Raw genomic sequence first — 57,671 nt, forward strand, 5'->3', positions numbered from 1 at the left:
TGCAGCGCCCCGACCGCCCGGTCAGCAACGCTCGGCCCGCCCAAGCCCAAGGGTTCGAAATCCCAGAACTCATCCTCCCCAGCACCGGCCACCTCACCCACCGGCGCACTCCCCACCGCGCCACGCGCCGGCAACTCGCCCGCCGCGCCCCTCGTCCGCAACGCACCCGCCGCCTCAGAAGTCAACGGCGCACCCACCGCCTCGGAAGTCGATGACACACCCGCCGCGCCCCTCGGCAGCAGCCCACCCGCCGCCTCAGAAGTCAGCGGCCCACCCGCGGCCAAGTGGCGGAAGAGCGGTGTGAACGGGCGGGCAGCCTCGCCGAGGTGGGTCAGCGCGACCAGCGCCGCCTCCCGCACGCCGGGGTCGGGGTCGGCGAGCGCGTCGCCGATCAGCGGAGCCAGCCAGGCCGGGGCCGTCCGGTCGGTGTCGCAGCGGTCGCATGCCGCGCGGATCGCCGTCATCCGGGTTGCCGGTTTCGGCGACTCCAGCCGCTTCAGCAGCCGATTCCACGAAGGCACGGCCGGGATCCTACCGTCCCGTCGATGCCGGAAAGCGCTCTCCCACGATCGCGATCCGAGGTCCGGAACCAGCGCGAAGTATTGACACGCGTGAAAGCTCGGGGCAACACTTCGGGCACCGTTGGAGAGCGCTTTCCCATCCCCAGGAGTCCCCTTGCGCACTCACAAAGCCATTCCCCTCGTCCTCCTATCCCTGGTCGCGGCGTTTCTGACCGTGACTCAAGGGCCGGCCCACGCGGCCGACCCCCTGATCTCCCAAGGCCGCCCCACCACCGCCTCCACCCAGGAGACCGGTGACACCGCGGCCGCCAACGCCACCGACGGCAACGCCGGCACGCGCTGGTCGAGCCAGTTCGCCGATCCGCAGTGGCTGCGTGTCGATCTCGGAGCCACCGCCACCATCACCTCGGTGACCCTTCAGTGGGAGGCCGCCTATGGCCGGGCGTACGAAATCCAGACCTCGGCCGACGGCACCACCTGGACCAAGATCTACGGCACGACGCAGGGCGCCGGCGGCACCGAGAACCTCACCGTCAGTGGCACCGGTCGCTACGTCCGCCTTTACGGCACCGCCCGTAACGGCGGCTACGGCTACTCCCTGTGGGAGTTCAAGGTGTACGGCACCACCGGCACCACGCCGCCGCCCACCGACGCCTTCACCACGGTCTGGTCGGACTCGTTCGACGGCACGGCCCTGAACGCCGGCAACTGGCTCGTCCGCACCGGCACCTCCTATCCCGGTGGCGCCGCGAACTGGGGCACCGGATCGGTCGAGACGGCCGCCACCTCGAACGTCACGCTCGACGGCGCCGGCAAGCTCAACATCCGGGCGGTCCGCGACGGCGCCGGCAACTGGACGTCGGGGCGCATCGAGACGCAGCGCACCGACTTCGAACCCCTCGCCGGGCAGCTGACCCGCTTCTCCGCGGTGATCAAGCAGCCGGATGTCGCCAACGCTCTCGGTTACTGGCCGGGCTTCCGGGCCACCGGCGCCGCCTACCGCGGCAACTACACCAACTGGCCGCAGGTCGGCGAGACCGACATCATGACCGACGTCAACGGCCGTAGTCAGCTGGCGCAGACGCTGCACTGCGGGACGGCGCCGGACGGGCCTTGCGGCGAATACAACGGCCGGTCCTCCGGCCTCGCCTCCTGCACCGGCTGCCAGACCGGCTACCACGAGTACTCGCAGGTCATCGACCGCACGAAGACCGACGAGGAGATCCGGTTCTACCTGGACGGCCGCCAGACCTGGGTCGTCCGCGAATCGCAGGTGGGCGTCGCGGCGTGGCAGGCCGCCGTACACCATGGCTTCTTCCTGCGTCTCGACCTGGCCATCGGCGGCTCGCTGCCGAACGCGATCGCCGGCCGCACCACCCCCACCGCCGACACGACCTCCGGCGGCGTCCTCAGCGTCGACTCGGTCAGCGTCGCCCGCGCGACCGGCGCCACGCCCACGCCGATGACCGACCCCGCACTGCCCGCCGGCCCGTCCGTCGTCAAGGTCACCGGCACCCAGGGCAACTGGCGCCTCCAGGTCAACGGGGCCAACTTCCAGGTCAAGGGTCTGACGTACGGGCCACCGCAGGCGGCCGCCGACGGCTACATGCGTGACCTGCGGAACATGGGGGTCAACACCATCCGTACGTGGGGAATCGACGACGCCAACACACCCACGCTGCTCGACCGGGCCGCCCGTCAGGGCATCAAGGTGATCGTCGGGCACTGGCTGAACCAGGGCGCCGACTACGTCAACGACACCGCGTACATGAACTCGGTCAAGGCGGAGATCGTCAACCGCGTCAACACCCTGAAGAACCACCCGGGCGTCCTGATGTGGGACGTCGGCAACGAGGTCATCCTCACCATGCAGGACCACGGCCTCTCGGCGGCCGAGGTCGAGGCCCGCCGCGTCGGCTACGCCAAGTTCGTCAACCAGGTCGCGCAGGCCATCCACGCCGCCGACCCGAACCACCCGGTCACCTCGACCGACGCGTACACCGGGGCCTGGCCCTACTACAAGCAGTACGCCCCCGACCTCGACCTGCTCGCCGTCAACTCGTACGGCGCGATCGGCAACGTCTACAACGACTGGGTCGCCGGGGGCTACACCAAGCCGTACATCGTCACCGAGGCCGGACCGGCCGGCGAGTGGGAAGTGCCGAACGACGTCAACGGCGTCCCGACCGAGCCCACCGACCTGCAGAAACGTGACGGCTACACGAACAGCTGGAACGCGATCAACGCCCATCCGACGGTCGCGCTCGGCGCCACCGAGTTCCACTACGGCCTCGAGAACGACTTCGGCGGCGTCTGGCTCAACACGTTCACCGGCGGCTGGCGCCGGCACGGTTACTACTCGTTGCAGCGCGCCTACACCGGCCAGGCACCGGCCAACACCCCACCCGAGATCACCGCGATGACGGTCCCGACCTCGGTACCGGCGGGCGGCAACCTCTCGGTCGCCGTCAACACCACCGACCCGCAGGGCGACCTGATCCGCTACAACCTGATGTACTCGGAGAAGCACATCACCGGCGCCACCGGCCTGGCCAACGTCACCTTCACCGAGACCGCGCCCGGCACGTTCACCGCCAAGGCCCCCGACAAGCTGGGCGTCTGGAAGATTTATGTGTACGCCTTCGACGGCCACGGCAACGTCGGCATCGAACAGAAGTCGGTCCGCGTGGTCCCCCCGGTCATCCCGGGAACCAACCTGGCCCGCGGCAAGCCCACCACCGCCTCCAGTTATCAGCCCACCGGCACGAACGGACCGCAGCTGCCGTCGTACGCCGTCGACGGTGATTACGGAACGCGATGGGCAAGCGAGTGGGTCGGCTCGGCCTGGTTGCAGGTCGATCTGGGTTCGGTTCAGCCCGTACGCCGCCTCCAGCTGGCCTGGGAGGCCGCCTACGCCACCGGCTATCGCGTGGAGACCTCGACCGACGGCGCCGCCTGGACCCAGATCTACGCCACCAGCAGCGGCGACGGCGGTTTCGACGACCTGACGGTCAACGGCTCGGGCCGCTACGTCCGGGTGACCGGAACCGCCCGGGCCACCGCCTACGGCTATTCGCTGTGGGAGCTCGGCGTCTACTGACGCGTAAGCGATAGACCCCGCCCTCCGCCGATTATCACGGTTAGGGCGGGGTCTCGATCGTTGGATATCGACTCATTGACATACCACCTGGGAAAACGACAGACTCGCCAATGTGAAAGCGATTCCCCGTCTCCTTCTGGCCACCGCCCTCGCCCTGGCCGGCTGTTCCGCGACGGGAGACGCCGCTGAGACCCCCGCTCCCAGCGCCCCGCCCCAGGCCTCGTTCGGCGGAACCGACCTGGCCTGGATCGAGATCAACATCGCGATGGACGAGCAGCTGCTCCCCCTGCTCGAGCTGCCGCCGCGACGTACCGCCGACCCTGACACCCTGGCCCTGACCACACAGGTCAAGGCGTTCACGCAGGCCGAGCTGGGCACGCTGCGCCAGCTGCACACCCGGGCCGGGCTGCCCACCGAGAACCCCCACGAGGGCATGCCGATGCCGGGCATGGTCACGCCGGAGCAGGTCACCGAGGCGTCGAAGCTGGCGGGGCCGGCCTTCGACGAGACCGTCACCAAGCGCATCAAGGAACATCTGGTGCAAAGCCAGAACCTGGCCCGCAGCGAGAGCAAATCCGGGATCGAAGGTCAGACCCGGCAATTGGCCCTGCAAATTCTGCGCACCAGGGAAGTGGCGTTGTCCACAATCAACACCACAGAATGAGAAGGGCACCGAATTTCTGTTATCGGCGCCCTTCTCAGACGTACGTCATCCAAGCTCGTAGTTCTCGTTGAGAGCCGCGCCGCGGTTGGGCTTGTAGAGGTCGAAGCCACGCGGGTCGCATTGCAGGCCGCCGTTGATGCAGTGGGTGGTGAGGGCGGCGAGGGTCGGTGCGTCCCAGGCGTTGAAGACGTCGTAATGGAACGAGTAGCCGCGGCCGCTGGAGAAGCGGACGTTGCGCATGTCGCCGCTGACCGGCCAGGCCATCTTGAACTCGATCATCGGGACGGCGACCGGGTGGTCGGCCGGGCAGACCCCGAGGACCGGGTACGCCATGTGGCTCTTGTGGTCGGGGGTGTCCAGGTGCAGGCCGTCCCAGCAGCTCGGGGCCTGCATGCGGGCGTTGAGCTGGGTGCCGGCCGCGCAGTTGGCGGGAATGTCCCAGTTGAAGGAGCTGTCGCCGCATTCGAAGCCCTCGACGGCGCCGGGGCTGTTCCGGAAGTCGTCGAGGGTGGCCTGCGGGCTGCCGACGACGTAGCGCAGGCCGGCCGGGAACGGCCGCACGCTGCGGTAGTCGATCACGCCGGACTTGTAGTAGATGACCTGCCGGCCGATCGGCTGCACGGCGGTGTCGCCGTTGAGCAGGGTCGGCATCCAGTAGCCGGTCTTGTCACCGGGCGTGATGCACGAGGTGCCACCCGCCTTGAGCGTGGCCAGCGTGGTTCCGGCGTACGTGGTCGTGTTGCCCATGAAGGTGTGTGAGTGCGAGGCGCCCGGCAGGTTGGGGAAGACGATCGGGTCGTCGTTGAGGTTGGAGCGGCTGACCGAGCAGTTGGCCTGGAACTCGTGGTGCGTGGTGGGCGGGTTGGTGTCCGGCGGGACGGCCGTCGACGGGATCACGCCGGTGACCGGCGGATCGGCCATGACGTATCCGGGGCCTCCGGTCGGCGGCGGGCTCGTGTACTGGCCGTACACCTGGAACTCGTACAGCGAGTAGCCGTAGCCGGTGCCGCGTTGCGTTCCGTAGACGCGGACGTAGCGGCCCTGGCCGGTCACCGACAGGGTCTGGGTGCCGCCGGTGGCGTTCGTGGTGCTGTAGATCGTGGTCCAGGCGGCGCCGTCGGCCGAGGTCTGCAGCTGGAAGGCCTTGGCGTACGCCGCCTCCCAGGTGAGCTTGACCGTCGTGACGGTGGCCGTGGAGCCGAGGTCGACGCGCAGCCACTGCGGGTCGGACCAGGCACTTCCCCAGCGGGTGGCCGGGTTGCCGTCGACCGCGGCGGCGGCCGGGGCGCCGCCGTTCTCGGTGGACGAGGCCAGGGTGGGGCGGTTCTGGGAGAGCAGGGTGTCGGCGGCTTCGGCTCGGGGGACGCCGATGAACATGAGGGCCGCGGCCAATAGGGCGGTGGGGATCGCTCTGTGCGGGGTCACAGACTTTCTCCTCTCTTGGAGAGCGCTTTCCGAGTCTGCGCTCCACAGGCATGACCGTCAATGTCCCGCCGGTTCCGGAACCGGGCGGTCATCGCTCGGTTCCGGCGAGAGGGAGAGCGCTCTCCGTGTGCTATAAAGACGGTCATGCGAAGTGGACGGGCCCCGACCCTGGAGGACGTGGCCCGGGTCGCGGGGGTCTCGCGGGCCACGGTCTCCCGCGTGATCAACGGGATTCGCAACGTCGATCCCCAGCTGCACGAGGTGGTGTGGGACGCGGTCGGCCAGACCGGCTACGTGCCGAACAGGCTGGCCCGGTCGCTGGTCACTCGGCGCACGGGCACGGTGGCGCTGGTCGTCTCCGATTCCGAGACCCACGACGACGACCCGTTCATGGGCCGTTTCTTCGCCGATCCGTATTTCGGGCGGGTGGTCGGCGGGCTGATGAGTGTGTTGCGCCGTGAGGGCGTACAGCTGGCTCTGCAGATCGTGGGAACCGACGAGGGAAAGAAGAGGCTGGTCGGCGACCTGCGCAGCGGCCAGGCGGACGGCGCGATCGTGTTGTCGCTGCCGGCGGTCGACCCGCTGCCCGACATGCTGGCGCAGGCCGGCGTGCCCGCCGTCATGATCGGCCGCCCGGCCGAGCCGGTACCGATCGACTACGTCGACCTGGCCAACGACACGGGCGCCGCGATGGCCGCCGAACACCTGCTGTCCCGGGGCTGCCGCCTGGTCGGCATGATCTCCGGCCCGGCCGACGTCCCCGCGAGCAGCGACCGGGTCTCCGGTTTCCGGCGTGCCATGGCCCGTCACGGCCACGGCTGGGTGCCGATGGCCTCGGGCAACTTCACACAGAAGAGCGGAGAGACAGCCATGCGTACGCTGTTGGCCGAGACCCCGGCCCTCGACGGCGTGTTCGTGGCCAACGACTTGATGGCGCTGGGCGCGTTGCTGGCCCTGCGAGAGGCGTCCCGGACGGTACCGGCCGACGTGGCGGTGATCGGCTTCGACGACAGCAGCGCCGCCACGGCCGCGGCCCCACCGTTGACGACGATCCGCCACCCGCTGGAGGACATGGCAGCCGAGGCGGCCCGCATGCTGCTGGCCCGCGTCGAGGAGCCGGCCTTGCGCGTGGCCTCAGTGATCTACGAGCCGTCCCTGGTCCAGCGCGCCTCCGCCTGACCATCCCGTCACCATGGATCGCTACGTCATGCCGGCCGAGGACGCCGTCCGCCTGCTCGACAGCCTGAAGGCAGCCGAGGTGGAGTTCTGCCTTTCCGGCGGTTGGGCGGTGGACGCCTTGCTGCACGAGCAGACCCGCGACCACACCGACCTGGACCTGTTCCTGCCCGCAGCCGACCTGGCCAAGCTGGTCGCAGCGCTGGGCCACCACGGGATCGACAGGATGGCGCCGCGCCCGGACACGAGACCGTGGAACTTCGTCCTGAACGACGGCGCCCACTTACATGTGGACCTGCACATTTACGAGCCGCGACCGGACGGCGCACTCCACTACGGCTCCGCCACAGAGAACTTCTCGTTCCCCGCCGAGGCGTTGACCGGCGAGGGCGAGATCGCGGGCCGGCGGTTCCGCTGCGAGACCCCCGAGTGGTCCGTCCGCTGGCACACGGGCTATCCCCCACGCCCGGCCGACCACCACGACGTGCCCTTGCTGTGCAAACGCTTCAGCTTGGCTCTGCCGGACGGCTTCCACTGACCAGCACCACCGCGAAGAGGCAGCCGCGCGCCATCGCATCACGGGCCGCCGCATCGCAGCCCTCGCATCACGGCCCTCACACCGCGGCCGTCGCGGCGCGTCGCCCTAGGGACTGGCGGCGAGGAACAGGAACGCGGCCAGCAGGGCCAGGTGGACGCCGCCCTGGAGGACGTTGGCCCGGCCGGGGACGATCGTCAGGGTGCCGACGACCACGGTGAGGGCGAGCAGGACCATCTGCGTGCCGCCGAGGCCGAGCAGCAGCGGGCCGGGCAGCCAGATCATCGCGAGGGCGATGGCCGGGATGGTCAGTCCGATGCTCGCCATGGCCGAGCCGATCGCCAGGTTGAGGCTGGTCTGTATGCGGTCGCGGGCAGCGGCCCGGACCGCCGCGATCGTCTCGGGCAGCAGGACCAGCAGGGCGATCACGACGCCGACGACGCCGTTGGGCAGGCCGACGTTCTGCACCGCCGCCTCGATCGACGGCGACACGCCCTTGGCCAGCCCGACGACCGCGACCAGGGCCACCAGCAGCAGGCCGACGCTGATGAGCGCGTCCTGCTTGGTCGGCGGCTCGAGGTGTTCCTCGGCGTCGATCACCTTGCCCGACGTGGTGATCGGGACGAAGTAGTCACGGTGACGCCGTGTCTGCACGGTGACGAACAGCCCCCACAGGGCGATCGAGGCGACCGCCGCGAACGTGAGCTGCGCGGGCGAGAACTGGGGGCCGGGCCGGCTGGTCGTGAAGCTCGGCAGGACGAGACTGAGGGTGGCGATGGTGGCCACGGTGGCGAAGGCGCCGCCGGTGCCCTCGGCGTTGAACACCGCGACGTGCCGGCGGAGCGCGCCGACGAGCAGTGAGAGGCCGAGCAGACCATTACAGGTGATCATCACCGCCGCGAAGACGGTGTCCCGGGCGAGCGACTGTGTCTTCTCCCCGCCACTGATCATCAGCGTGACGATGAGGGCGACCTCGATGATGGTGACCGCGACCGCGAGGACGAGCGACCCGAAGGGTTCACCAACCTTGTGCGCGACCACTTCGGCGTGGTGCACGGCCGCGAGAACAGCGCCGCCGAGGAGCAGCGCGACCACGACGACCACGGGCGGCGGCAGGTCCCGCCCCCACGTGAGCACGAGGGCGGCGATCGCCACGACCGGGACGACGACGGTCCAGTGAGCTAGATAGCTACGAATCTTGGCCTCCATCCGGCAACTTTGCCAGAACGCGTGCTCCCCCGCCGCCCGCGCCGAGATTTCGCCGCCGTGACCGGATTTCGGCGGCTCGCCCTGCGCACCGGCCACCGTCGTCGCAGGATGAGGACATGGCTTACGTGAACCCGTCCGGCGAGTTCAACCGGGACCAGCGGTACATACCGACCCGGATCACCGAGGACGGCCGCGACGGATATCCGGTGGAGCCCGGCCGCTATCGCCTGATCGTCAGCCGCGCCTGCCCGTGGGCGAACCGGGCGATCATCGTGCGGCGCCTGCTCGGCCTCGAGGACGCGCTCTCCATGGGCATCGCCGGCCCGACCCACGACGAGCGCAGCTGGACGTTCGACCTGGACCCGGGCGGGCGCGACCCCGTGCTCGGCATCGAACGCCTCCAGGAGGCCTACTTCGCCCGCTACCCGGATTACGACAAGGGCATCACCGTGCCGGCGATCGTCGACGTGCCGACCGGGCAGGTCGTCACGAACGACTTCGCGCAGATCACCATCGACCTGTCGCTGGAGTGGGCGCGTCACCACCGCACCGGCGCGCCCCAGCTCTACCCGCCGGACCTGCGGGACCAGATCGACAAGATCAACCGGTACGTCTTCGCGGACGTGAACAACGGCGTCTACCGCGCTGGTTTCGCCGGCACGCAGGAGGCCTACGAGAAGGCGTACGCCCGGCTCTTCGCCCGGCTGGACAAGCTGTCGGACCTGCTGGCGAACCAGAGGTACCTGGTCGGCGACACGATCACCGAGGCGGACGTGCGGCTCTTCACGACGCTGGCCCGCTTCGACGCCGCCTACCACGGCCACTTCAAATGCAACCGGAGCAGGCTGACCGAGATGCCGGTGCTCTGGGCGTACGCCAGAGATCTCTTCCAGACGCCCGGCTTCGGCGACACGATCGACTTCATCGACATCAAGAAGCACTACTACGTGGTCCACAAGGACATCAACCCCACCAGAATCGTTCCCGCCGGCCCCGACCTGACTTCCTGGCTGACCGAACACGGCCGCGAAAAGCTGGGCGGCCGCCCCTTCGGCGACGGCACTCCCCCACCACCCCCGAAGCCCACCGAACGCGTCCCCGCCGGACACGGCCCCGACGCCGCCGGGCTCACCCCCGAGTCCGCCACCCCCTGAACGGCGGCCCCCTCGACAACCGGCCCTCTCACAGCCGCCCCTGAACAACCGCCCCTCAACGACCGCCCCTCAACGACCGCCCTCCAACGGCCGCCCCTCGGGCAGCCGCTTTCCCGATGCCGACCGGGCGGCTGCCGACCGGGTAGCCACCGCACCGGCTGCTGCCCGGTGGCAGCCACCCGGTCGAACGTCGAGGGCACGGCGGCCGTGAAGGACCGCGCCGCGCCGGCCGGTCAGGACCGGCCCCGCCCGCGGCCCCGGGCGCCGCGGGCGCCGGCCGGCCCGGTCTCCCGGGCCGGGCCCAGCCACCGCAGGTCGCCGGTGACGCGAGCGCCGCCTGACGCGCGCAACACCTCTCGCAGCAGGTCGTCGAGTTGCCGGAGCTTCTCGGAGGGCAGGTCCTCGAGCAGGCGCTGCTGCTCGGCGAGACCGGCCCCGACGGCCCGCTCGACCACCTCGTAACCCGCCTCGGTCAGGCGGACCAGGACGCCGCGCCGATCGCTCGGCGACGGCAGCCGCTGGACCAGCCCGGCCTTCTCCAGCCGGTCGAGCCGGGCCGTGGTGCCGCCGGTGCTCAGCATCATCGAGGCGGCGAGCTCGCCCGGCGAAAGCTGGAAGGGATCGCCGGCGCGCCGCAGGGTGGCGAGCACGTCGAACTCGGGGCGGCCTATCCCGAATTCGGCATAGGCGCGCTCCAGCCGCTCGCCGGCGATGCGGGAGAGGTTGGCGATCCGGTCGAAGACCGCCATCGCCGTCGTGTCGAGGTCGGGCCGCTCGTGCGCCCACTGGCCGACGATCCGGTCGACCCCGTCATCGGCCGCTGTATCGCCGTCGTCGCCCACACCATGAATGCCCACAGCAGGCGGAGGCGCGAGCGGCTCGTGAGTGAGGTCGCGCCCCGCCGAAAGGTCGTCAGCCAGGTGTTCATCCGTCTCCACCTCACCATTGTCTCGATGTCGAGCTTCTTGACAACGAGAGGCTAGCGGGCTTTTATCTCGATGTCGAGATACTTTCCATCGAGGGAGTCGGCGATGACGTCAGCGAAGGTCCGCGTTCTCCACGATGTGGTCCGGAAAGCCGATCCGGGCCGCCCGCAGCATCGCCTGGCCGACCCGGTCGGTCGTCGTGACATAGCGCGGCGCCATCCGCTGAAGCAGCGGGATGACCGGCCCCACGATCGTGTAGATGGTGTTGTACCAGCCGGTCTTCGACCGTACGCCCCGCGTCGGCTGGATGAGGCCGGGGCGGAAGGCATAGCCGTTGGGCAGCAGATCGATGATCTCCCGCTCGGTACGCCCCTTGACCCGCGCCCACATCTGCCGGCCGCCGGGGTTGGTGCCGGCGCCGGAGACGTACACGAAGGTGGTCTGGGGGTTGATCTCGGCGAAGGTCCGCGCCGCCGCCATCGGATAGTCGTAGGAGATCCGGGCGTAACTCGCCTCGTCCAGGCCCACCGACGACACACCGAGGCAGTAGAAACAGGCGTCGTACCCGCGAAGCTCGTCGCGGATGGGGCTCAGATCGGCGAAATCGTCCAGGCGGGCCTCGCGCAGGCGAGGATGCGAAACCCCGGTGGACGTACGGATCACCGCGAGCACCTGTTCGACGTCCGGCGCGAGCAGGCTCTCCCGCAGGACACCCTGACCGACCATGCCGGTCGCTCCGAAGATCACGACCTTCATCACTTCTCCTTCTCGATCCGCTCGATCATGGCACTCACCAGGGCGATCCAGGGCCGGGAAAACTGTCGTACCCGAGGCCTAGGGTCTTCTCGTGTCCGTTGAACGATGGTCCACCGCCCAGGTCGAGACGCTCGCCCCCGACGCCGCCTCGCTCAAGGCCGGGCGCGGCCTCTCCGCGCCCTTGTCCTGGTCGGCGACCGGGCGGCTCGACGACATCCTCTGGGGACAGTGCCGCGGCTATCAGGTGTGCGTCGACCTGACCGGCCCGGCGTACCGGTGTTCCTGCCCCAGCCGCAAGATCCCCTGTAAGCATGCCCTGGGCCTGCTCATGCTCTGGGCCGACACCGGCGTGGCGACCGCGCCGGCGCCCGACTTCGCCCATGAGTGGCAGGCCGCCCGGGCCGCGAAGGCCACGGCCAGACCCCGGGCCGCCGCGACTCCCGACCCGGCCGCCGCGGCCAAGCGGGCCGAGCAGCGCGCCGAGCGGGTGGCCGGCGGCATGACCGAGCTTCGCCGCTGGCTCGACGACCAGATACGGCAGGGCCTGGCCGGCGCTCAGCGAGCGGGACACCAGCCGTTCGAGGCGATGGCCGCCCGCCTGGTCGACGCGCAGGCGCCCACCGCGGCGAGCGCGGTGCGCCGCCTCGGCACCGTCGCCGGCATCGGGCCGCACTGGGCCGACCGTCTGCTCGGCGAGCTGGCCCTGCTCCGCCTGCTGGTCACCGGATACGACCGGATCGCCGAGCTGCCGCCCGAGCTGGCCGCCACGGTGCGCACCCGCATCGGCTTCCCGATCGCCACCGAGGACGTTCTGGCCGGCCCCCGCGTCACCGACCGCTGGCAGGTGCTCGGCCAGGTCGAGGTCGACGACGGGGCGCTGACCACGCGGCGCACGTGGCTGCGCGGATCGCGGGGCCGCTTCGCGCTGGTTCTCTCGTTCGCCGCGCCCGGCCAGCCGCTCACCTCCGACCTGGTGCCGGGCACGGAGTTCCGGGGCGAGCTGGCGTTCTATCCGGGCGCCGCTCCGCTCCGCGCGCTCGTCGCCGGCCGCGACAGCGCGGCCGAGCCGTTCGGCGTGGCCGAGGGCGCGACGACGATCGCCGACGCGCTGGTGGGTTACAGCACCACGGTCGCCGCCGAGCCCTGGCGGTTCGACGCTCCCGTCCTGCTCGACGGCGTCGTCCCCAGTGACGACGGCTGGCTGGTCGACGCGACCGGCGACGCGCTGCCGCTGGCGCCCGGCCACAGTGAGCCGTGGTGGTTGCTCGCGGCGGCCGGTGGCCGGCCCGCGGCCGTCGCCGCCGAGTGGTCTCCCGCCGGTCTGCGCCCGCTCGCCGCATGGGCCGAGGGCGCCTTCGTGGCCGCCGGGTCGCCCCTGCCCACCGCCGGCGCTCCCCGGCGGCCCGAGCTGCCGCCCGAGCTGCTCGCGGCGGCGCTGGTCGGGACCAACCGTCGTCCGTGGACCAGCGACTCCACACTGCTCGACGCGGCCGCCGTCGCGCTCACCCGGCGGCGGGCCGGCGTCCGGCCCGCCACCGGTCACACAGGTGTGCCCGCCGCGCCGGCCGAGACCACGGCCGCTCTTCCCGGTCCGGCCGGCACGAGGCTGATGCGCATCCTCGGCGAGGGCGTGCCCGGCGGCGCCCAGCTCGCGCAGGAACTGCTGAGCCAGTGGCTCGCGGCCGCGCGCGACCTCGGCGCCCACGTCCCACCGGTCGCTCTGCCGGCGCTGCTCGACGCCGGGCGCCGCAACTCGATCATCCGGCCCGCGCTGGCCCGGGTCGCCGGCGCGCGGGGTGTGTGGCTGGCCGGCATGCGCGACGAGTGGCGGTGGCTGCGCGACGAGGCACAGGCCCCGTCGTCCGCCGCGGCCTTCGACTGGCAGACGGGCAGTTCCGGTGAGCGGCTCGGCCACCTGACCACGCTGCGGCGCAGCGATCCCGGGCGTGCCCGCGAGCTCGTGGAGAGCACGTGGTCCCAGGATTCCTCCGACGACCGGGCGCGCTTCGTCGGCGCGCTCGCCACCGGCCTGTCCCCGGCCGACGATCCGTTCCTCGAGCAGGCCCTCGACGATCGGCGCAAAGAGGTGCGCGAGGCCGCTCTCGAAATGCTGCGCCGCCTGCCCGGCTCCGGTCTGCGTGACCGGATGGCGCAGCGGGCCCGGGCCGCCGTGCGGCGGGAGCGCCGCGTGATCGGGTCCGACCGGTTGATCGTCACCCCGCCCGAGGAGCTCGACCCGGGCCTGCGGCGTGACGGCGTGGCGTCCACGCCGGCACGGGGCATAGGCGTGAGCGCCTGGCTGCTCGAGGAGATCGTCGCCGGGGCGCCGCTGGACACGTGGTCCGACCCCGCCACGATGCTGCGGCTCGCTCGCGGCAACGACTGGGAGTCCCCGCTTGTGCACGGCTGGGCCAAGGCCGCCGTGGCTCAGGAGGAGGTCGGCTGGGCGACCGTCCTGCTCAACGAGGTCGGCGGGACGCTGCGCGAGTCGGTGCGGTGGGACCTTCATCTGGTGCTGCCGGCCGCCGAGCTGGGCCGGCTCGCGGCCGACGCGCTGCGCCGCGAGGATCCGATGGCCAACCGGCTCCTCGCGATCCATCCGGGCCGGTGGCCCGACGAGCTGTCGGTCGCCGTTCTCGAGACGATCGCCCATCGTGCCCGCAACGACCGGCACAGCTGGCAGCTGGGCGAGTTGTGCCGGGCGGCGGCGCTGGCCATGCCACCGGCGTACGCGGATCTGGTGGGCCGTCTCGCCCTTCAGCTCGACCAGGAACCGGCCGACGCGTCCCGCGTCCGGCCGGTCGCCGACCTGGCCCGCACGCTGACTTTCCGCCAGGAGATGTTCGACGAATTGAAGACGTGAAACCGAGATCCACAGCGGAGTTTTTGTCAGAGGTGGCCAGTAGCGTTCGGTTCAGGCGAAGCATCGGAAGACCGGCCGGACGGGCCGCCAGATTTGAGGAGTTCGAGTGACCGCACTGCGCCCGCACGCCGAGGACCAGTACGCCGAGGAACTGGCTCTGCTCGCCTCCACCGACGACCGTCCCCGGCCGCCCGGCTGGCGGCTGTCGCCGCAGGCCGTGGTGACGTACCTGCTCGGCGACGGCGCGAAGATCACCCCGAAGTACGTGGGTCCCCGCCGCCTCATGGAGGTGGCGGTGTCCACCCTGGTCACCGATCGTGCGCTGCTGCTGCTCGGCGTGCCCGGCACGGCCAAGACGTGGGTCTCGGAGCATCTGGCCGCCGCCATCTCGGGCGACTCGACGTTGCTGGTTCAGGGCACCGCCGGCACGGCCGAGGAGGCGATCCGCTACGGGTGGAACTACGCCCGGCTGCTGGCCGAGGGCCCGACCGACGCGGCGCTGGTTCCGAGCCCGGTCATGCGGGCGATGCGGACCGGCGCGATCGCCCGGCTCGAGGAGCTGACCCGCGTGCCGTCCGACGTGCAGGACGCGCTGATCACCATCCTCTCCGAGAAGACGCTGCCGGTGCCCGAGCTCAACACCGAGGTGCAGGCCGAGCGTGGCTTCAACTTGATCGCTACGGCCAACGACCGCGACCGCGGGGTCAACGAGCTCTCGAGCGCGCTGCGCCGCCGTTTCAACACCGTGGTGCTGCCGGTACCGGCGTCGGCCGACGACGAGGTCGAGATCGTGGCCCGGCGGGTGGAGCAGCTCGGCCGTTCGCTCGACCTGCCCGAGGTGCCGGCCGCGATCGAGGAGATCCGCCGGGTCGTGACCGTCTTCCGCGAGCTGCGCAGCGGCCTCACCGAGGACGGCCGCACCAAGCTGAAATCACCCACCGGCACCCTCTCCACGGCCGAGGCGATCTCGGTCATCACGAACGGGATGGCGCTGGCCGCCCACTTCGGCGACGGCCGCCTGCACCCGGGCGACGTGGCCGCCGGCATCGTCGGTGCCGTGGTCAAAGACCCGGTCTCCGACGGCGTCGTCTGGCGCGAATACCTCGAGACCGTCGTGCGTGAGCGGGCCGACTGGCGAGACTTCTACCGGGCCGCCCGCGATGCCTGAGCGGCTCTACGGCATCCGTCACCACGGCCCCGGATCGGCGCGGGCCGTGGTGCAGGAGCTCGCCCGGCAGCGCCCCGACGTGCTGCTGGTCGAGGGCCCGCCGGAGGCCGACGGGCTGGTGCGGTGGGTGGCCGACAACGGGCTCGAGCCACCGGTCGCGCTGCTCGGTTACGCGGCCGACGATCCGCGCCGGGCGGCGTTCTGGCCGTTCGCCGTCTTCTCCCCGGAGTGGCAGGCGATCCGCTGGGCGGTCGAACACGACGTTCCCGTCCGCTTCTTCGACCTCCCCTTCGCCTACCGCCTGACCGGCGGCCCTGAGCCGGCAGCGTCCGGCGACGCGGAGCCGGAAGCGTCGGGCGACGCGGAGCCGGTGCCGGGCGACCATGCAGTGGAGGCCGGGCCCGGCGGCGAGGCCGGGCCGCGGCGGCCCGTCGATCCGATCGGGGAGCTGGCCGCGGCGGCCGGATACGACGATCCGGAGCGCTGGTGGGAGGACGTCGTCGAGCATCGGGGCATGCCGGCGTTCGAGGCGATCGCCGAGGCGATGACCGCGATCCGGGACAGCTCTCCCGAGGACCCGGACGATCTGGTGCGCGAGGCCTACATGCGCACGGTCCTGCGCGAGACGCGGAAGAAGTACGAGGAGATCGCCGTCGTGTGCGGCGCCTGGCACGTGCCCGCGCTGGCCCGCAAGGTCGCGCTGAAGGACGATGCCGCGCTGCTCAAGGGGCGGCGGAAAGCCAAGGTCGACTTCACCTGGGTCCCGTGGACGTACGGGCGGCTGGCCTCCTGGTCCGGCTATGGCGCCGGGGTGCGGTCGCCGGGGTGGTACCACCATTTGTTCTCCTCGGCCGACGAGGTCGTGCCGCGGTGGCTGGTCGACGCGGCCGGCGTGCTGCGGGCCGAGGGGGTTCCGACCTCGTCCGCCCATGTCATCGAGGCGGCGCGGCTGGCCGAGGCGCTCGCGACCATGCGCGGGCGGCCGCTGGCGGGGCTGGCCGAGGTCACCGAGGCGGCCGAGGCGGTGATGTGCGACGGTGAGCCGCTGCGGGTGGAGCTGATCAACCGCAAGCTCGTGGTCGGCGAGCGGCTCGGCGCGGTGCCCGACGACATGCCGTCCGTGCCGCTGGCCAAAGATCTCGCCGCGCAGCAGCGGGCGGCCCGGCTGAAGCCGGAGGCGCTGGAACGCGCCCTCGATCTCGACCTGCGCAAGGAGACCGACCTGCGGCGCAGCCGTCTGCTGCACAGGCTGCGCACGTTCGACGTGCCGTGGGGAGAGCCCACCGCCACCCGGCGGGGCACCGGCACGTTCCGCGAGGAGTGGCGGCTGCGGTGGCAGCCGGAGTTCGCCATCCGCCTGGTCGAGGGCAGCATGTACGGCACCACGGTGGCCGCCGCGGCCACAGCCAAGGTGGTGCGGGCCGCCGACCGGGCGGAGACTCTGGCCGACGTGACGGCGCTGGTCGAGACCTGCCTGCTGGCCGACCTGGCCGAGGCCTATCCGCAGGTGCTGGCGGCGCTCGACGTGCGGGCCGCCCTCGACGCCGACATCAACCATCTGATGGCGGCGATCCCGGCGCTGGCCCGCACGCTCCGCTACGGCGACGTGCGCCGGACCGACGTGGCCGGGCTCGCCACCGTGACGGCGAGCCTGCTCGGCCGGGTCTGCGCCGGGCTGCCGTCGGCCGTCGGCTCGCTCTCGGACGAGGCCGCCAAACTGCTGCGCGACCGGATCGACGGGGTGCACGCGGCGGTGGGCCTGCTCGAGGACGCCGAGTTGCGGGAGCGCTGGGTGTCCACGCTCGAGTCCGTGGCCGGGCGGGCCGACCTGCACGGGCTGCTCGCCGGGCGGCTCACCCGGCTGCTGCTCGACGCGGGGCGGCTCGACGGCGCCGAGGTGCGCCGCCGCCTGCGGCTGCCGTTGACCGTGGGCACGCCGCCGGCGCACGGGGCGGCCTGGGTGGAGGGCTTCCTGTCCGGCGGCGGGCTGCTGCTCGTGCACGACGAGGCGCTGCTGGGGCTGCTCGACGACTGGCTCGCCGACATCCCGGCCGACGCCTTCGACGACGTGCTGCCGCTGCTGCGGCGGACCTTCGGCGCGTTCGACGCGGGCGAACGGCGCGCGATCGGCGAGCGGGTGGCCGGCCCCCGGGCCGCGCCCGAGACCGAGGCGGGCGGCCTCGGCTTCGACCCGGAGAGAGCCGATCTCGCCCTGCCCACACTCGCCGCGCTCCTGGGCCACGAGATCAGCCCAGGCGGCGCGATCGCCACAGGCCCCGAGAACAGCTCGGGCAGCGCGATCGCCACGGCTCACGAAACTGGCGTACACGCGGGCGGGGAGGTCCGATGAGCAGCAGCGAGGACACGACCGAAGCGGGCGCCGTCGATCCGGCCAAGCGAGAGCGGCTGCGGCGCTGGCGGATGGTGCTCGGCGGTACGGCCGAGGATGCTTTGGGCAAAGCCGAAGGGCGTGACGGCGCCATGGACTCGGCGCTGGCCGCCCTCTACGACGCCGGCGGGGCCGACGGTGAGGGTGAGCGGAGCGGCAAGCGGTCGGCCGGCCTGGGCAGTTCGGCGCCGAAGGTGGCTCGGTGGCTCGGCGACATCCGCGAATACTTCCCCAGCACCGTCGTGCAGGTCATGCAGTCCGACGCGATCGAACGGCTCGATCTGACCCGGCTGCTGCTCGAGCCCGAGATGCTCGCCGCCGTCGAGCCGGACGTGCACCTGGTCGGCACGCTGCTCTCGCTCAACCGTGTGATGCCCGACAAGACCAAGGACGCCGCGCGCCAGGTCGTCCGTACGGTGGTCGAGCAGTTGGAGAAACGCATCGCGCAGCAGACCCGCGCGGCGGTCAGCGGCGCCCTCAACCGGGCCGCCCGGATCAACCGGCCCAAGCACGCCGACATTGACTGGGACCGGACCATCCGGGCCAACCTCAAGCACTACCAGGCCGAGCACCGCACGGTGATTCCCGAGCGGCTGATCGGCTACGGCCGGCGGACCACAGCCGTACAGCGTGATGTCGTGCTCTGTGTCGACCAGTCGGGGTCGATGGCGGCGTCCGTGGTGTTCTCGGGAGTGTTCGCCGCGGTGCTCGCTTCGATGCAGTCCCTGCGTACGTCGCTCGTCGTCTTCGACACGGCGGTCGTCGACCTCACCGATCAGCTCGACGATCCGGTCGAGGTCCTCTTCGGCACCCAGCTCGGCGGCGGCACCGACATCAACCGGGCCATCGCCTACAGCCAGCAACTGATCACCCGGCCCCGGGACAGCATCTTCGTGCTGATCAGCGACCTGTACGAGGGTGGCGTACGGGAGCAGATGCTGCGCCGGGTCGCGGAGATGACCGCGGCCGGTGTGCAGGTGGTCGTGCTGCTCGCGCTCTCCGACGAGGGGGCGCCGGCGTACGACCACGAGAACGCGGCGGCGCTGGCCGCGCTCGGGGTGCCGGCTTTCGCCTGTACGCCGGACGCGTTCCCGGATCTCATGGCCGCGGCGATCGAGCGGCGCGACCTGAAGGCCTTCGCCGAGCGCCTCACGGACGAGCGGAAGGCGGGTGGTCGATGACGTGGGAACGGGTTGTGAGCGCCGGTCGCGGTAACTAGCGTTAGGGCCATGAGTGCTTACTTGAGCAACCCGCGCGTGTGGCAGGAAAGCTGGGACCGGCAGCAGGAAGCGTTCATGCCCGACCGGGAGGAACGGTTCCGGGCGATGCTCGACGCGGTCGCGGCGGTCACCGGCGGGAAGCCGCCGAAGGTGCTCGATCTGGCCGGCGGCACCGGCACGATCTCGCTGCGGGCGCTGGCGCGGTTCCCGGGGGCGACGGTGACGGTGCTCGACCAGGATCCGGTGCTGCTGGCCATCGCCGGTGCGACGCTGCGGGAACAGGCGACCATCGTCGACGCCGACCTCAGCGACGCCGGGTGGCGGGCGAAGCTGCCGGAGGAAGGGTACGACGCGGTGCTGACCGCGACGGCCCTGCACTGGTTGCCGGCCGAGCGGGTGGCCACGCTGTACGGGGAGATCCGGGAGGTGCTGCGGCCGGGCGGCGTCTTCGTGAACGCCGACCACATGCCGGAGGACTCGCTGCCGACGCTGTCGGAGCGGCTGCGCGATCAGGCCCGGGAGTTGCGCGAGGCGCGCTACGCGACGGGAGCGGCGACATCCTGGGGTGACTGGTGGGCGGCCGCGGCGGCCGACGAGTTCCTCGCGCCCAAGGCGGTCGAGCGCGAGCGGATCTACCCGGCGGCGCGCCACAGCCACGAGTGGACGCCGCCGGCGCTGTGGCACGTCGACGCCCTGCGCGTGGCCGGCTACACGGAGGCCGGCATCCTGTGGCGCGGCGGCACCGACGCCGCCATCGTCGGCCTGCGCTGACGACAGAGGCCGGCGGGCGGCGCTGACGGCGGGACGGCGCTGACGGCGGGCGGTGCCGACGGCGGCGGGACGGCAGGGCCGGCGGGCGGCGGCGGGACGGCAGGGCCGGCGGCCGTGGGGCCGGCTACAGGTACATGCCCGTGGCCGGCTCCGACTTCGGGACCGTCACGGGCTCGGTGCCGGCCTTGAGGGCGTACAGCTCGGCCAAAGTCGCGCCCGACGGGCCGATGCCTCGGGACGTGCCGAGCCAGGCCACGGCCTCGTTGTACGGGAGGCGGCCCACCTCGATGCTGGCCAGGCAGCGGCCCGGGCGGACCACAGCGGGGTGCAGGGAGGCCAGGTCCTCGTTCGTGGTGATGGCGATCAAGGCGTTGCGGCCCTGTCCGAGCAGGCCGTCGGTCAGGTTCAGCAAGCGGGACAGGGACTGGCCGGCGCTGGCCTTGGCCTCGCCGCTGATCAGTTCGTCGCAGTCCTCCAGCATCAGCAGGCGCCAGCGCGGCTCGTCCTCGTCGTCGCTGCCCAGGGCCACGCTCATCAGGTAGGCCGGGTCGCTGAACAGGCGCTCGGGATCGAGGACGCAGTCGACCTGGCACCAGCTCCGCCACTGCTGGGCCAGCGCGCGCAGCGCCGTCGTCTTTCCGGTTCCCGGCTCGCCGTGCAGCAGCAGGAGGCGGCCGTTGACCGCCGTGCCGTCCAGCGCCATCAGCTTCTCGAGAGTCCTGGTCACCGGGCCGGCGTAGTTCGCGGAGATCTTCGCCCACGGGGCGGCGTCGATCTCGCGCTGGACGCGGCGCGGGCCGTGCGGGCCGAAGTGCCAGAAGCCGATCGGCACGCTGTCGCTTGCCGGGGCCGGCTCCTCGACCGCGTTCTTCGTGGCCGCCTCGAGCACCGTCTCGGCCAGCTCGGCCGTGATCGCGGTGACCGTCACTCGGGCCCGGCGGCTCTGCTTCCAGCGGGTGACGTGCAGCGTCCATCCCTCGCCGACCGACAGGCGGCCCTGACCGTCCTCGTCGACCGCGTCGCGGATCACCCGCGCGCCCTCCGCGGTCAGCGGGGCGTCGGTCTTCACGTTCTCCAGGTAGCGGCTGCGCCCGAACGGCTCCCGGCCGGTCACGAAGCCGTCCAGCGCCAGCAGATCCACCACGTCGACGAGGCGATCGCCGTCGTCCACCGCCCCGGCCAGGGGCAGCGGCGCGGCGACGGCCGGCACGGCGGCAGCCTCGTGCCGGGTACCGAGCCGGTCGACGGCCTGGTGGGGAGTGCGCATCACTCCATGATCGAGCTTCGATGCCCGAATGGCACCTCGTTTTTCGGCAGTTGGCCCGATCGGGGGCGGCTCCAGGGCTCGGCATGGACCCGAGAAGGGAGCAGCTCCGCAGCGAGGCGCGAGCCCGAGAAGGGAGCAGCTCCGCAGCGAGGCGCGAGCCCGAGAAGGGGCGCGCTTACGGCTCGGCGCGCTCCAGGAGGAACACCGGGATGAGGCGGGACGTCTTGGTCTGGTAGGCGGCGTAGTTGGGGAACGCCGCCACCGCCCTCTCCCACCAGATGTCGCGCTCGGCGCCGGACAGCTCACGAGCCTCGTAGTCGTGCCGGGCGGCGCCGTCCTGCAGCTCCACCCTCGGGTTCTTGCGCAGGTTGTAGACCCACACCGGGTTCTTCGGGGCGCCGCCCAGCGACCCCACCGTCAGGTACGCGCCCTCGTGCTCGACCCGCATCAGCGGCGTCTTGCGCAGCTTGCCGCTCTTCGCGCCGATCGACGTCACCAGGACGATCGGCTTCCCCTGGATCTCGTTGGCGTGGGCGCCCTCCGACGCCTCGTAGCTCTCGGCCTGCTTGCGGGCCCACCCGGACGTGCTCGGCTCGTATTCTCCCTGCAGTGGCATGCCGTCAGCCTATAGATCAGCGCACCCCGATGGAGGCGCGCAGTCCGCCGGCCTCGTGCTCCGGATCGTGGCAGTGCACCGTCCAGTCGCCGGGTTCGGAGGCGACAAACGCGATCTCGTACGTCTCCCCGCCGCCCACGGTCAGCGAGTCGATCCACCACGGGCTTCCGGAGGCCGCCACCCCATCGCGGCCGAGCACGAGCGCGTGATGCCCGTGCAGGTGCATCGGGTGCGCCTCGCCGGTCGTGTTGGAAATCGTCATGCGGACGACGTCGCCGCGGCGGGCCCGGTACGCCGGCGCCCGCGGGCGGAGCTTGCCGTTCACCGACCACCACAGGCCGGGCCGGCCGTCGAGGAAACCGATCCGGCGGCCGATCCGATAGTCGAAGTGCCGTGCGGCGCGTGCCGGATCAAACTCGGGGGCGACCGGGGTGCCGTACGACAGAAGGTCTTGAACTGAAGCAGGTTGTGGCGCCGCCGGCACCGAGCCCCAGACCGCCGCCGCGCCGCCGCCCACGTCGACGCGGGCGGCGCCGGCGAACGAGAGATCCACCCGACCGCCCGAGGCGACCGAAATCGACTTGCCGGAGATGTCGGACGGGCGATAGACCGCGTGCCCGTCGACCGCCACCACCCGGTACGGCGCCCCCGAGACCCAGACCCGGATCGGCCCCACGTCCGTATTGATCACCCGCACACGGGCGACGGCGCCGGGTGCGGGCGAGGGCCCGGCGATCCCGGTCAGCGACGAGACACCGGGGAGTCCGTTGATGGTGCGCTTTCCGTCGTACGTATGAACGGCCAGCACCTCGTCCACATCCGCCTCGGAGGCACCGACCACCAGGGCCCCGAACAAGCCACGCCGCGTGGCGGAATGTCCGTGGTACCAGTACGTCCCCTCGTCCGGCAGCCGAAGTCGATAGACGTGCCGCTCCCCCATGCCCACCGCGACCCCCTCGTCAGCGTTCGGCATCCGGACGCCGTGCCAGTGCAGACCCACCGCCTCCGGCACCGACTCGTTGACCAGCGTCACCCGCAACGGCCGGCCGCGCTCGACGTGGATCTCGGGTCCGGGCGTGGCCCCGTTGAGCGTGTACCGCTCGCCTTCAGCCCGCGCCGTCAGCGTGAGCGCGATCTCGGAGTCTGGGCTGAGCGCCGCGAGGCCGACCGCCGCAACGGGATCGCCGCCGTGATCGGGCGGCGCCAAAAACACGGCCGTCGCGACGGGATCGCCACCATGATCGGGCGGCGCCGAAGACACGGCCGTCGCGACGGGACCGCCTCCGTGGCCGGGTGTCGCGAGGGCCAATGCCGTCGCGACGGCGACCAGGGCCGGCCCGCGCATCACTCCAGCAGACACCCGCTGTGGCGCCGCCACAATCGGGTTGGAGTCATACGAATTTCTTGTCGGCCGACGTGGGCCCGTACGACTCGATCTCGACCGGCGCGCCCAGCATCTCCCCGATCGCCGCGGGCCAGTCGCCCGGCCTCTCCAGCCGCCCCGGCCGGGCCCGGAACAGCCTCGCGGTCAGCTCCGCCTGCACATCGAGATCACGGAAGGGGCCGGGGACGAGCCGGTCAACGTCCACCCCGTCGATGGTGTACGAGGTACAGGCCTGCAGACGAGCGCAACGATCGGGCACATCGAGGTGCGTGACGGCCAGCCCGTCCACTCCCCCGGCCACCTCCACCGCGTACCGGTGGGCCACGGCGTCGAAGTGCCCGATCCGGAACGAACCCTGCCACTCGCCGGTCCCGTTGTGTGCCTCCGGCAGGTCCAGCGCCGGGTCCTCGGTGACGAACGGCCCGGCGCCGTGCCGCGTCGTGTACGTCCGCACGACCCCCAGCCGCCGGAACGATCCGCAGAGCGCGGCCACGTTGTCGAACGTGGTCGTCGACCACGTCGTGTGCGGGTGCCATCCGCGCCACTCGTCCAGCAGCACGCCCTGCGCGCCCTCGAAGACGCACGGTCCCTCGCTGAGCAGCTGGTCGGTGTGCCGGCCGTCCACGATCGACACCGCCGAGCCGAACAGCGCGAACGCCTCCACCACGTCGTCGAGCGGCGCGTCGATCGGGCCCAGGTCGCGGGCCAGGGCGGTGAGAAGCCGGCGCAGCCGCGTCCGGGAGCGCGTGTCGGACACACGGGGGGCGCCGGCGTGCGTCAGGGCGTACGCCATGGTCTCTCCCACGCCCATCCCGCACGAACCGTGACGGGACCCGCCTCGCTCGATCTCCCGCCGCCGGTTCGCGGCACGATGCCACGGAGTGGCGAGAAGGGCGTCGCCGTCCACCGTGAGCAGCTCGAAAGCTCCATCGAGATGGCGAGCTTCGGCCGACAGGGCCAGCGGATCGACCACCATGAAGCGTGTCAGGTGGGTCGGCACGCCACGCAGCGTGCCCGACCCGAACTGACTGAACGTGTGGTGCCGGCCATCCTCGGTGATCACGTTGTGGGCCGCCTGCGCTCCCCCGTTGAAGCGCAGGACGGCCCGCACCGGGGCGGACGCGCAGAGCGCGTCCACCACGGTGCCCTTGCCGGCGTCGCCGTACCCGAGGTCGACGACCGCGACGTGCTCGTTCACAGCCGCTCGTTCCCGCTGCCGGTCGAGCCGACGGTCAGCGAGGAGCGCACCACCGTGCCGCGCTGGAGCGGGGCCAGCGCCTTGCCGACCGTGTCGCCGTGCTTCGAACCGGCCTCGACCAGGTGCGACAGGCCCTCGTCGAGGTCGATGGTGTCCTCTCCCAGGCCGACCGTGACCGCGATGGTCTCGCAGACCGCGTCGAGGTCGTCGAGCTCGAGCACGTTCTGCCCGAGCAGGCCCCGCCAGCGGTCGAGGATCTCGCGGTCGCCGCCCCATCCGGCGGCCGACGGCATCAGGTAGTAGACGTCGTACTTGCGCTGGAGCTCGGCCAGGATGTCCTCGGTGCTGATCCGCTCGCGCAGGTCCTCGCCCAGGAACCGCTTGACCTCCTTACGGCTGACCTTGGGGTACGGCATCTCGTCGCCGATCAGGAACAGATATCCGCGCCGGCCGCGCTTGGTCACCGAGTCGAGCGAGGTGTGCCGGGCCATGAAGTACATGGCCAGCTCGTACGACTCGCGCTTCTGCCCGCCACCGCCGCCCTCGAGCACGATGCGGGCCAGGTCGTCGTCCATCCGGTTGTCCGACTCGAACTGGCCGATCTGCAGCGGCACCCGGTCGCAGGTGGCGTCGCCGACCGCCCCGAACAGGATGTGCGGGTCGGTCGCGTAGCCCTTGCGGGTCAGCAGGCCGAGCAGCTGCGGCAGCTTCGTCTGGAGCGCCCGGGGCACGTGGCCCATCGAGCCGGTGACGTCGAAGATGACCGCGATCGGCGTGCTGAACGGGTGTTCGCCGCTGTCGCGGCTCTCCCGGTTCTGGTCCTTGGGGTCCAGGGCCGGGTGAGCCGTACGGGCGCCGCTGTCGCTGTACGCGAAGGCGCTCGTGCCACTGCTCGCCCGGTAGTTGGCGGCGGCGGTGTAGACGTCGGTGGACCAGCGTCCGCTTCCCATGTCGTTCTCCTTCTCTAGAGCGTGAAGGGCCGGAACGTCCGCGGCCCGTAAAGGTTGTCGAGCAGGTCGTCGAGCTCGCCCAGCAGCGACCACGCGTCCTGCGGCCGCATGCGCGGCGCGTCGTAGAGGCAGCCGCCGGCGAACCGCCGCATCGGCTCGGGCATGTCGGTGATCCGGGCCATCAGGGAGGTGGCCAGGTAGATGTCGGTGGCCGGGGTGACCACGCGGTCGCGCTTGACCTCGGGCGGATAGTGGCGGTTCTTGATGACGGCGCTGACCCGGCCACCCGAGTAGCACCAGTCGACGAGGGCGACGCCGTGCTGCTCCGGGTGGATCAGCACGTGCTCCTCGAAGACGGCGCCGTGCACGACGCCCGCGCGGTGGGCCCAGCCGAGCCCGGTGAGCAGCCGCCGCCACATCCAGGCCGCGTCCCGCGGGTCCAGCTTTGTTCTGACTTTTGACAGCGGCACGAACCCGTCGAGCTTCTCCAGAACGTTGACCCGCCGCCGGCGCCGCTGCCCGTCCTCGTGCACATAGCTCTTGAGCAGCCGGGGGGCGTACGGCCGGAACTTGGGGTCGCCGTTGATCTCGAGCTTTTTCAGGGCCGCCGTCTCGGCCTCCATGAGATCGTTGTCGGCCGGGTCGCGCGGCACCTTGACCAGCCCGCCCTCGCCGGGCCGGAGATCGGCGACGTCGCCGACCAGGACGGCCCGCTCCTCGTAGAGGCGCGCCAGCTTGGCGAAGACCCGGGTGGCGGTCGCGCTCTGCGCTTCGGTCACGGTGTCCGGGTGTACGGCCTTGGCGAGTTTCCGGTACGCCTCGTCGCCGCCCCCATCGCCCAGCTCCGCGTACGTCGTGGCCGCCTCTATCCGCGCGACCGCTTCGAGGAACGTCATCGCACACCGTCCTCGCGGGTGGGCCGCAGCAGAGCCGGGTGCAGCAGCTGGGCGTCGCCGGCCCGGTAGAGCTTCGCCTTGGGCCCGCCGCGCTCGCCGCCCCGCGCCGTGGTCTGCCCGGTGCTCTCGACGAAGCCGGGCACCGAGAGCACCTTGCGGTGGAAGTTGCCGGCGTGCAGCTCCTCACCCCAGACCGAGGCGTACACCTGCCGCAGCTCGCCGATGGTGAACTCGTCGCCGACGAACGCGGTGGCCAGCGGCGTGTATTCGAGTTTCGACCGCGCCCGGTCGAGCCCGTCGGCCAGGATCGTGTCGTGGTCGAAGGCGAGCCCGGTCGCCCGCTCGACCGGCACCCACTCGGCGCCGGCGGCGTCGGAGCCGGCCCGGGGCTCGGGCAGCCCCGGCGCGAAGGCGAGATAGGCCACCGAGAAGACCCGCATACGCGGGTCACGGCCGGGTTCGCCGTACGTCTTCAGTTGCTCCAGATGCACCTTGCCGAGCGCCGTCTCCTCCTGGAGCTCCCGCAGCGCCGCGTCGTCGAGCCCCTCACCGCGGACGAAGCCACCGGGCAGCGCCCGCCGCCCGGCGAACGGATGCTCGGCCCGCTCGACCAGCAGCACGCAAAGCTCCCCGTCGCGGATGGTCAGCGCCACCACGTCGACGGTCACCGCGACGGCCGGGTAGGCGCCCGGGTCGTACCCGGCCAGGAACTCCGCTTCGCTCGCCATGTTGTCCTCACCCTGAGATTGACTCGAACTGAGAACAACTTAGCTCGCAGTCGCCGCCCCGTCAACCCCACATAAAGAAAGGCTCACCTAATAAAGGCGAGCCTTACCTCCAAAAAAGCGCTCGCGGCCCCCTTCGGCGGGCCGCGAGCGCTTTCTCAGGTTTGTTTTCAGCGAGCCTCGTACGTAAGGCAGTCGGCCTTGTCGCCCGACGCCCCCACGACGATCGCCGGCGCGTGGCACTCGAGGTCGCCGTTGTGCACGCAGTCGGACCGCTTGCACGCCCCCACCTGCGCGAGCGGCTTGCCGGTGCCGCCCTTGTCACCGGTCTCGACGAAGGTGTCGCACTCCGCGTTCATGCTGCCGATGGTGATCGCGAACGCCGTACAGCCATCGTGGTTGTAGCCACACGCGGTCACCGTGCAGGTCTGCACCCGGGGCATTTCCAGAGCCTGAGTCATGATTCGTCGCCTCCCATTTATCGCATCCCGTTCGCCTCGACGATAAACCATTACCCAATCAACGCCTAACGACACCACCATTAATTTGAATGAGGTAAGGCATTCCTAATACCACCTTTCCGCACACACATCGACGCTGCTCGACCGCCTCCACTACCACCCCTAGCACCCTTTTGTCCGACATATCTTGATGTTCACCGCTTTCAGACAGGAAGCGCTCATAAATAGCTACGCTTCCCGCGAGACGGCCCGCGACGGTTCACCGAGCCCCGGGCCCACCCATCCCACATGGCGGTTCACAGAACCGTAGGAGGACCTCGCATGCGAAAGCACCAAGGAAGGGCCCGGACGCGCTCGGTGTTCGCCGGGCTCGTCACGGCGGCGACGGCCGTCGCGGTAACAACAGCAGCACCGATGGCATTCGCCTCCGACGTCGCCTTCGACGTCACTCCCAGCATCGGCGCCCCTACGGGCAACAACGGCACCTTGACGGTGACCGGTACCGACCTGTTCAACGGCGTGGCTACCCCGTTCGCCTTCTTCTCGACCGCGTCCTGCACGGCGAACTGGAACACCGGCGCACCGCCGGCCACCCAGGCCACGTCGGTGGTGGCGAGCAACAACAACTCCGGCGTCATCACGCTCGGAACGTCGGCCGCCGCCCTGACCCGGAACGCCGACGGCACGAACAAGGTCTACAACGTCTGCATCTACGCCAACGGCACCAACGGCGCGCTGGAGGGCCACGGCACCTACACGGTCGGCGCCACCTACTCCACCACCGGTGGCCCGCAGGGTGGCAGCGTCGTCGTCAAGGGCACCAACGTCTTCAAGGACGTCAGCCCGGTCGGCGCCTACTTCTCCACGTCGGCCTGTGGCGCGAACTACGCCACGTCCGGCGTCTCGGTGGGCACCGTGACCAAGGACGGCGACAGCGAGGCGTCCGTCGCCGTGCCGGCGGCCTTGGCGCTGAACACCACGGCGCCGCTCGCCCGGGCGTACAACGTGTGTGTCTACAACGGCACCACCACGGCGGCGACCCTGCTGCTGTCGTCGACCTATCAGGTCGCGCCTTCGGCCAGCACGGTGACCCCGAACTCGGGCGTGAGCGGCGGCGGTAACACCGTCACGGCTTCCTACTCGAGCACGCAGACCATCTTCTCGGCCACCCAGACCTACTACGGTGGCTTCTCCATCGGCGGCTGCCCGGCCGTGTACACCAGCATCCCGACCACGCAGCGGGCCGCCGCCGTGACGAAGGTTTCGCCGACGTCCGCTTCGATGGTGGTTCCCGCCGGCGTGGGTGGCGCGAACGGCCAGACGTTCTCGCTCTGCTTCTACAGCGCGAACTCCGGCAGCACCCTGATCGGCACGTCCTCCGCGAACGCGTACTCGGTGACGATGGCGTCGTCGACGCTCAGCTCGACCGTCGGCGCCGGCTCGGGCGTGACGGTCAACCTGACCTCGACCAACGCCAACGCTTTCACGGCTTCGACCACGCCGTACGCGGTGTTCTTCCCGCAGGACGGCACGACGCAGTTCTGCCCGGGTTACTACAACACCACGGGCGGCACCGCCGCCCAGGGCGCGCGGAAGGCCAGCAACTCCAAGGTCTCCGTGCAGTTCCCCGCGACCGCCCTGGCGGCCGGCCCCTACAGCGTCTGCGTCTACATCAGCAACGGCACCGCCAAGCTGGCCGCGGTCGCCACCTACACCGTGGCCGCGGTGCCGGCGCTCTCCACCGTGTCCCCGGCCCAGGGTCCGGCGCTGGGTGGCAACACGGTCACCGTGTCCGGCACGAACCTGCCGACCACGGCCGGCGCCATCGAGGTGACCATCGGCAACACGCCGGTCGCGCCCAACAAGGTCACGGTCGGCGAGGCCACGTTCTTCACCTTCGTCGCCCCGGCGCACTCGACCGGATCGGCCGACATCGTCATCAAGACCGAGGTCGGCACGGCCACCCTCGCGGGCGCCTACACCTACGTCAACAGCATCAGCGTGACTCCCAACTCCGCGAGCAACACCAACACCGCGGTCGCCCTGGACATCTTCGGCACGGGCTTCCTCAGCTACAGCTTCTCGTCGGCCACGGCCAGCACCGGCGCTCACGTCTACCTGGTCCGCGGTAGCTACGAGGGTCTCCTCATCACCGGCACCTCCGCCCCGAAGGAGCGGACGAACGTCAACGTCGCCGCGGACTGCGGGGCCGTCTGGGTCGTCGAGGACACCGAACTGCTGTGCGTCATGGACCTCACGACGTCGATGCTCGCGACGGGCGCGGCCAGCAGCTCGACCGGAACCCGGACAGTCACCCTCTCCGGCAGCGCGGCGAGCGCCACGGTGACCTCCAGCACGTCGATCTTCACCCTGTCCGATGTCGGCGAGCCGGTCAGCGGATCGGGCATCGACACCGACTCCTACATCTCCAAGGTGGTCGACGGACGGACGATCGTCCTGAACAAGGTTCCGAGCGGCGCCGTCTCCACCGGCATCACCATCGGTTTCGCGGACGCCGCGCGCGGCGTCAACGCCGCCAGCTCCGGCGCCACCACGCTCACGGCCGCCTCAGGCACGCCGTTCAACTCGAGTTACGTGGGCAAGCTGATCTCCGAGACCGGTGGCGGAACCGACATCCCGGCCTCCACCTACATCACCGGTGTCAACAGCGCCGGCACGACCATCACGCTGTCGCAGCCGCTGGGCGGCACGGTTGCGTCGTCGGTCGAGATCTCGAGCAGCAACGCGGTGCCGCCGGGCGCCTACAACGTGCAGATCGTCAGCGACGCCACGCCGGGCAACCCCAGCACGAACACCGTGCTGTCGAGCGGCTCGACCTTCACGGTGGCGCCGTTCTGATCCGCATGACCTAGCTGGACAGCACTGACGGGCGCGGCCCGGAGCCATGAGGCTCCGGGCCGCGTTTGCTATCACAAAACGTACCTACCCGGATTGCTTTCGCATTCTCGGTATTTACGTTTAAAAGCCGCGTTACGCTCCCTCGGAGACGGCCCGCCGTCATCGACACGCGCGGGCTCACCCATTCCACGACGCGGTTCCCGGAACCGTAGGAGGACCTCGCATGCGTAAGTCCCAAGCAAGAACCGGTTCCCGCCGTATGCGGGCAGGCCTGGCCGCGGCGCTCACCACCGTCGCCGTGGTCGGCGGAGCCGGAACGGCCGCCTTCGCGGCCGACGAGGCGGTGACCCTCGCTCAGACCACAGTGCCCAGCGGCGGCGCCGCCACGGTGACCCTCAACGGCACCGGCGTCTTCACCGGCAACTTCTACGCCCGCTGGGTGTTCTCGACCGCGACCTGCGCCCTGACCTACCCGGCGGTGAGCACCAGCAGCACGGCTCCCGTTGTCGACGGCGGCCAGATCACGGCGGCGAACGACACCAACAGCGCCACGCTCACAACGCCGGCCCTGACGGCCGCCAAGGAGTGGAAGGTCTGCCTCTACGTCAGCAACGCGGCGAACAGCAGCGCGATCGCGGGCCACAGCACGAACACCGCGTACTCCGTTCCCTACGCCGCGCTGAGCCAGGCCGCCGGCCCGACCGCGGGTGGCAACACGATCACCCTGACCGGCACCGGCTTCCTGCCGTCGACCGGCACCGTCGCGACGACGTTCAACACGGCCACGTGCCCGAACAAGTACACGGCCACCGGGACGACCAACATCGCGGCCACGAGCACCCGCACGGCCGCCGGCACGGCCACGATCACGGTGCCGAACACCATCGCCGCGCGGACGCCCTACAACGTCTGCGTCTACAACGGCACCACGGTCGGCACCAGCGTGCTGATGGGCAAGAGCACCGGCACCTACACCGGCCTCGCGACCGGCACGCTGAGCCCGACCGCCGGCAACTCGGGCGGCACGAACACCATCACGCTCAGCGCGCCCACCAACACGATCTCCGGCACGGACCCGGCCGCCACCTTCACGACCGGCACCTGCCCGAACGAGTACGGGATCGGTAGCGGCGCCGAGCCCTTCGCCTCGCCGCTGGTCACGAAGATCTCCAGCGCCAAGGTCGCCATCGAGGTGCCGACCGGCGTCACGGTCGCCCAAGATGCCGCCACCACCCCGTACAAGGTGTGCCTCTACGCCAGCAACGCCGGAACGCTCATCACGATCCCGCCGACGTACACGGTGGCACCGACGCTCGAGGTCAGCGCGGCCGCCATCGCCGACGGCATCACCGGCGGCCCGGCCCAGGGTGGCACCCGCATCACGATCACCGGCCTGCAGGGCATCCCGCAGGCGCCGGGGGCGCTGCTCACCGCGGCCCTGGGTAACGCTCAGCTGACCGACATCGAGGTCATCGACGACACCTCGTTCAGCGGCACCACCAGCGCCCGTGGCGCCGGCGCCGTAGGCCTGACCGTGACGACCGCGGCCGGCACCGACGCCTCCACCGGCAACATCTTCACCTACTCGTACGGCATCACGATCACGCCGAACGTGGCCGCCCCGGGCGCCACGCCGACGATCGACGTCATGGGCGCCGGCTTCCTCGCGCTCGCCAGCAACTTCTCCAACTACCCGGGCGGCACCACCGCCAACTCGCGGGTTCTGCTGGTCAACAACGCCTGGTACGCGGCCCGTCCGGCCGAGACCACGGTCCTCGCCACCGCGGCGCCGACCACCCAGTGCAAGAACGTCACGGTGATCAGCGACAACGAGCTCATCTGCCAGCTCGATCTCGCGAACACGCTCACCGTCGGTGGAACGGTGTCCGCCGGTAACGTGCCGCAGGGCGCCTACCAGCTGGTGGTGGCCAACGTCGGCACCGGCCTGGCGGCCGGCAACTACTCGATCATCTCGAGCGGTTCCACCTTCACGGTCGCGACCTTCTGATCCACAGCACGCGGAGCGGCCCGGAGCTTTCGCTCCGGGCCGCTTCTTCGTGTGTCAGGAAGGAATGCTCAGCCGAGCTTCGCCCACTCCTGCTTGATCGCCTCGGCGCTCTCCGCCTTGGACGGCTTGCCGGTGCGGTCGACGATCACCGTCACGACGCTCTTGGTGGCCGTCGTACGCCAGCACATCAGCATGTTGTCCTTGTGCGACGCCTTCAGGTTGTTGCTGAACTTGAACTTCTGCGTACAGGTCATGTCGCCGACCTTCTCGCCCTTGTCGCCGGCCCAGAGCAGCTCACGCTGCCCGCTCAGGTCGTACCTGGCCGACACGACGCGCAGGTTTCCGTGCTCCGACGGCACGTCACGGGCGTTCACCGGCCCGGACGGAAGCTTGTTGTCGGCGGTCACGGGACGTTTGACGGAGTAGCCGTCCTTGGCCGCCTTCTCCCGCGCTTCCTTGATCTCCTGCTTGACCTTCTCCTCCATCGCGCTCGCGTCCGCGCTCGACGGGGCCGGGCTGGTCGTCTGTTTGATGGCGCCCTTCGTCGGGGCCACCGTGTCGGCCTCGGCGGTGGGCTCGGGGGACGCCGACGGTGGTGTGCCGGTGGCCGGTGAGGCCAGTGGGGCCATGGCGCCCGCGTCCCTTGTCTCGGTGGTGGCGTTCCGGTCGGTGACCTGGGTCGTGACGAAATACGCGCCGGCGCCGAGCACGGCCAGGCCGGCCACGCCGACCACCGCCTGCTTGGCGCGCTGCTTGCGGCGCTGCTGCTGCCGGTCGGGCATCGCCGACTGGTACACGCCCTCGTCGCCGGACCGATCTTCCTCTGGAAGGCTCATCTCAGAATCAATCCTCAAAGAGTTCGGCTTACGGCCCGCCTGGGGCGGACCCCGAACCTCCATCGTCCCAAAGAGTTGGATAAACCGGGCTAAAACGACCCGGCCCGGGTGGCGACAACGGGCTCGCAACCTCGGCAACGCTCAAGTCCCGTTCCGTACCGCCGTTGGTGGGTGCTCACCGACAACGGAGGTAGGGGCCCCATGCGGAAGCAACTGCGCAGGTACGCCGTCGGCGCGCTGGCCATCGGGGCCGTCGCGGGCGGGGCCGCGGTCGTCCTGCCCGGTGAGGCGGCGGAGGAATGGCAGCCGGCGCCGTACGGCCTGAGCGCGACCCCGGCGCAACTCCTGCCCTCGGCCGTCAGCACCCAGGAACCGGTGCGCGTCGTCAGCACCACGGTCGACAAGCAGGGCCGCCCGGTGGTGACGGTGAAGACCGCGACGAACAAGGCGGCCGCCGCGAAGCTGGTCAAGGAGGCGCAGAAGGCCGACAACGCCATCGGCGTCGAGGTGGACGCCCCGGTCGAGGCGCTGGCCGAGGACCCGTACAAATCTCAGCAGTGGGATCTTCCGAAGATCAGCACGTCGGCCGCGCAGGCCGTCACGACCGGCGCCGGCGTCGTCGTCGCGGTGATCGACTCGGGGGTGGACGCCGGGCACGCGGATCTCGCGGGGCAGGTGCTTCCGGGCATCGACTACATCACCGACACCACCGGCGCCAGCGCCGACCCGCACGGGCACGGCACCCACGTGGCCGGCACGATCGCCGCGCTCACCGGCAACGGCGCCGGGGTGGCCTCGATCGCCCCGGGCGTGAAGATCCTGCCGATCCGCACGCTCGACGCGAAGGGCCAGGGCGTCATGTCCGACACCGCCAGCGGCATCGTGTGGGCCGCCGACCACGGGGCCGACGTCATCAACATGTCCCTCGGCGGGACATCGCAGGTGTCCGCCGTGACGACCGCCATCTCGTACGCCCGCAGCAAGGGCGTCACGGTCGTCGCGGCCGCCGGAAACTCGCGGGCCCAGGGCAGCCCGACCAGCTACCCGGCGGCCGACCCCGGCGTCATCGGGGTGGCCGCGACCGACCCGGCCGACAAGGTGGCGTCCTTCTCCAACCACGGCGGCTACGTCGACGTGGCCGCGCCGGGCGTCAACATCCTCAGCACCTACCCGGCCAAGCTGGGCGGCTACACGTCCATGTCGGGCACCTCGATGGCGGCGCCGCACGTCGCCGCCGTGGCCGCGCTGCTCAAGGCGCACAACCGCAAGGTGACGCCGGATCAGGTCCAGACGGCCCTGGAGTCCTCCGCCGTCGACCTCGGCCCGGCGGGCAAGGACGCCGACTTCGGGTACGGCCGGATCGACGCGGCCGGCGCTCTGACCAAGGTCACCGGGGCCACCGCGTCACCGACCGCGACCGCGACGAGGACCGCGACCCCTTCGCCGAGCCCGACCGTGGCCAGGACGACCCCGGTGGTGACCGTCAGCCCGGCGACCAAGCAGGTGAACTACGGTGCGAACGTGAGCACGACGTTCACGGTCAAGTCGGCCAAGAAGCCACTGGCCAACACCCCCGTGCAGGTCTGCGTCACCGAGGCCGGCGGTTCCGCCGTCTGCACGGCCGCAACGACCAGTAAGAGCGGCACGGTTCCGGTCAAGCGCACCGCCACGACCGGTTACACGGTGCACGTCGTGGTCGGCGCTACCGCCACCACGGCCGAGGTCACCTCGCCGGTGGCGACCGTGACGGTGAAGGCGACGGTCAAGCTCAGCCGCGCCAAGACCTCGATGACCGTGACGATGACCGGCGTGGCCGGGCAGACCGTCGAGGTGCAGCAGCTGATCAACAAGGTGTGGACGACGGTGGGCGACTTCCCGGCCGCGGCCAAGAGCACCGTGGGCGACCTCGTCCTCAAGCAGAAGTACCGCGTCGTGGTGCCCGACACGACGGGCATCCTCGGCCTGACCAGCTCCGCGGTCTGACCTTTCGGTGAAGGGCTCCCCGTCCGCGAGAGCCCTTCGTGCATGCCGGATAAATCACCACAGAACAGTTGCGTGCGTCCGGAAACCTGTACGTGACGCTGCGTACGTCCGTCTCCCCAGGCCCTTGATCATGCGGTTTACTCAGCATCATGGCCATCATTTCCAAGGGATTCGGCGGGCGGCGGCGCGAGTCCGTCCCCGGCCTGCCGCCCGGTCAATACCTGACCCACGACTTCCCGGTGCTCTCGGCCGGGCCGACCCCGCGCATTCCGCTCGACCGGTGGCGCTTCACGATCCAGACCGAGACCGGCGACAGCAAGAGCTGGAACTGGGACGAGTTCATGGCCCTGCCGGCCGACGACTACACGGTCGACATCCACTGTGTCACCAAGTGGTCCAAGCTCGGCACGACGTGGCGCGGCGTCTCCCTCGACACTCTGATGGACCAGGTGGAGTCGGCCGCCGACTACACCATGGTGCACAGCTTCGGTGGATACACCACGAACGTCCCGATGGAGGACCTGCTCGACGGCAAGGCCTGGATCGCGTACAAATTCGACGGCGAGGATCTCGCGCCGGAACACGGTGGGCCGGCCCGGCTCGTCGTGCCCCACCTTTACTTCTGGAAATCGGCGAAATGGGTCAACGGGATCCAGCTGATGAACGAGGATGAGCCCGGCTTCTGGGAAGCGGCCGGCTATCACATGTACGGAGACCCATGGCTGGAACAGCGGTATCAGGGCGACTGACCTGGCGGGCGGCGACGCTCGCGGAGGCGCGCTGGGAGACACCGTCGGCACGCACGCTCGTGCTCGACGTCCCCGACTGGCCGGGCCACCTGCCCGGCCAGCACGTCGACGTGCGCCTCACGGCCGAGGACGGCTACCGCGCCCAGCGCAGCTACTCGATCGCGTCGGCCTGGCCCTCCTCCGGTGACGGCAAGGTCGAGCTGACCATCCAGCGCCTGGACGACGGCGAGGTCTCGCCCTATCTGACCGACGACGTGCAGGTGGGCGACCAGATCGAGCTGCGCGGCCCGGTGGGCGGCTGGTTCGTCTGGCGTTCCAGGAGCACGTCGCCGGTGACGCTGCTGGCCGGCGGCTCGGGCGTGGTGCCGCTGATGGCGATGATCCGCGCCCGCGCCGCGGCCGGGACCAAGCAGCCGTTCCGGCTGATTTATTCGGTCCGTACGCCTGAAGACGCGCTCTACGCCGACGAATTGCGCCGGCGGATGCGCGACGACGCGGGCCTCGACGTGCACTTCGTCTACACCCGCAAGACGCCCGACGGCTGGCCCACCCCGCCGAAACGTATCGACGTGGCGGCCGTGAACACGTACGGTTGGCCGCCGGACTTCGCGCCGGACTGCTACGTCTGCGGTCCCACGACGTTCGTCGAGACCGCCGCGGACATCCTGGTCGCGCTCGGCCACGAACCGCGCCGCATCCGCACCGAACGTTTCGGAGGCACGTCGTGAGCGACCGCGACGACAGCGCACCCGTCGAGGCGACGGCCCTCGACGGCAGGGCACTCGACGGCAGGGCACCCGACGGCAGCGCACTCGACGGCAACGCGATGGCCGGCGACCTGCGCGAGATCTTCGCGGTGGACGTGACGGCCGCACAGTACAAATGCGCGGGCTGCGGCCACGCCGACGCGGTCGCCACCCTGACGTTGTGGGGTGGGCCGTCCGGCGGCCGGGTGGCCCGCTGCCCACACTGCTCCGACGTCGTCGTCCGGGTGGTGCGCGCGCCCGGCCGGGTCTTCCTCGACCTGCACGGCTGCGTACGCCTCGAAGTGCCCCTGACGGACGACTGAGCCGGCCCGGCCCATGATCGGCGTGGACGGCGGCGACGAGCCGGAGAGTTTCGCGCGGCCCCCATGGGGGCCAACCGCCGCCGCCGACCGCGCCGAAGCAGCCGCCGACCGCGCCGAAGCCGCCGGCGCCGACCGGGCCGGCGATGAGCGGCCCGGCAATGGGCGGGCCAGCGCCGACCAGGCCAGCGCCGACCGCGCCGACGCCGACCAGGCCGACGCCCTCCTCGCTGAGGTGCGCCGGGGGACGATCGAGGCCGGGCCGGACTTCGTGGCGGCGATCCGGGCCGCTCAGGACGAGCTGGTGCGGGCGCCCGCCGAGAGCCTGCTCGTGATCCAGGGCGGGCCCGGCACCGGGAAGACGATCACCGCGCTGCGGCGGGTGGCATGGCTGCTCGACGACCCCGACTCGAAGCTCACCCCGGCCGATGTGCTCGTGGCGGGGCCCTCACCGGCGTACGCCCAGGAAAGCCGCACCCAGCTCGAAAGCTGGGGCCACCCCGGGGTGTCCCATCACTCGATCGCCGGACTGCTGCCGCGGGTGGCGACCGGCCGGGGCGAATCGCTGTACGTCACCCGGCTCAAGGGTGAGGCCCGCATGGCGGGGCTGCTCAGCCGCGCCCTGGAGTCGCGGGAGAAGGGCGTCCCGGCCGGCGTGAGCGCGACCGTGACCGTACGAGGGCGGGCCGTCACCCTCGACCCGGCCGCCGTCCAGCGGGTGATCGTCACCGCCCGGGCCAGCGAGGCCACCGCCGGCGACCGGCGGCGCCTGCTGCGGGCGGTCCTGGTCGCCGACAGCCCCGACCCGGCGCTCGTGCTGGAGGCGGCCGACCTGCTGGCCGAGCTGATCTGGCCGGAGTTCTCGGCCGCCACGTTCCTGAGCGACCTGTTCGCCTCCCGTGGCAAGCTGGCCGCCGCGGCCGGCGAGGAGTTCACCGACCGCGAGGTCAGCGCCCTGTACCGCCTGCCGGGCGACTTCGGCGACGCCGACCTGGCCCTGCTCGACGAGACGGAACACCTGGCCGGCATTGAGCCGGACCGCTTCGCCCACGTGGTGATCGACGAGGCGCAGGACCTCTCCCCGATGCAGTTGCGCGCGCTGTCCCGCCGCTCGGCCAACGGCTCGCTGACCGTGGTCGGCGACATGGCCCAGTCGACCGGCCCGTGGGCCCGCGACGACTGGAACGAGGTGCTGGCGCACCTGCCGTCCCCGCTGCCCCACGTGCACCGCGAGCTGCGCTTCGGCTACCGCGTCCCGCGCCAGATCTTCGACCTGGCGGCCGAGCTGCTGCCCACGGCCGCCCCTAGCGTCCAGCCGCCGACGACGGTCCGCGAAGGCCCGGCCGACCCGGTCATCGCCCCGATCGTCGACCCCACCGAACGCGCCGCCGTCGTGGTCGCCGCCGCCGCCGATCACGCGGCCGCCGACCGCTCGGTCGCCATCGTCTGCCCGCCCCGCTGCCGCGACGACATCGAGGCTCTCCTCGACCAGGAGGACCTTCCCTGGGGTACGCCTCCGAGCGCCCCCGCCATCACTGTGCTCAGCCCGCACGAGGCGAAGGGCCTGGAATTCGACGTGGCGATCGTCGTCGAGCCCGGATTCATCGTCGACGACGACCCGCGCGGGCATCGGCTGCTCTACATAGCGCTGACCCGCGCGACAGGCCACCTGCATCTGGTCGGCGCCCCTGAGGACCTGCCGGCCGACTTCACCTCGGTCTCGGCGCCACCGGCGGCCGCCCCGGAACCGCCGCCCGAACTGCTCGAGGCCGGGCCGGCTCCCGTCTCGAGCCCGCCGATCGTCTCCGCACCCCCGGTCCCCCTGGATCCGGCGGTGCGGGAACAGATCGACATGGTGGCGCACGCGCTCGCCGAGACCCTGCTGGCGAACCTCACGCCGGAGTTGTGGCCGGTCGCGCTCGACCGGCTGATCGAGCTGATCAGCCCCGAACCGTGATCAGCCCCGAACCCTGATCAGCCCCGAACCCTGATCAGCCCCGAACCCTGATCAGCCCCGAACCGTGATCAGCTCCGAACCCTGATCAGCCCCGAACCTTGATGGCTCAGCCCCGGAATCCGCTGCGCAGGCGCTGGGCCAGCGAGCCGGGAGCTCGCGGGGTCGCCGCGGCCGGGCGTGGGGCCGACGCGGGCCGTGACCGGCCGACCGGGCGGTCGTAGTCGGCGGTCGCGATGGCCTCGGTGATCTGGCCGTCGCCGAAGTTCTCCGACTCGGGGATCGAGGCCACGAAGCCGACCAGGATGCCGTTGCGCATGATCTGGGCCTCGAGGCCGGCGGTGCCGTCGTTGTCCCAGATCGCCTCGCGGCCGTCGGGGAGGACGACCCTGATGCCGTATTGCGTGATGCCCGCCTGCGGCAGCTTCACATGGGCGAAGACATTGCGCGCGCGTAGCGTTTCGACGATCCGTCGAGCCCGTTCTTCTTCCATGTGAAGAAGCTAGTGCGGCCGACTGGACGCAGCCTGAAGATCGCCTGTGGCGGCCGTGTGAATCCGCCACGAACGAATTACCTCGATGAACGCTACTCCCGCGTAACAAGAAAATCGACGCGTATCTTTTCTCGGTGGCGCGGCTTACCGTGCGGTGACCGGAGCGCTTCGGCTTCCTCTCCCCCACGGACCGGAGGCCACCCCATGAGCAGGCGACTGTTCGTCCTCGCCCTGTCCGCCGTCTTGTTGATCTTCGGAACGGCGCAAGCGGCCACCGCCGCCGAAGCCGACACCGACTACGTAGCGCTCGGCGACTCCTATTCGTCGGGCGTCGGCGCGCCCTCGCAGAGCGGCACCTGCCTGCGCAGCCCGTACGGATATCCCGCGCTCTGGGCCGCGCGCAACAACCCGGCGTCGTTCACCAACCTGACCTGCGGCGGCGCCGTCACCGGCGACGTCCGCGGCACCCAGGTGCCGGCCATACCGGCCGGCGCCGACCTGATCAGCATCACGATCGGCGGCAACGACGCCGGCTTCGCGCCGACCGTGCTGAGCTGCCAGGTCTCCAGCGACGCGGCCTGCGTGCAGACCGTGGCCGAGGCTCGGGCCGACATCACCGCGACGCTGGGCGCCAAGCTCGACGCCACGTACGCGGCGATCGCGGCCAAGGCGCCCGGCGCCCGGGTCGTCGTGCTCGGCTATCCGATCCTGTTCGACACCTCGTCGGCGTACTGCGGTCTGGCCGGGATGAGCCTGACCAAGCGCCGCGCGCTCAACGAGGGCGCCCAGGTGCTCGACGACCTGATCGCCCAGAGAGCCCAGGCCGCCGGTTTCGTCTGGTCCGACGTCCGCGACGAGTTCCAGGGCCACGGCATCTGCTCGTCGAGCCCGTACCTCAACGGCCTAACCATTCTCCCGCCACAGAACTCGTTCCACCCCAACGCCAACGGCTATCGGTACGGATATCTGCCGGCCCTCTAACTCAAGCGCACCCGGCCGGGACCTTCGCCTGAAGGCCCGGCCGGTCACTCTTGTCGCCATGGCCAACGTCTACGCCCTGCTGCTGCTCCTCGATGTCGCTCTGGTCGCGTGCGCCCTGATCGACTGCTGGAACGCCGACGAGGACAAGATCCGCCTCGCGCCGCGGGGCGCGTGGACCTTCGCCATCCTGCTGGTCTCGCCGTTCGCGGCGATCGCGTGGTTCGTCAAAGGCCGGCCCATTCCTTCGGTACGCCTGCGCGAGCGCCCCGTGATGATCGCGCCGGACGACAATCCCGAGTTCCTGGCCTCGCTCAACCGACGCTGACCTCTCCCCGGGCGTTAGCGTTTGGCCATGGGTATGACGAGTGACTATCCGCCGTCGATCACCGAGGTCAACCAGATGGAGCCCTCGCCCCGGCGGGTGCGGGCGACGCTCAACGGCCGGGTCGTGGTCGACACGACGCGGGCCGTCTATCTGTGGGAGATCCCGAGCTATCCGCAGTACTACATCCCGATCGAGGACGTCGCGGCCGACGTGATCGTCGACGAGGAGCACGAGCAGCACCTCAGCCGCGGTCGCGCCCGCCGCCTCGGGCTGCGCGCCGGCGACGTGCACCGCGAGGCGGCGGCCCGGCAGTACGTCGAGAGCAAGCTCCCCGGCCTCGAAGGCCTCGTCCGCTTCGAGTGGGACGCCCTGGACGCGTGGTTCGAGGAGGACGAGGAGATCTTCGGCCATCCGCGCTGTCCGTACCACCGGGTCGACGCCCTTCGCTCGACCCGCCACGTGCGGGTGGAGCTCGACGGTGTGGTGCTGGCCGAGTCGCATTCGCCGGTGCTGTTGTTCGAGACCGGCCTGCCGACCCGCTTCTACCTCGACCGCACCGCGCTGAACTTCGGCACCCTGAAGCACACCGGCACCAGCACGCACTGCCCGTACAAGGGCCGCACCAGCGACTACTGGAGCGTGGGTGGTGAGCCCGATCTGGCGTGGTCGTACGCGCAGCCCTTCCCGGCCGTGGCGGCGATCGCGGGCCTGGTCGCGTTCTACAACGAGAAGGTCGACACCTACGTGGACGGGCAGCTTCTCGACCGGCCGGTCACGCCCTTCTCCTAGACGTGGTGCGGGCTGCGCCACACGGTCACGCCGTCCACGGCCAGCGTGTAGTCCGGGTGCAGGCCGTCGTCGCTGGTCCGCCGGGTGAACCCGACCCGCGCGCGGCCGGCCAGCGGCGCCGGCACGTAGACGGGCGCCCACGCACGCGTGCCACCGTCCAGCGTGTCCACCTCGCGCCCGGCCGACGCGACGGCCACCCGCGTCCAGAGGAGCAGCCCTGTCGCTTTTCCACTGACCAGCTCGACTTCGACCGACATTTCGGGCGACGGTGCGGCACGGCGGCTGTCGAAGACGTCCGACTCGACGACAACCGGGGAGGAAACGAGCGCCGACGACGCCGGCCCACCGAGGCAGAGCCGCAGATCAAACGGCTCGCCCAGGCAAAGCCGCGGATCAAACGGCTCGCCCAGAGGAGGCCGCGGATCAAACGGCCCGTCACTCGACGACGGGTCCCGATGCGGGGGCCGGCCACCGGCGGCCGCGACGACCCGGTCCAGCAGCGGCCGGCACGACGGGTCGAGCGCGGGTGTCCCCACGTCGACGGCCGCGATCATCGTGCGTGCCCGAAAGGGAATCCAGGCGCAGTCGGGCGTGCAGAGCCGTTCCCGGCAATCGTTCAGGACCGGGATCGCGCCCTCCGACGACGCGATGTTCCCGAGGATCTCGGACACGCAGACCTCGGCCCGTACGGGAAGGGTCTGATCCGCGGCGAAGCCGGAAAGCACCGTTATGCGATCCGCGAATCCCGACGACTCGACGGCCGCGCGCGCCGCCGCCGCGGCCGCCGGGGAAGCCTCGATCGCGTAGACGTGCCGCGCCCCCGCCCTCGCCGCGACGAGGGCCCACAACGCATCGCGCCCGGTTCCCACGTCCAGCACGACCCGCCCGGGAGCGGCCACCCGCAGCGCCTCGGCGTACGCGCGCCACCGGGAATCCTCGGCCGCCAGCCCGTCGTAGACCGCGTCGTCGTAGACCGGGTACTCGCCCATCGAGGGGAACAGAACGAACGACCGCACCCGGCAAGCATGCGCGAAGTTCCGGATTTCCGAAGTGTTGCGCGTTAGTTAAAGACCTTAATAAACTCCGCGCCATAGACGAATGGCCATTCGTCAATGCCAGAGGACACGATGCGAGGAGAACGGGTGAACCGAACGGTGACCGCGGCGCTGGCCGTCGCGATGACGCTGGCGGTGGCGCCGCCGGCGATGGCGGGCGGTAAGCACGGCGTACAGGTGACCGGCACCTACTCGACCGGCGCCGACCACCAGTGGGAGCCGCTGCCGGGCGCGCTGGCCACCCGGACGGCCGACGCCACGGTCGTGATCGACCCGTCGCAGGAGCGGCAGCGCTACAGCGGCATCGGCTTCTCCATCGACGAGACCAGCGTCTCCAACCTGTGGAAGCTGACCCCGGCCGAGCGCGAGCGGACGATCCGCCTGCTCGCCGATCCACGCAGCGGGGCCGGCTTCGACCGGTTCCGGCTCACCATCGGCAGCCCCGACCTGATCGAGCACCTGCCGTTCTGGTCCTACGACGAGCTGCCGGCCGGTGTGACCAGCGACTTCGGCCTCAAGCACTTCTCCATCCAGCGCGACGTCGACCTGCACATGATCGACACCATCAAGCTGATCCAGAAGTACAACCCGCGGGCCACCTTCTTCGCCTCGGCATGGAGCGCCCCGGCCTGGATGAAGACCAACAACCGCTTCACCGGCGAGGTCGCTCTCAAGCCGGGCAGCACGACCGAGCACTACCAGGTCGGCAAGCTGCGTGACGACTGCATCGACGTTTTCGCCCGCTACTACGTCAAGTACGTCCAGGCGTACGCCCGGCACGGCATCAAGGTCGACGCGCTGACGCTGCTCAACGAGCCCGGCATGGATGTCGTCTATCCGGCCATGGACATCAGCGTCGAGCAGCAGCAGAAGCTCGCCGTCGCCATCAAGCGCGAGCTCGGGAGAGCGCGGCTGGGGACGCAGCTCTACGTGCACGACTTCAACTTCTGGGACTGGCGCGACCCGAACAGCACCGCCACCAAGAACTACTACCGGATCTTCAACGACCCGGCGACGCGGCGGGCGGCCGACGGCATCGCCTTCCACCCGTACTGGGGCGATCCCGCGGTGATGCGCGACGCCTACGAGGAGTTCGGCAAGCCGGTCCACATGACCGAGACCAGTGACCTCAACCCGGCCACGGTCCTCAACTACTTCCGGCTGAACGCCAGCAGTTACACCCTCTGGGCGCAGGCCACCGACCAGACCGGCGGCACCCTGCACTGGACCGACAAGCGCGACAACAACGTCGACTGGGAGGAGATCGGCCGCACCACCAAGTGGCCCGATCGCCTGGTCAAGGTCAACACCGAGACCAGGACCGCGTCCGTACGGGACGAGCTCTACCCGCTGGGCCAGTTCGCCCGCTATCTGTCCCCCGATGACGTCCGGGTCGAGTCGAGCGCCGCGTCGGCCGGCGTCAGCAACGTCGTCTACCGCGACGGCGACCGGTTCACCGCGATCCTGGCCAACGGCAACACCGAGGCTTCGGATGTACGGATCGTGCTCGCCGGCCAGGATTTCGTCGTCACGGTGCCCGCGGGGGCGTACGCGACGTACCGCTGGAAAGCCGATGTCCCCGGCAGTCACCGCAACCACGCACCGGTCCTGAAAGACGTGCCGGAGCTGACGGCCGACCAGTACGCGACCACGCTGTTCCGCCTGTCGGCGACCGACCGTGACCGCGACCGTCTCGCCTTCTACGCCACCGACCTGCCGGCCGGCGTCTCCCTCGACGCGGCCACCGGAGTCGTGACGCTCAAGCCGACCGTGGCCGGCACTCAGCGGCTCACGTTCCATGTGACCGACGGCGCCGCCCGCGACACGGTGACGGTCGCGCTGACCGTGGTCCCGCGCGGCGCTCCGATCGGCGTGCGGGTGGAGGCCGAGTCGTACGCGGCTCAGCAGGGCTGGACCGAGGGCGTCAACTTCGTCGAGAGCAACGCCTCGGCCAGCGGCGGCAAGAACATCGGCTGGACGGCTCCCGGCAACTGGCTCAGCTACCGCGCCGACGTGGCGCAGCCGGGCACGTACGACCTGGAGCTGCGTGTGGCCAACGGCACCGGCGCCGAAGCCCCCGGCGCGATCTCGTTCCGCGACGCCTCAGGCGCCAAGCTGGGCACCGTCTCCGTTCCGGCCACCGGCGGCTGGGCCACCTATCAGTCGGTCCACGTGCCGGTGACCCTGGCCGCCGGGGACCAGCTGGTGACGCTCTACTGCGAGACCGGCGGCTTCAACCTCGATTACCTCCGGCTGAGCTGAGCCTCCTTGCCCGCCCGGCGCTGACGGGCCACGGTGGTGGTCATGATTCTCGTGACCACCACCGGCAAGGTCGGATCGCGGACAGCACGATTGCTGGCCGATTCGGGTCAACAGGTCCGCGTCGTCTCCCGCCGGCCCGAGGCACGCCTCGCCCGACTCCCCGATCGCCCGCCGGCGCGACCACTACGGCATCGAGCAGGCGCTGACGGCCTCCGGGCTGCCGTACACGTTGCTGCGGGCCAACGCCTACATGCAGAACCTGCTCATGCTGGCGCCGGTGATCGCGGCCCGGTCGGCGTTCGCCTCACCCGCCGCCGACGGGCGCGTGGGGATGGTCGACGCGCGCGACGTCGCCGAGGTGGCGGCCACAGTCGCCGCGGCGCCGGCCGGTCACGCCGGCGCGACGTACCGCCTCACCGGGCCCGCGTCGCTGTCCTACGACGACGTGGCGGCCCACCTGCCGGAGCTCACCGGCCGCCCGGCCCGCACCTTCACCCAGTTCGCCACCGACCACATCGACCTTCTCGGCTGCGCGCCAGACCGCGCGTAGCGGCGCGACAAGCCGAACCGCGCGTAGCGGCGCGACAAGCCGAACCACCCACAGCGGTGGAACGAGCCGAATCACCCACAGCCGCGGGGCGTCAGCCGTCCTGGCCGTGGTCGGGCCCGCCACCGGCTGCGGCTTCGACGACGGCGCCGGCCCGGAGCCGCTGCCACGGCGGTGGCACGCGGACGGCGGCCATCCCGGCTGCGGCGGCCGCCCGCAGGCCCAGGTCGGCGTCCTCGAAGACCACGCAGCGCTCGGGTGCGACACCGAGGGCCCCGGCCGCGGCCAGGAAGCACTCCGGGTCGGGTTTTCCGTTGAGATATTCGCCGGCGCAGACCATGACGTCGAAGCGGTCGAGCAGGCCGAGCGCGGTCAGCGAGGCGGTGACCGACTCGCGGCTGCTGCCGGAGACGACGGCGAAGGGCACTCGGCCGTACGCGTTCTCGATGTGCTCCAGTACCTCGGGCACCGCGGCGACGCCGGGCAGCAGCTCCTGGAAGATCTGCTCGCGGCGGTCGTTCACGAGCTCGACCGGCATGGACAGGCCCTGCTCGGCGTTCAGGGTCTCGATCACGGCGATCGGGGTGCGGCCGCCCCAGGCGTAGAACGTCTCCTCGGAGAACTTCGCACCCCACTCGGCCAGCGCCCGCTGCCAGGCCACGTAGTGCAGCGGCATCGAGTCGGCGATCGTGCCGTCGCAGTCGAACAGGTACGCGTCGAACTCGCCCTCGGGCAGCGGCAACATCACCCGGCAACGATAGACGGCCCCGGCCTTTTCACAGGCCGGGGCCGTCGTCTCTCCATCAAGCAGGGGCCGTCCCGGCTCAGTCGAGCAGGGCCGTCACGGTGCCGGCGGCGACCGTGCGGTTGCCCTCACGGACCGCGAAGCCGAGCCCCACCTCGAGCGCGACCGGCTTGCCCAGGGTCACCGTGACCTTGTCCAGCGTGTCGCCGGGCATGACCAGGTCACGGTCGCCGAGGTCGAGCCCGCCGGACACGTCCGTGGTGTGGAAGTAGAACTGCGGCCGGTAGTTCGTCTCGAACGGCGTGTGCCGGCCACCCTCCTCCTTCGTCAGGGCGTACATCCGGGCCTCGAAGACCCGGTGCGGCGTCACCGAACCCGGCGCCGCCACCACCTGCCCGCGCTGCACCTGCTCGCGCTTGATGCCGCGCAGCAGGATCGCCGCGTTGTCGCCGGCCTCGGCCGACGCCAGCGACTTGCCGAACGTCTCCATCCCGGTGGCCACGCTCGCCACCGTCGGGCCCAGGCCCACGACCTCGACCGGCTCGCCCACGCGCAGGGTGCCGCGCTCGATCTTGCCGGTGACGACCGTGCCGCGACCGCTGATCGTCAGCACGTTCTCGATCGGCATCAGGAACGGCTCGCCGAGCTCGCGCTCGGGCACCGGCACGTAGTCGTCGACCGCGTCCAGCAGCTCGCCGATCGAGGCCACCCAGCGCGGGTCGCCCTCGAGCGCCTTCAGCGCGCTCACGCGCACCACCGGCACCTCGTCGCCCGGGAAGCCGTACTCGGACAGCAGCTCCCGCACCTCGAGCTCGACCAGGTCGAGCAGCTCCGGGTCGTCGACGGCGTCGCTCTTGTTGAGCGCCACCACCAGATAGGGCACGCCGACCCGCTGGGCCAGCAGCACGTGCTCGCGGGTCTGCGGCATCGAGCCGTCCTGGGCGCTCACGACGAGGATCGCCCCGTCCACCTGGGCCGCCCCCGTGATCATGTTCTTCACGTAGTCGGCGTGGCCGGGCATGTCGACGTGCGCGTAGTGCCGGTTCGGCGTCTCGTACTCGACGTGCGCGATGGTGATGGTGATGCCGCGGGCGGCCTCCTCCGGGGCCTTGTCGATGCCCTCGAACGCCACGTACCGGTTGGTTGCCGGGTCGCGGTCGGCGAGGACCTTCGTGATGGCGGCCGTCAGGGTCGTCTTCCCGTGGTCGACGTGACCCATCGTGCCGATGTTGACGTGCGGCTTCGTACGGATGAACTGGCTCTTCGCCATGGTTTGATCAAATCCTCACTGGATGCGAGGCAAGAACGGGGTGCTCGCTCCGCTTGCCGGGCGGAGCGGGCCAGAACCGCGCAGGGTCGAACCACCCTTCCCCCGCGGTTCTGCTGCTGTCGGGGAAGGGTCAGATTCGGGTATCGGCGCCGCTCGCGAAACGAACGCGCGCGGGAGCCGCCACTGCGGGCAGCTGCATACCGGGCGCGAACATGCGGATCACGGTAGGCCGGAACGCGGAACCCCGCGAGCTAATTCCCGGCCGCTCTCATCACCCTCACCACCCTCACCACCGTCACCACCCTCACCACTCGAAGGTGGAGCCCTTCGCGGTGTTGGCCAGGGTGCGGCCGTCGCGCTCGTAGCGGTAGGAGACGACGACGGTGTAGCTGTGCCCGCGGGCGGGCTGGGCGCCGGCCGGGCCGCAGCTGCGGGTGGCGGCGTCGCCGTCGAAGGTCAGGCCGTCGCACGTCTTCGGCCCGGCCACGGTGCGGCCGGAGCCGGCGTCGCGCAGCGAGACGGAGATGCTGCCCCGGCCGCCACCGCCGGGCGCGGTCAGCGAGGCCTGATAGCGGATGTCGCGGCCGAGCATCTGGCACGGCTTGACGCCGAGGCCGGTCCGGTTGCGGAAGTCGATGGCGAAGGACTGGGTGCAGTTCCAGGGCCCGTACGGCTTGGCCTCGGGTTGCGGCGAGCGGGCCGGTTGCGCCTTGCGCGTGGTCACGGGCTTCGGGCGTACGGCCGCGGGGGTCGCCGAAGTCACGACGGCCGGAACGCCCGGACGGACCCGGGGAACGCTCCTGGCCGGGGTCGTCGCCGCGGCCGGCGGGGGAGCGTCGCGGGTGGCCGACCTGCGCTGGGGCTGATGCTGTTGCTGGCGCTGGGTCGCGGGAACGGTGATGACCTGCGGCGCGGCCAGGTCCTGGGTCTCGCCGTCGGCCCGGCCGATGTGCCACGCGGTGGTGACCACGGCCGAGACGGCCATCGCGCCGGCCACCATCGACAGGGTCGCGCCGGGGCGGGCCCAGCGCCAGCTCGGCACGGCGTTGCGGCGCTGTTCGCGGCGGGGCTTGGGAACGATCGACCGCGGCGGCGCCGCGACCTCGGGCGCGGGCTCCACGATCGGCTTCCCGCTCCCGGCCGGGCCGTAGCCTGCGGCCCGCGAGTCGCCACCGGCCCGCGAGTCGCCACCGGCCCGCGAGTCGCCGCCGGCCCGCGAACGGTCCCTGACCCGCCAGTGGCCGCCGGCGCGTGACCGGCCGCCGGCCCGCAAATGGTCGCCAGCCCGCGAATCATCCCCGGCCAGTGACCGGCCCCCGGCCCGTGACCGGCCGCCGGCCTGGCTCTCGGCCGGTGGCGCCAGCGCGGGCACCCCGCTGAGCTGGGCGGACAGGTCGGAAAGCTCGGCCACCAACTCGGCTGCGGTCGGCCGCAGGCGCGGCTTCTGCTCCATGCACGCCGTGATCACGTCCCAGAGCTCGTCCGGGATGCCGGGCCGGCGCTCGGGCGCGCCCTCGAGGTGCAGGCGCATGAGGTCGGGGATCGAGTCGCTGCGGTACGGCGGGTGGCCGCTGACCAGCTCGTAGAGGAGCACGCCGAACGCGTACACGTCGGTCGCGGGGCTGGCCGTCGACCCGCGGAACGCCTCCGGCGCCATGTAGTGCGGCGTGCCGAAGACGGAGCTGGGCGTGGTCATGCTCGGGGTGTTCAGGATGCGGGCCACGCCGAAGTCGGTGAGCCGGGTCTCGGGCGGCCCGTCGCCGGTGTCGAGCAGGATGTTGTCCGGTTTGAGGTCGCGGTGCACCACGCCGAGCTCGTGCGCCTCGGCCAGGGCGGCGGCGACCTGCGCGGTGAGCCGGGCCGCCTCGCCGGGCGCGATGGTGTGCTCGGCCCGCAGCAGGTCGCGCAGGTTTCCGCCGGCCACGAGGTCCATCACGAGGCCGAGGGTCTCGCCGACGCTGAACAGGTCGCGCACCCGCACGACGTTGCGGTGCCGCAGCATCCGCAGGATCGTGCGCTCCTGCACGAACCGGGTGACCAGCTTGGGCTGGCGCAGCAGGCTCTCGTGCAGCAGCTTCACCGCGACCGACTCGCCGGACGCGCGGTCCAGGGCCTCCCAGACGGTGCCGGTGGCGCCCTGGCCGATCGGGCGTTGCAGCACGTACGAACTGCCGACGCACCGCCCACTCAGGTCCATGGTCGACGTGCCGTCCGCTTCGGCGCGGCCTGCGCGGTTCGTCCGATCCCTCGTGCGATCCTGGGTCACTCGGCGTCCTTCCCCATCCAACGGCCCCGCACGCCGCCGAGAAGGCGGCGCGCCAAGTCGTACAGACCCGGAATATTGCTGTTTGTCCGGATCGGATGGCAAGCCCTGGCGCCCGAGTTCGCACCTTTGGTAGGAGTCCCGGAAATCGCGTTACCCGGCCGGACCGGGTTCGTTCGTCAGGGCGGAAGGGCAGCCGTCAGGCCTTCGTCGGCTGTGGACCGCAGAGCGTGCGGATCGCGCCCAGCAACGTCGAGCGGGTGAACGGCTTCTCGATCAGCATGCTGTTGTCGTCGAGGTGCAGCTGCGGGCCCAGCGACGCCGCCGTGTAGCCCGACATGAACAGCACCGGCAGGTCCGGGCGGTGCGTGCGCAGCGCCGAGGCCAGCTCCGGCCCGGTCATCGTCGGCATCACCACGTCGGTGATCAGCAGGTCCGGGTGGGCGCCGCCGGCCACCTGGGTGACCGCCTGCAGAGCGTCGGTGGCGACCGTGATCGCGTAGCCGGCCGGCTCGATGAGCCGCTGCACGAGCTGGGCCACCTCGGGCTGGTCCTCGACGATCAGCACCCGGCCGATGACCGAGGGCGCGCCCTGACGGCCCTCGGCCGAGGCCGGCTTCTCCTCGGCCGCCGGCAGGTAGAGGTGCACGGTCGTGCCCATCCGGGGCGCCGACTCCAGCTCGATGTGACCGCCCAGGCCCTGCACGATGCCGGCCGTGGTGGCCAGGCCCAGGCCGGCCGCGGTCGGGCGGGTCGTGAAGAACGGCTCCAGCGCCCGCTTGCGCACCTCCTCGGTCATGCCCACGCCCGTGTCGGTGATGACCATGTGCACGAGCCGGCCCGGCGGGATGCCCTCGTCGCGGGCCTTCTCCGCCTCCACCAGCTCGTTCATCGCGGCCACCCGCAGCATGCCGCCGTGCAGCATGGCGTCGCGGGCGTTCGCGGCCAGGTTGACCAGCGCCTGCTCCAGGGGGCCGCGCTCCGCCCGTACGGGCCAGACGTCCGGCCCGAAAGCGAGGTCGAGGCCGATGTGCTCGCCGAGCGTGCGGCTGAACAGCGACTGGACGTCGGTGAGCAGGTCGGGGATCGGGATGATCTCGGGACGGTTGCCCTCGCTGCGGCCGAATGCCAGCAGCTGGTGGGTGAGCGTGCGGCCGGTGCCGACCGCCTCGAGGATGTCGGCCGCCAGCTTGTGCGTCGGGTGTTCCTCGGGCGTGGTCGATGTGATCATCTCGGCCGAGCCACCGACAACGGTCAGCAGGTTGTTGAAGTCGTGCGAGATACCGCCGATGAGCTGGCCCAGGCTGTCGAGCCGGCGCAGGTGGTCGAGCTGGCGCTTGAGGCCGCGGGCGTCGATGTGGTCGGTGGTGTCGGTGACCATGAGGACCACGCCGTTGAAGGTGCCGTGGTCGTCGGTCAGCGGCATCATGCTCATCCGCACGCTGCGCTGCGAGCCGTCGGCGCGCATGAGCCGGGTCGCGCCCACCGTCGAGCGGCCCTGCATGCACTCGTTGATGCGCCGGTTGAGCTCCTTCTGCCCCTGGTCGTTGAGGAAGCCGCGCAGCGACACCCCGACCAGCTGCGAGCGGGGCATGCCGAGGACCACGCCGATCGGTTCGTTGGCGTACGTGATGACGCCGTCATGATCGAGCTGGAGCACCCCTTCGGGGATCGTCTCCAGGACCCGGCGGTAGCGCTCCTCGCTGGCACGCAGCCGCTCCAGGGCGCGGGCGCTCGAACTGGCCAGGGCCAGCTCACCGGCGATGTCGCGGGCGAGCTCGACCTCGGCCGTCGAATAGAACGAGCCGTTCGCCTCCCGGGTCAGAACCAGATATCCGGCGTACGTGTTGTCGACGATCACCGGGCAGAGGACCGCCGCGTGGATCTCGTGCTCCTCGCCGGCCAGGGGCTCGACGCCGTCGCCGGCCAGCACGATCGGGCGGCGGCTGGCCGCCATCGCGGTCGAGAAGTCGTCGTCCGGGAGCTGGTCGACGTGGTCGAGCACCCGCGACAACGAGGCCGACCGCTGCTCGTCGATGTGGTGGTACGTGATGCCGTCGTACCGGCCGTCGTCGCGCAGCAGTTGAACGCCCGCGCCGTCGCCGATCATGTCGGCGGCCGCGCGGGCGGCCGTGGACTGCACCGCGGCCGGATCGTGCGAGACCCGGCTGAGCGCCAGGGCCAGGTCGGCGAGCGCGTACCGGAGGGGGTAAGCCATGACACCCATGACGACATGATCCGCGCCTTAAGGGGGGCTTGGTGGCGGTTCGCCAGGTTTTTACCCTGTGGCTTACCTGAAGATCACGGCTTACCTGAAGATCGCGGTTTCCGTGAAGATCACGGCTGCCTGAAGATCGCGGTTCCGTGGAGATCACGGCTGCCTGAGGATCACGGCCGCCTGAGGATCACGGCCGCCTGAGGATCACGGCCGCCTGAGGATCACGGCCGCCTGAGGATCACGGCCGCCTGAGGATCGCGGCTTCCTTGAGGATCGCGGGCAGCAGCGTGGCCGCCGTGCCCCGCAGGTTGACCGTGGCCACCTCGTCGAGCGGCGTCGGCTGCGGGTTGACCTGGACGACGGCGGCGCCGTTCATGGCGGCCACGTGCGGGATCTCGGCCGCCGGGTAGACCAGCCCCGACGTGCCCACGGTGATCAGCAGGTCGCACGTCGACGCGGCCTCGACCGCCCTTTTCAGGGCGCCGGCCGGCAGCTGCTCGCCGAACCAGACGACACCGGGCCGGGACCGGCCGCCGCACGCGGCGCAGACCGGGCCGTCCGTCGCGAGCCCGCAGGCGAAGCAGCGCGGGGCGAACAGGCTGCCGTGCAGGTGGACCGGGTCCGGCGAGCCGGCCCGCTCGTGCAGGTCGTCCACGTTCTGGGTGATCAAAGTGCCGCCGATGGCCGCGACCGCCTCGTGGCCCGCGTTGGGCGCCGCCTGCTCGACGGCGGCGCGGCGCCACTCGTACCAGCTCCAGACCAGCTCCGGGTCCTTCTCGAAGGCTTCCGGGGTGGCCAGCTCCTCGGGGCTGAAGCGCGCCCAGAGCCCGGTCAGCGAGTCACGGAAGGTGGGAATGCCACTCTCGGCCGACATGCCGGCGCCGGTGAAGACGACGACCCGCTCGGCGTCGGCGTCGGCGAGCAGGCGGGCGGCGGCGCGCACGGATTCCATGCGGTTATTTGTACCCGGTGGTGCGTATTGACATTAATCGATTCAACAGTCAGGGTGGGTCCACGCGCCGGCACCTCCCGCGGAGACAGAGGGCAGTCATCCGCCAGTTCCGAGACACCGCGGAGCACAGCCCTCATGCGTACGAAATCCTTGATAGTCAGCGCGATAGCCGGCGTCCTCGTCGCCGCCGTCGCCCTCCTCGCCCCTTCCAGTCCCGCGTCGGCCCACGGCAACGTGACCGGGCCCGCGTCGCGCAACTACGGCTGCTACGAACGGTGGGGCAGCAAGTTCCAGGACCCGACCATGGCCACCCTCGACCCGATGTGCTGGCAGGCGTGGCAGGCCAACCCGAACGCCATGTGGAACTGGAACGGCCTGTTCCGCGAGGGCGTGGCCGGCAACCACCAGGCGGCGATCCCCGACGGTCAGCTGTGCAGCGCCGGCCACACCGAGAGCGGTCGCTACAACGCGATGGACGCCATCGGCAACTGGCAGGCGACGAACATCGGCAATTCCTTCGACGTACGCCTCTTCGACGGCGCCCGCCACGGCGCCGACTACATCTGGGTGTACGTCACCAAGCCCGGCTTCAACCCGACCACACAGGCCCTGAAATGGTCCGACCTGGAGAAGGTGGCCGAGATCGGCGACACCCCGGCCGCACAGTGGCCGGAGCAGCTGAGCAACGGAGTGGCGATCAGCGCGCCGGTACGCCTCTCGGGCCGCAGCGGCCGGGCCATGGTCTACACGATCTGGCAGGCCAGCCACTTGGACCAGTCCTACTACTTCTGCAGCGACGTCAACTTCGGCGGCACCACGAACCCGACGACCCCGCCGCCGACCACCCCGCCGCCCACAACTCCGCCGCCCAAAACCCCGCCCGTGACGACTCCGCCGCCCACGACCCCGCCGGTCACCACTCCCCCGCCCGCGACGGGCGCCTGCTCGGCCACGTACTCGGTGAGCAGCCAGTGGCAGGGCGGCTATCAGGGCTCGGTGACGGTGACGGCCGGCGCGGCCGCGATCAGCGGCTGGCGGGTGACTCTGACCTACCCGTCCGCGGTCTCGGTGCAGCAGGGCTGGAACGCGACGGTCAGCGCCAGCGGCTCGACCCTGACGGCAACGAACGCCTCCTACAACGGCTCAGTGGCCGCGGGCGCTTCCACGTCGTTCGGCTTCATCAATTCAGGCACCCCGGCAACCCCCACGGCATCCTGCAGCACCGCCTGACACCCGAAGCCGACGGCACCGCCTGACACCCGACGCCAACGGCACCGCCTGACACCCGACGCCAACGGCACCCGACGGCAACGCCTGACACCCCACCCCGACGGCGCCCGACGGGGCCGTCTGACGCTCGCACTCCCGGGACGCCCGCGCCGCAGCACCTAGCGCTGGACCGCCCAGGGAGTTACATTCATCAATGGGAGCGCTCCCAGCAACTTCAAGCAACCACCACGGCGAAAGGAGCTGAGCCCGACCCGGCGGATGAAACTGTGCTCGCGGGGGGACGGAGTCTTGCCCTCCCCGTCCCCCTCCATCCTCGCGCTCACGCGAACAGCACGCTCACGCGAACAGCACGCTCACGCGAACAGCACGCTCACGCGAACAGCGCGCTCACCGACTCGCCGTTGTGAATCCGGCGCATCGCCTCGGCCAGCGCCGGCGCCACCGACAGAATCGTCAGCTTGTCGGTGCGGCCGGCGACCGGAATCGGCACCGTGTTCGTGCAGACGATCTCCTCGACGTCTTTCTCGGCCGAGAGACGCTGCACCGCGTCAGCCGCGAACAACCCGTGCGTGCACGCCACCCGCACGCTGTTCACGTCCCGCTCGCGCAGCCTGTCCAACAGCTCGAAGACCGTGCTGCCCTTGGCGATCTCGTCGTCCAGCACGATCACGTCCTTGCCGGCCACGTCGCCGATCACCGTGCTGATCACGACCTTGTCGTCGGCGTACCGCTGCTTCGCCCCGGCCGCCACCCCCACCCCGAGCAGGCGCGCGAACGCCGCCGCCTCCTTCGCGTTGCCCAGGTCGGGTGAGACCACCACGGTGTTGCTGAGGTCGTACCCCCGGAAATGGTCCGCCAGCTCCCGCAGCGCGTGCAGATGATCGACCGGAATGCTGAAAAAGCCGTGCACCTGCGGCGAGTGCAGCGTCATGGCCAGCACCCGGTTCGCGCCGGCCGTCGTCAGCAGGTCGGCCACCAGCCGGCCGCCGATCGAGATGCGCGGCGCGTCCTTCTTGTCGCTGCGGGCGTACGCGTAATGCGGCATCACCACCGTGATCCGCCCGGCCGAGGCGCCGCGGGCCGCGTCCAGCATGAACAGCAGCTCGACCAGGTTCTCCTGGGTCGGCGGCACCAGCGGCTGGATGAGGAAGACGTCCCGCTCGCGGCAGTTGCCCTGCAACTGCACCTCGATGGCGTCGTTGGCGAACCTCGATGTCTTGGTCGGCAGCAGCGGAACGCCGAGGTGGTCACAGATCTCGGCGGCGAGCTCGGTATGGGCTGATCCGGAGAAAACGGCGATGTCACGCACGCGCACACCCTAGAATGCGGCCGCGTAGCGGGTCGTCACCAGGCCGCACCCTTCGCTAGCGTGTGCCCATGAACGGACTCGCCGTGGCCTGCCGCCGCGTGGTGCACATCTATCGGGCCGAGGCCGGCGACGTGGTCGCCCTGGCCGGCGTCGACCTCTCCATCGCGCCGGGCGAGACCATCGCCCTGGTCGGGCCGTCCGGCTCCGGCAAGTCCACGCTGATCGCCTTGCTGGCCGGCCTCATGCGCCCTTCGGCGGGCCGGATCAACATCGGGACGTACGACATGGGCAAGCTCTCCGACAGCGAGGTGAGCCGCCTGCGCGGCACCGAGATCGGCGTGGTCTTGCAGGGCGCCGCCCGCAACCTGTTGCCGTACGCGTCGCTGCATCGCAACATCTGGCTCGCCCAGCGCCGCGCCGCGCACACCCGCGGCATCACGCTCGACGACCCCGACCGCATCCTCGACCTGGTCGGCCTGCCCGGCCAGGGCCGGCAGCGCCTGTCCGACCTGACGCCGGGCGGACGGCAGCGGGCCGCCCTGGCCGTCGGCATCGCCACCGGCCCCGGCCTGCTGCTGGTCGACGAGCCGACGAGCCGTCTCGACACGGCCGGCCGCGACGAGGTGCTGGCCGCCATGGAGACGGTGAACGCCGAACGCCAGACCACGATCGTCGTGGTCACCCACGACAACGAGGTCGGCGCCCGCCTGGGCCGGGCCGTGACGATCCGCGACGGCCGGGTCGGCGCCGAGGGCCGCGACGGCCAGGACTTCGCCGTGGTCGCGGGCGACGGCACGGTCCAGTTGCCGCCCGAGGTCCTGGGCAGTTATCCGCCCGGCACCCTCTTCACGGTCCAGCACATCGACGGCGAGGTGACTCTCGTGCCGGGCGGCACCGAGCACGTGGTCTAGGGCCGGGCCCAGACCGCCTCGCCGTCGGCCAGATGAAGCTCGCGGTCGCACGCGGCCGCCGCTTCCGGGTCGTGGGTCGCGAAGACCACGGCCACGCCGCGGGCCGCCTCCGCCTTCAGCAGCTCGATCACGCGCTGCCGGTTGGCCGCGTCGAGCTCGCTGGTGATCTCGTCGGCCAGCAGGACGTCGCCGCGCAGGGCCAGCCCCCGGGCGATCGCCGTCCGCTGCTGCTGACCTCCGGACAGCTCCTCGATGAGCTGGTTGGCCTGGGCCGACAGCCCGAGCGGCTCCAGCGACTCGGCCGTGCGGCGGCGGGCCTCGGCCGGGGTGCCGCCGGTGGCGATCACGGCCACCGAGATGTTCTCGGCCGCGGTCAGGATCGCCGCCAGCCCGTTGTCCTGCGGGATCAGCACGATGCCGAGCTTCACCGCCTGGTCGCGGTCGGTGACCTTCTCGCCGTCGGCCAGCACCAGGCCGGTCACCGGCGGCAGCAGTCCGGCCATCGCGCTGAGCAGCGTCGTCTTGCCCGCGCCGGAGGTGCCGGTGACGGCCAGGATCTCGCCGGGGCCGGCCTGCACGGTGACGCCGCGCAGCACGGGCGCGTCATTTCCCCAGGCGATGTCCGCCTCTTCCACCCGGAGCGTCGTCATCAGGGGAGGCTACAGCCAGCCCCGGCGCTTCAGGGAGACGTACAACCCGCCCGAAATCACGACGATGAGGGCGGTGCTCAGCAGGAAGCCCCAGAAACGGTCGTAGCCGGGGTAGGGCAGGTTCTGCCCGAAGTAGCCGGTCACCGCGGTCGGCACGGCCACGATCGCGGCCCAGGCGGCCAGTTTGCGGGTGACGTCGTTGAGCACGTTGCCCTGCTCGGCCAGGTCGGCCTGCAACAGCCCCTCGATCCGGTCGCGCAGGTGTTCCATCTGGTCGACGGTGTGCTTGGCGTGGTCCTCGACGTCGCGGTAGTACGGCACCAGGTGCTCGTCGACGAGGCCGAGGTCGGCCCGCATGGCCTGGCCGACCAGCTCGGGCATGGGCGCGATGGCCCGCCGCAGGGCCGCGACGATCTTGCGGAGGTCCATGGCGTGCACCCGGACCGGCCGGGGCGCGCCGCCCTCCTCGAGCAGGGCGTCCTCCACACTGTCCATCGACGCGTCGAGCTGCTGGGTGGCCGCGTAGTGACCGTCGACGACCACGTCGAGCAGCCCGTAGAGCAGGAAGGCGACCCCGCCGCCCTTGCCCAGATCGGCGTTGGCGTCCCACCGCTCGACGAGCCGGGTGGTGTCGCTGTCCGACTTCCGCACGGTGATCAGGGCCCGGTCGGTGACGAAGACGCTGAGTTCGGTCTTGCCGAAGGTGGCCGTGTCGCCGGTCGCGATGTCGACCCCGTACACATTGAGAAAGATGTGGTTGGGATAGCGGTCGAGCTTGGGCCGCTCGTGGTTCTCGAGGGCGTCCTCGACCGCGAGCGGGTGCAGCTTGAAGGCGCCGGCGA

At 71.0% G+C, this 57,671-nt stretch carries 48 protein-coding genes (2 of these 48 running past the window's edge); 24 read left to right on the forward strand and 24 right to left on the reverse strand.

The features are described from left to right. A protein-coding gene (locus ACFY36_RS18645; protein ID WP_499747210.1) for a HEAT repeat domain-containing protein crosses the window boundary here: on the reverse strand, positions 1–521 show its start. Its footprint begins 946 nt before the window's first position; only the first 521 of its 1,467 coding nucleotides appear in the window; the start codon lies at positions 519–521; its stop codon lies off the left edge, out of view. Positions 522–675: 154 nt separating this feature from the next. Between ACFY36_RS18645 and ACFY36_RS18650 the strand changes: the two genes are divergently transcribed. Both ACFY36_RS18650 and ACFY36_RS18655 read left to right on the forward strand, forming a co-directional pair. Further along, positions 676–3,621, forward strand: coding sequence for a discoidin domain-containing protein (locus tag ACFY36_RS18650; protein ID WP_499747211.1), 2,946 nt, complete (start codon positions 676–678; stop codon positions 3,619–3,621). Between the two features lie 112 nt (positions 3,622–3,733). After that, positions 3,734–4,285 carry a DUF305 domain-containing protein gene (locus ACFY36_RS18655; protein ID WP_499747212.1) on the forward strand — a complete coding sequence of 184 codons (552 nt, stop codon included), beginning with the start codon at positions 3,734–3,736 and terminating at the stop codon, positions 4,283–4,285. A 45-nt stretch (positions 4,286–4,330) separates the two neighbouring features. On the opposite strand, the gene ACFY36_RS18660 is transcribed toward ACFY36_RS18655, so the two are convergent. Further along, positions 4,331–5,662, reverse strand: a complete 1,332-nt coding sequence (locus tag ACFY36_RS18660) for a DUF1996 domain-containing protein (RefSeq protein WP_499747560.1) — start codon at positions 5,660–5,662, stop codon at positions 4,331–4,333. A gap of 192 nt (positions 5,663–5,854) precedes the next feature. On the opposite strand from ACFY36_RS18660, the gene ACFY36_RS18665 reads away from it, so the two are divergent. Then, on the forward strand, positions 5,855–6,889 hold the full coding sequence (locus ACFY36_RS18665; protein WP_499747213.1) for a LacI family DNA-binding transcriptional regulator: 1,035 nt from the start codon (positions 5,855–5,857) through the stop codon (positions 6,887–6,889). 13 nt (positions 6,890–6,902) lie between these two features. Beyond that, positions 6,903–7,424 carry a nucleotidyltransferase domain-containing protein gene (locus tag ACFY36_RS18670; RefSeq protein WP_499747214.1) on the forward strand — a complete coding sequence of 174 codons (522 nt, stop codon included), beginning with the start codon at positions 6,903–6,905 and terminating at the stop codon, positions 7,422–7,424. A gap of 105 nt (positions 7,425–7,529) precedes the next feature. Here ACFY36_RS18670 and ACFY36_RS18675 read toward each other — a convergent pair whose 3' ends face one another. Then, a complete protein-coding gene (locus ACFY36_RS18675) occupies positions 7,530–8,630 on the reverse strand; it encodes a calcium:cation antiporter (protein WP_499747215.1) in 1,101 nt (366 codons plus the stop codon). A gap of 116 nt (positions 8,631–8,746) precedes the next feature. Here ACFY36_RS18675 and ACFY36_RS18680 point away from each other — a divergent pair, with 116 nt between their 5' ends. Further along, positions 8,747–9,784, forward strand: a complete 1,038-nt coding sequence (locus tag ACFY36_RS18680) for a glutathione S-transferase family protein (protein WP_499747216.1) — start codon at positions 8,747–8,749, stop codon at positions 9,782–9,784. A 233-nt stretch (positions 9,785–10,017) separates the two neighbouring features. Here ACFY36_RS18680 and ACFY36_RS18685 read toward each other — a convergent pair whose 3' ends face one another. Then, the gene (locus ACFY36_RS18685) at positions 10,018–10,722 is read right to left on the reverse strand and encodes a MarR family winged helix-turn-helix transcriptional regulator (protein WP_499747217.1); all 705 of its coding nucleotides are present in this window, start codon (positions 10,720–10,722) and stop codon (positions 10,018–10,020) included. Positions 10,723–10,821: 99 nt separating this feature from the next. Continuing rightward, positions 10,822–11,466, reverse strand: coding sequence for a Rossmann-fold NAD(P)-binding domain-containing protein (locus tag ACFY36_RS18690; protein ID WP_499747218.1), 645 nt, complete (start codon positions 11,464–11,466; stop codon positions 10,822–10,824). Positions 11,467–11,557: 91 nt separating this feature from the next. Between ACFY36_RS18690 and ACFY36_RS18695 the strand changes: the two genes are divergently transcribed. From ACFY36_RS18695 to ACFY36_RS18715, 5 genes are all read left to right on the forward strand, one after another. Continuing rightward, positions 11,558–14,329, forward strand: a complete 2,772-nt coding sequence (locus ACFY36_RS18695; RefSeq protein WP_499747219.1) for an SWIM zinc finger family protein — start codon at positions 11,558–11,560, stop codon at positions 14,327–14,329. Positions 14,330–14,435: 106 nt separating this feature from the next. Further along, the gene (locus ACFY36_RS18700; RefSeq protein WP_499747220.1) at positions 14,436–15,497 is read left to right on the forward strand and encodes an ATP-binding protein; all 1,062 of its coding nucleotides are present in this window, start codon (positions 14,436–14,438) and stop codon (positions 15,495–15,497) included. Next, complete coding sequence (locus ACFY36_RS18705; RefSeq protein WP_499747221.1) at positions 15,490–17,847, forward strand: DUF5682 family protein; 2,358 nt, start codon at positions 15,490–15,492, stop codon at positions 17,845–17,847. Before ACFY36_RS18700 ends, ACFY36_RS18705 begins: the two co-directional genes overlap by 8 nt. Beyond that, positions 17,844–19,067 carry a VWA domain-containing protein gene (locus tag ACFY36_RS18710; protein WP_499747222.1) on the forward strand — a complete coding sequence of 408 codons (1,224 nt, stop codon included), beginning with the start codon at positions 17,844–17,846 and terminating at the stop codon, positions 19,065–19,067. The genes ACFY36_RS18705 and ACFY36_RS18710 overlap by 4 nt, the downstream gene beginning before the upstream one ends. 48 nt (positions 19,068–19,115) lie before the next feature. Then, positions 19,116–19,877, forward strand: a complete 762-nt coding sequence (locus tag ACFY36_RS18715) for a class I SAM-dependent methyltransferase (protein ID WP_499747223.1) — start codon at positions 19,116–19,118, stop codon at positions 19,875–19,877. A gap of 124 nt (positions 19,878–20,001) precedes the next feature. On the opposite strand, the gene ACFY36_RS18720 is transcribed toward ACFY36_RS18715, so the two are convergent. From ACFY36_RS18720 to ACFY36_RS18755, 8 genes are all read right to left on the reverse strand, one after another. Further along, positions 20,002–21,144, reverse strand: a complete 1,143-nt coding sequence (locus ACFY36_RS18720) for a DUF5925 domain-containing protein (protein WP_499747224.1) — start codon at positions 21,142–21,144, stop codon at positions 20,002–20,004. Between the two features lie 175 nt (positions 21,145–21,319). Beyond that, entirely contained in the window at positions 21,320–21,760 is a 441-nt protein-coding gene (locus ACFY36_RS18725) for a nitroreductase family deazaflavin-dependent oxidoreductase (protein ID WP_499747225.1), read from the reverse strand. A gap of 16 nt (positions 21,761–21,776) precedes the next feature. Next, positions 21,777–23,105, reverse strand: a complete 1,329-nt coding sequence (locus ACFY36_RS18730) for a multicopper oxidase family protein (RefSeq protein WP_499747226.1) — start codon at positions 23,103–23,105, stop codon at positions 21,777–21,779. 46 nt (positions 23,106–23,151) lie between these two features. Next, entirely contained in the window at positions 23,152–24,342 is a 1,191-nt protein-coding gene (locus tag ACFY36_RS18735; protein WP_499747227.1) for an adenylosuccinate synthetase, read from the reverse strand. Beyond that, a complete protein-coding gene (locus ACFY36_RS18740) occupies positions 24,339–25,292 on the reverse strand; it encodes a hypothetical protein (RefSeq protein ID WP_499747228.1) in 954 nt (317 codons plus the stop codon). Before ACFY36_RS18740 ends, ACFY36_RS18735 begins: the two co-directional genes overlap by 4 nt. Before the next feature lie 14 nt (positions 25,293–25,306). After that, positions 25,307–26,188, reverse strand: coding sequence for a molecular chaperone DnaJ (locus tag ACFY36_RS18745; protein WP_499747229.1), 882 nt, complete (start codon positions 26,186–26,188; stop codon positions 25,307–25,309). Beyond that, complete coding sequence (locus ACFY36_RS18750) at positions 26,185–26,916, reverse strand: NUDIX hydrolase (protein WP_499747230.1); 732 nt, start codon at positions 26,914–26,916, stop codon at positions 26,185–26,187. The genes ACFY36_RS18745 and ACFY36_RS18750 overlap by 4 nt, the downstream gene beginning before the upstream one ends. Before the next feature lie 167 nt (positions 26,917–27,083). After that, positions 27,084–27,374, reverse strand: coding sequence for a DUF1540 domain-containing protein (locus tag ACFY36_RS18755; protein ID WP_499747231.1), 291 nt, complete (start codon positions 27,372–27,374; stop codon positions 27,084–27,086). 321 nt (positions 27,375–27,695) lie between these two features. Here ACFY36_RS18755 and ACFY36_RS18760 point away from each other — a divergent pair, with 321 nt between their 5' ends. Both ACFY36_RS18760 and ACFY36_RS18765 read left to right on the forward strand, forming a co-directional pair. Continuing rightward, positions 27,696–30,233, forward strand: a complete 2,538-nt coding sequence (locus ACFY36_RS18760) for a beta strand repeat-containing protein (RefSeq protein WP_499747232.1) — start codon at positions 27,696–27,698, stop codon at positions 30,231–30,233. 223 nt (positions 30,234–30,456) lie between these two features. Beyond that, on the forward strand, positions 30,457–32,241 hold the full coding sequence (locus ACFY36_RS18765; RefSeq protein WP_499747233.1) for a hypothetical protein: 1,785 nt from the start codon (positions 30,457–30,459) through the stop codon (positions 32,239–32,241). A gap of 68 nt (positions 32,242–32,309) precedes the next feature. On the opposite strand, the gene ACFY36_RS18770 is transcribed toward ACFY36_RS18765, so the two are convergent. Beyond that, positions 32,310–33,077, reverse strand: coding sequence for a hypothetical protein (locus ACFY36_RS18770; protein ID WP_499747234.1), 768 nt, complete (start codon positions 33,075–33,077; stop codon positions 32,310–32,312). Between the two features lie 201 nt (positions 33,078–33,278). On the opposite strand from ACFY36_RS18770, the gene ACFY36_RS18775 reads away from it, so the two are divergent. From ACFY36_RS18775 to ACFY36_RS18795, 5 genes are all read left to right on the forward strand, one after another. Next, positions 33,279–35,060, forward strand: coding sequence for a S8 family serine peptidase (locus tag ACFY36_RS18775; protein ID WP_499747235.1), 1,782 nt, complete (start codon positions 33,279–33,281; stop codon positions 35,058–35,060). Between the two features lie 149 nt (positions 35,061–35,209). After that, positions 35,210–35,809: a sulfite oxidase-like oxidoreductase gene (locus ACFY36_RS18780; RefSeq protein ID WP_499747236.1), complete on the forward strand. Its 600-nt coding sequence runs from the start codon at positions 35,210–35,212 to the stop codon at positions 35,807–35,809. Continuing rightward, positions 35,779–36,537 (forward strand): ferredoxin reductase, encoded by a 759-nt coding sequence (locus ACFY36_RS18785; RefSeq protein WP_499747237.1) that lies wholly within the window; start codon positions 35,779–35,781, stop codon positions 36,535–36,537. Before ACFY36_RS18780 ends, ACFY36_RS18785 begins: the two co-directional genes overlap by 31 nt. Continuing rightward, positions 36,534–36,878 (forward strand): DUF6510 family protein, encoded by a 345-nt coding sequence (locus ACFY36_RS18790; protein ID WP_499747238.1) that lies wholly within the window; start codon positions 36,534–36,536, stop codon positions 36,876–36,878. The genes ACFY36_RS18785 and ACFY36_RS18790 overlap by 4 nt, the downstream gene beginning before the upstream one ends. A 13-nt stretch (positions 36,879–36,891) precedes the next feature. Further along, the gene (locus ACFY36_RS18795) at positions 36,892–38,832 is read left to right on the forward strand and encodes a UvrD-helicase domain-containing protein (RefSeq protein WP_499747239.1); all 1,941 of its coding nucleotides are present in this window, start codon (positions 36,892–36,894) and stop codon (positions 38,830–38,832) included. Positions 38,833–38,938: 106 nt separating this feature from the next. Here ACFY36_RS18795 and ACFY36_RS18800 read toward each other — a convergent pair whose 3' ends face one another. Further along, positions 38,939–39,322 carry a hypothetical protein gene (locus ACFY36_RS18800; protein WP_499747240.1) on the reverse strand — a complete coding sequence of 128 codons (384 nt, stop codon included), beginning with the start codon at positions 39,320–39,322 and terminating at the stop codon, positions 38,939–38,941. Positions 39,323–39,526: 204 nt separating this feature from the next. Between ACFY36_RS18800 and ACFY36_RS18805 the strand changes: the two genes are divergently transcribed. The 3 genes from ACFY36_RS18805 to ACFY36_RS18815 are packed head-to-tail and all read left to right on the forward strand — an operon-like array spanning position 39,527 to position 41,417. Next, the gene (locus ACFY36_RS18805) at positions 39,527–40,303 is read left to right on the forward strand and encodes an SGNH/GDSL hydrolase family protein (RefSeq protein ID WP_499747241.1); all 777 of its coding nucleotides are present in this window, start codon (positions 39,527–39,529) and stop codon (positions 40,301–40,303) included. Positions 40,304–40,361: 58 nt separating this feature from the next. Next, positions 40,362–40,628, forward strand: a complete 267-nt coding sequence (locus tag ACFY36_RS18810; RefSeq protein WP_499747242.1) for a hypothetical protein — start codon at positions 40,362–40,364, stop codon at positions 40,626–40,628. 27 nt (positions 40,629–40,655) lie between these two features. Beyond that, positions 40,656–41,417 carry a DUF427 domain-containing protein gene (locus ACFY36_RS18815; protein ID WP_499747243.1) on the forward strand — a complete coding sequence of 254 codons (762 nt, stop codon included), beginning with the start codon at positions 40,656–40,658 and terminating at the stop codon, positions 41,415–41,417. On the opposite strand, the gene ACFY36_RS18820 is transcribed toward ACFY36_RS18815, so the two are convergent. Further along, the gene (locus ACFY36_RS18820) at positions 41,414–42,433 is read right to left on the reverse strand and encodes a 50S ribosomal protein L11 methyltransferase (protein ID WP_499747244.1); all 1,020 of its coding nucleotides are present in this window, start codon (positions 42,431–42,433) and stop codon (positions 41,414–41,416) included. The two genes, ACFY36_RS18815 and ACFY36_RS18820, sit on opposite strands and share 4 nt — an antisense overlap. A gap of 126 nt (positions 42,434–42,559) precedes the next feature. Between ACFY36_RS18820 and ACFY36_RS18825 the strand changes: the two genes are divergently transcribed. Then, entirely contained in the window at positions 42,560–44,734 is a 2,175-nt protein-coding gene (locus tag ACFY36_RS18825) for a carbohydrate-binding protein (RefSeq protein WP_499747245.1), read from the forward strand. A 229-nt stretch (positions 44,735–44,963) separates the two neighbouring features. Continuing rightward, positions 44,964–45,284: a hypothetical protein gene (locus ACFY36_RS18830; RefSeq protein WP_499747246.1), complete on the forward strand. Its 321-nt coding sequence runs from the start codon at positions 44,964–44,966 to the stop codon at positions 45,282–45,284. A 91-nt stretch (positions 45,285–45,375) separates the two neighbouring features. Here the strand turns inward: ACFY36_RS18830 and ACFY36_RS18835 are convergent, their stop codons facing one another. The 5 genes from ACFY36_RS18835 to ACFY36_RS18855 all read right to left on the reverse strand — a co-directional run bounded on the left by ACFY36_RS18835 (position 45,376) and on the right by ACFY36_RS18855 (position 52,729). After that, entirely contained in the window at positions 45,376–46,026 is a 651-nt protein-coding gene (locus ACFY36_RS18835; RefSeq protein ID WP_499747561.1) for an HAD family hydrolase, read from the reverse strand. A gap of 79 nt (positions 46,027–46,105) precedes the next feature. Beyond that, the gene (gene tuf / locus ACFY36_RS18840; RefSeq protein ID WP_499747247.1) at positions 46,106–47,296 is read right to left on the reverse strand and encodes an elongation factor Tu; all 1,191 of its coding nucleotides are present in this window, start codon (positions 47,294–47,296) and stop codon (positions 46,106–46,108) included. A gap of 304 nt (positions 47,297–47,600) precedes the next feature. Beyond that, positions 47,601–49,562, reverse strand: a complete 1,962-nt coding sequence (locus ACFY36_RS18845) for a serine/threonine-protein kinase (RefSeq protein ID WP_499747248.1) — start codon at positions 49,560–49,562, stop codon at positions 47,601–47,603. Between the two features lie 196 nt (positions 49,563–49,758). Next, positions 49,759–51,777: a hybrid sensor histidine kinase/response regulator gene (locus ACFY36_RS18850; RefSeq protein WP_499747249.1), complete on the reverse strand. Its 2,019-nt coding sequence runs from the start codon at positions 51,775–51,777 to the stop codon at positions 49,759–49,761. Between the two features lie 238 nt (positions 51,778–52,015). Then, positions 52,016–52,729 carry an SIR2 family NAD-dependent protein deacylase gene (locus ACFY36_RS18855; protein WP_499747250.1) on the reverse strand — a complete coding sequence of 238 codons (714 nt, stop codon included), beginning with the start codon at positions 52,727–52,729 and terminating at the stop codon, positions 52,016–52,018. Between the two features lie 135 nt (positions 52,730–52,864). Between ACFY36_RS18855 and ACFY36_RS18860 the strand changes: the two genes are divergently transcribed. Further along, positions 52,865–53,959 (forward strand): lytic polysaccharide monooxygenase auxiliary activity family 9 protein, encoded by a 1,095-nt coding sequence (locus tag ACFY36_RS18860; RefSeq protein ID WP_499747251.1) that lies wholly within the window; start codon positions 52,865–52,867, stop codon positions 53,957–53,959. A gap of 370 nt (positions 53,960–54,329) precedes the next feature. Here ACFY36_RS18860 and ACFY36_RS18865 read toward each other — a convergent pair whose 3' ends face one another. Next, positions 54,330–55,268, reverse strand: coding sequence for a ribose-phosphate diphosphokinase (locus ACFY36_RS18865; RefSeq protein WP_499747252.1), 939 nt, complete (start codon positions 55,266–55,268; stop codon positions 54,330–54,332). A 68-nt stretch (positions 55,269–55,336) separates the two neighbouring features. On the opposite strand from ACFY36_RS18865, the gene ACFY36_RS18870 reads away from it, so the two are divergent. Next, complete coding sequence (locus tag ACFY36_RS18870; RefSeq protein WP_499747253.1) at positions 55,337–56,179, forward strand: ABC transporter ATP-binding protein; 843 nt, start codon at positions 55,337–55,339, stop codon at positions 56,177–56,179. Here ACFY36_RS18870 and ACFY36_RS18875 read toward each other — a convergent pair. Both ACFY36_RS18875 and ACFY36_RS18880 read right to left on the reverse strand, forming a co-directional pair. Continuing rightward, the gene (locus tag ACFY36_RS18875) at positions 56,176–56,829 is read right to left on the reverse strand and encodes an ABC transporter ATP-binding protein (RefSeq protein ID WP_499747254.1); all 654 of its coding nucleotides are present in this window, start codon (positions 56,827–56,829) and stop codon (positions 56,176–56,178) included. The genes ACFY36_RS18870 and ACFY36_RS18875 overlap by 4 nt on opposite strands. Before the next feature lie 9 nt (positions 56,830–56,838). Beyond that, positions 56,839–57,671, reverse strand: the 3' portion of a protein-coding gene (locus tag ACFY36_RS18880) for a magnesium transporter CorA family protein (RefSeq protein ID WP_499747255.1). It continues 157 nt past the right edge of the window; the window shows 833 of its 990 coding nt (coding positions 158–990); the start codon falls outside the window, past its right edge; the stop codon is at positions 56,839–56,841.

The organism is Actinoplanes sp. NPDC000266 (assembly GCF_042899005.1).
Lineage (GTDB): Bacteria > Actinomycetota > Actinomycetes > Mycobacteriales > Micromonosporaceae > Actinoplanes.

What these genes read in the sequence shown, in the direction of transcription:
- ACFY36_RS18660 (WP_499747560.1), bottom strand. Translation starts at nt 5,662, where the DNA reads ATGTTCATCGGCGTCCCCCGAGCCGAAGCCGCCGACACCCTGCTCTCC.
- ACFY36_RS18665 (WP_499747213.1), top strand. Translation starts at nt 5,855, where the DNA reads ATGCGAAGTGGACGGGCCCCGACCCTGGAGGACGTGGCCCGGGTCGCG.
- ACFY36_RS18670 (WP_499747214.1), top strand. Translation starts at nt 6,903, where the DNA reads ATGGATCGCTACGTCATGCCGGCCGAGGACGCCGTCCGCCTGCTCGAC.
- ACFY36_RS18675 (WP_499747215.1), bottom strand. Translation starts at nt 8,630, where the DNA reads ATGGAGGCCAAGATTCGTAGCTATCTAGCTCACTGGACCGTCGTCGTC.
- ACFY36_RS18680 (WP_499747216.1), top strand. Translation starts at nt 8,747, where the DNA reads ATGGCTTACGTGAACCCGTCCGGCGAGTTCAACCGGGACCAGCGGTAC.
- ACFY36_RS18690 (WP_499747218.1), bottom strand. Translation starts at nt 11,466, where the DNA reads ATGAAGGTCGTGATCTTCGGAGCGACCGGCATGGTCGGTCAGGGTGTC.
- ACFY36_RS18705 (WP_499747221.1), top strand. Translation starts at nt 15,490, where the DNA reads ATGCCTGAGCGGCTCTACGGCATCCGTCACCACGGCCCCGGATCGGCG.
- ACFY36_RS18710 (WP_499747222.1), top strand. Translation starts at nt 17,844, where the DNA reads ATGAGCAGCAGCGAGGACACGACCGAAGCGGGCGCCGTCGATCCGGCC.
- ACFY36_RS18715 (WP_499747223.1), top strand. Translation starts at nt 19,116, where the DNA reads ATGAGTGCTTACTTGAGCAACCCGCGCGTGTGGCAGGAAAGCTGGGAC.
- ACFY36_RS18720 (WP_499747224.1), bottom strand. Translation starts at nt 21,144, where the DNA reads ATGCGCACTCCCCACCAGGCCGTCGACCGGCTCGGTACCCGGCACGAG.
- ACFY36_RS18725 (WP_499747225.1), bottom strand. Translation starts at nt 21,760, where the DNA reads ATGCCACTGCAGGGAGAATACGAGCCGAGCACGTCCGGGTGGGCCCGC.
- ACFY36_RS18730 (WP_499747226.1), bottom strand. Translation starts at nt 23,105, where the DNA reads ATGCGCGGGCCGGCCCTGGTCGCCGTCGCGACGGCATTGGCCCTCGCG.
- ACFY36_RS18740 (WP_499747228.1), bottom strand. Translation starts at nt 25,292, where the DNA reads ATGGGAAGCGGACGCTGGTCCACCGACGTCTACACCGCCGCCGCCAAC.
- ACFY36_RS18745 (WP_499747229.1), bottom strand. Translation starts at nt 26,188, where the DNA reads ATGACGTTCCTCGAAGCGGTCGCGCGGATAGAGGCGGCCACGACGTAC.
- ACFY36_RS18750 (WP_499747230.1), bottom strand. Translation starts at nt 26,916, where the DNA reads ATGGCGAGCGAAGCGGAGTTCCTGGCCGGGTACGACCCGGGCGCCTAC.
- ACFY36_RS18755 (WP_499747231.1), bottom strand. Translation starts at nt 27,374, where the DNA reads ATGACTCAGGCTCTGGAAATGCCCCGGGTGCAGACCTGCACGGTGACC.
- ACFY36_RS18760 (WP_499747232.1), top strand. Translation starts at nt 27,696, where the DNA reads ATGCGAAAGCACCAAGGAAGGGCCCGGACGCGCTCGGTGTTCGCCGGG.
- ACFY36_RS18765 (WP_499747233.1), top strand. Translation starts at nt 30,457, where the DNA reads ATGCGTAAGTCCCAAGCAAGAACCGGTTCCCGCCGTATGCGGGCAGGC.
- ACFY36_RS18770 (WP_499747234.1), bottom strand. Translation starts at nt 33,077, where the DNA reads ATGAGCCTTCCAGAGGAAGATCGGTCCGGCGACGAGGGCGTGTACCAG.
- ACFY36_RS18775 (WP_499747235.1), top strand. Translation starts at nt 33,279, where the DNA reads ATGCGGAAGCAACTGCGCAGGTACGCCGTCGGCGCGCTGGCCATCGGG.
- ACFY36_RS18780 (WP_499747236.1), top strand. Translation starts at nt 35,210, where the DNA reads ATGGCCATCATTTCCAAGGGATTCGGCGGGCGGCGGCGCGAGTCCGTC.
- ACFY36_RS18785 (WP_499747237.1), top strand. Translation starts at nt 35,779, where the DNA reads ATGGCTGGAACAGCGGTATCAGGGCGACTGACCTGGCGGGCGGCGACG.
- ACFY36_RS18795 (WP_499747239.1), top strand. Translation starts at nt 36,892, where the DNA reads ATGATCGGCGTGGACGGCGGCGACGAGCCGGAGAGTTTCGCGCGGCCC.
- ACFY36_RS18800 (WP_499747240.1), bottom strand. Translation starts at nt 39,322, where the DNA reads ATGGAAGAAGAACGGGCTCGACGGATCGTCGAAACGCTACGCGCGCGC.
- ACFY36_RS18805 (WP_499747241.1), top strand. Translation starts at nt 39,527, where the DNA reads ATGAGCAGGCGACTGTTCGTCCTCGCCCTGTCCGCCGTCTTGTTGATC.
- ACFY36_RS18810 (WP_499747242.1), top strand. Translation starts at nt 40,362, where the DNA reads ATGGCCAACGTCTACGCCCTGCTGCTGCTCCTCGATGTCGCTCTGGTC.
- ACFY36_RS18815 (WP_499747243.1), top strand. Translation starts at nt 40,656, where the DNA reads ATGGGTATGACGAGTGACTATCCGCCGTCGATCACCGAGGTCAACCAG.
- ACFY36_RS18835 (WP_499747561.1), bottom strand. Translation starts at nt 46,026, where the DNA reads ATGTTGCCGCTGCCCGAGGGCGAGTTCGACGCGTACCTGTTCGACTGC.
- tuf (WP_499747247.1), bottom strand. Translation starts at nt 47,296, where the DNA reads ATGGCGAAGAGCCAGTTCATCCGTACGAAGCCGCACGTCAACATCGGC.
- ACFY36_RS18850 (WP_499747249.1), bottom strand. Translation starts at nt 51,777, where the DNA reads ATGGCTTACCCCCTCCGGTACGCGCTCGCCGACCTGGCCCTGGCGCTC.
- ACFY36_RS18855 (WP_499747250.1), bottom strand. Translation starts at nt 52,729, where the DNA reads ATGGAATCCGTGCGCGCCGCCGCCCGCCTGCTCGCCGACGCCGACGCC.
- ACFY36_RS18860 (WP_499747251.1), top strand. Translation starts at nt 52,865, where the DNA reads ATGCGTACGAAATCCTTGATAGTCAGCGCGATAGCCGGCGTCCTCGTC.
- ACFY36_RS18870 (WP_499747253.1), top strand. Translation starts at nt 55,337, where the DNA reads ATGAACGGACTCGCCGTGGCCTGCCGCCGCGTGGTGCACATCTATCGG.
- ACFY36_RS18875 (WP_499747254.1), bottom strand. Translation starts at nt 56,829, where the DNA reads ATGACGACGCTCCGGGTGGAAGAGGCGGACATCGCCTGGGGAAATGAC.